Source organism: Dokdonella sp. (assembly GCF_019634815.1).
Taxonomy (GTDB): Bacteria; Pseudomonadota; Gammaproteobacteria; order Xanthomonadales; family Rhodanobacteraceae; genus Dokdonella_A.
In genome coordinates this window covers 1-57,671 of record NZ_JAHCAP010000018.1, presented here as the reverse complement: position 1 = coordinate 57,671, position 57,671 = coordinate 1, and the positions used below count along the sequence as shown (strand labels likewise).

The 57,671-nt window shown below is 66.3% G+C and carries 42 protein-coding genes (1 of these 42 running past the window's edge); 22 read left to right on the top strand and 20 right to left on the bottom strand.

Annotation, left to right across the window (positions count from 1 at the left end; genetic code table 11):
• Positions 1–1,468, bottom strand: the 5' end (the start) of a protein-coding gene (locus KF759_RS10045) for a glycosyltransferase (RefSeq protein ID WP_291225054.1). It extends 2,918 nt beyond the left edge of the window; 1,468 of the gene's 4,386 nt are visible here — the first part of the coding sequence; the start codon lies at positions 1,466–1,468; its stop codon lies beyond the left edge, outside the window.
• A gap of 65 nt (positions 1,469–1,533) precedes the next feature.
• Between KF759_RS10045 and mrcB the strand changes: the two genes are divergently transcribed.
• The 5 genes from mrcB to KF759_RS10020 all read left to right on the top strand — a co-directional run bounded on the left by mrcB (position 1,534) and on the right by KF759_RS10020 (position 11,435).
• Positions 1,534–3,879 carry a penicillin-binding protein 1B gene (gene mrcB / locus KF759_RS10040; protein WP_291225053.1) on the top strand — a complete coding sequence of 782 codons (2,346 nt, stop codon included), beginning with the start codon at positions 1,534–1,536 and terminating at the stop codon, positions 3,877–3,879.
• Positions 3,880–3,933: 54 nt separating this feature from the next.
• Positions 3,934–4,452 carry a tetratricopeptide repeat protein gene (locus tag KF759_RS10035; RefSeq protein ID WP_291225051.1) on the top strand — a complete coding sequence of 173 codons (519 nt, stop codon included), beginning with the start codon at positions 3,934–3,936 and terminating at the stop codon, positions 4,450–4,452.
• Between the two features lie 49 nt (positions 4,453–4,501).
• The gene (locus tag KF759_RS10030) at positions 4,502–6,460 is read left to right on the top strand and encodes an ATP-dependent DNA helicase (protein WP_291225049.1); all 1,959 of its coding nucleotides are present in this window, start codon (positions 4,502–4,504) and stop codon (positions 6,458–6,460) included.
• Between the two features lie 67 nt (positions 6,461–6,527).
• Positions 6,528–8,177, top strand: coding sequence for a tetratricopeptide repeat-containing sulfotransferase family protein (locus tag KF759_RS10025; protein WP_291225047.1), 1,650 nt, complete (start codon positions 6,528–6,530; stop codon positions 8,175–8,177).
• 219 nt (positions 8,178–8,396) lie between these two features.
• On the top strand, positions 8,397–11,435 hold the full coding sequence (locus tag KF759_RS10020; RefSeq protein ID WP_291225045.1) for a S8 family serine peptidase: 3,039 nt from the start codon (positions 8,397–8,399) through the stop codon (positions 11,433–11,435).
• A gap of 198 nt (positions 11,436–11,633) precedes the next feature.
• Here the strand turns inward: KF759_RS10020 and KF759_RS10015 are convergent, their stop codons facing one another.
• Positions 11,634–13,016 (bottom strand): L-serine ammonia-lyase, encoded by a 1,383-nt coding sequence (locus KF759_RS10015; protein ID WP_291225043.1) that lies wholly within the window; start codon positions 13,014–13,016, stop codon positions 11,634–11,636.
• Between the two features lie 62 nt (positions 13,017–13,078).
• On the opposite strand from KF759_RS10015, the gene KF759_RS10010 reads away from it, so the two are divergent.
• Positions 13,079–13,309, top strand: coding sequence for a glutaredoxin family protein (locus KF759_RS10010; protein WP_291225042.1), 231 nt, complete (start codon positions 13,079–13,081; stop codon positions 13,307–13,309).
• An 18-nt stretch (positions 13,310–13,327) separates the two neighbouring features.
• Here the strand turns inward: KF759_RS10010 and KF759_RS10005 are convergent, their stop codons facing one another.
• The 6 genes from KF759_RS10005 to KF759_RS09980 all read right to left on the bottom strand — a co-directional run bounded on the left by KF759_RS10005 (position 13,328) and on the right by KF759_RS09980 (position 20,374).
• Entirely contained in the window at positions 13,328–14,665 is a 1,338-nt protein-coding gene (locus KF759_RS10005) for a hypothetical protein (RefSeq protein WP_291225040.1), read from the bottom strand.
• Positions 14,666–14,732: 67 nt separating this feature from the next.
• Complete coding sequence (locus tag KF759_RS10000; RefSeq protein WP_291225039.1) at positions 14,733–16,037, bottom strand: GTP-binding protein; 1,305 nt, start codon at positions 16,035–16,037, stop codon at positions 14,733–14,735.
• Positions 16,038–16,085: 48 nt separating this feature from the next.
• A complete protein-coding gene (locus KF759_RS09995; RefSeq protein ID WP_291225037.1) occupies positions 16,086–16,628 on the bottom strand; it encodes a YceI family protein in 543 nt (180 codons plus the stop codon).
• Positions 16,625–17,212 (bottom strand): cytochrome b/b6 domain-containing protein, encoded by a 588-nt coding sequence (locus KF759_RS09990; RefSeq protein WP_291225035.1) that lies wholly within the window; start codon positions 17,210–17,212, stop codon positions 16,625–16,627. Before KF759_RS09990 ends, KF759_RS09995 begins: the two co-directional genes overlap by 4 nt.
• Complete coding sequence (locus KF759_RS09985; RefSeq protein ID WP_291225033.1) at positions 17,196–17,831, bottom strand: YceI family protein; 636 nt, start codon at positions 17,829–17,831, stop codon at positions 17,196–17,198. The genes KF759_RS09990 and KF759_RS09985 overlap by 17 nt, the downstream gene beginning before the upstream one ends.
• Before the next feature lie 1,037 nt (positions 17,832–18,868).
• Entirely contained in the window at positions 18,869–20,374 is a 1,506-nt protein-coding gene (locus KF759_RS09980; protein ID WP_291225031.1) for a GTPase, read from the bottom strand.
• Between the two features lie 81 nt (positions 20,375–20,455).
• Between KF759_RS09980 and KF759_RS09975 the strand changes: the two genes are divergently transcribed.
• A complete protein-coding gene (locus KF759_RS09975; protein ID WP_291225029.1) occupies positions 20,456–24,013 on the top strand; it encodes a hybrid sensor histidine kinase/response regulator in 3,558 nt (1,185 codons plus the stop codon).
• 109 nt (positions 24,014–24,122) lie between these two features.
• Here KF759_RS09975 and KF759_RS09970 read toward each other — a convergent pair whose 3' ends face one another.
• The 5 genes from KF759_RS09970 to KF759_RS09950 all read right to left on the bottom strand — a co-directional run bounded on the left by KF759_RS09970 (position 24,123) and on the right by KF759_RS09950 (position 28,074).
• Complete coding sequence (locus KF759_RS09970; RefSeq protein WP_291225028.1) at positions 24,123–24,443, bottom strand: hypothetical protein; 321 nt, start codon at positions 24,441–24,443, stop codon at positions 24,123–24,125.
• 5 nt (positions 24,444–24,448) lie between these two features.
• Positions 24,449–25,846 carry a tail fiber domain-containing protein gene (locus KF759_RS09965; protein WP_291225026.1) on the bottom strand — a complete coding sequence of 466 codons (1,398 nt, stop codon included), beginning with the start codon at positions 25,844–25,846 and terminating at the stop codon, positions 24,449–24,451.
• 198 nt (positions 25,847–26,044) lie between these two features.
• On the bottom strand, positions 26,045–26,614 hold the full coding sequence (locus KF759_RS09960) for an ECF-type sigma factor (RefSeq protein ID WP_291225024.1): 570 nt from the start codon (positions 26,612–26,614) through the stop codon (positions 26,045–26,047).
• Between the two features lie 93 nt (positions 26,615–26,707).
• Positions 26,708–27,760: a uroporphyrinogen decarboxylase gene (gene hemE / locus KF759_RS09955; protein WP_291225021.1), complete on the bottom strand. Its 1,053-nt coding sequence runs from the start codon at positions 27,758–27,760 to the stop codon at positions 26,708–26,710.
• 56 nt (positions 27,761–27,816) lie between these two features.
• Complete coding sequence (locus KF759_RS09950) at positions 27,817–28,074, bottom strand: WGR domain-containing protein (RefSeq protein ID WP_291225019.1); 258 nt, start codon at positions 28,072–28,074, stop codon at positions 27,817–27,819.
• 147 nt (positions 28,075–28,221) lie between these two features.
• On the opposite strand from KF759_RS09950, the gene KF759_RS09945 reads away from it, so the two are divergent.
• Positions 28,222–30,627, top strand: a complete 2,406-nt coding sequence (locus KF759_RS09945) for a TonB-dependent receptor (protein ID WP_291225017.1) — start codon at positions 28,222–28,224, stop codon at positions 30,625–30,627.
• Between the two features lie 76 nt (positions 30,628–30,703).
• Here KF759_RS09945 and aroB read toward each other — a convergent pair whose 3' ends face one another.
• Positions 30,704–31,783, bottom strand: coding sequence for a 3-dehydroquinate synthase (gene aroB, locus KF759_RS09940; RefSeq protein ID WP_291225016.1), 1,080 nt, complete (start codon positions 31,781–31,783; stop codon positions 30,704–30,706).
• A complete protein-coding gene (locus KF759_RS09935) occupies positions 31,780–32,331 on the bottom strand; it encodes a shikimate kinase (protein ID WP_291225014.1) in 552 nt (183 codons plus the stop codon). Before KF759_RS09935 ends, aroB begins: the two co-directional genes overlap by 4 nt.
• Positions 32,332–32,461: 130 nt before the next feature.
• Between KF759_RS09935 and xrtH the strand changes: the two genes are divergently transcribed.
• The 7 genes from xrtH to KF759_RS09900 all read left to right on the top strand — a co-directional run bounded on the left by xrtH (position 32,462) and on the right by KF759_RS09900 (position 38,780).
• On the top strand, positions 32,462–33,046 hold the full coding sequence (xrtH, locus tag KF759_RS09930; RefSeq protein ID WP_291225012.1) for an exosortase H: 585 nt from the start codon (positions 32,462–32,464) through the stop codon (positions 33,044–33,046).
• Between the two features lie 87 nt (positions 33,047–33,133).
• On the top strand, positions 33,134–33,337 hold the full coding sequence (locus tag KF759_RS09925; RefSeq protein WP_291225010.1) for a dodecin family protein: 204 nt from the start codon (positions 33,134–33,136) through the stop codon (positions 33,335–33,337).
• Between the two features lie 31 nt (positions 33,338–33,368).
• On the top strand, positions 33,369–34,067 hold the full coding sequence (locus KF759_RS09920) for a response regulator transcription factor (protein ID WP_291225008.1): 699 nt from the start codon (positions 33,369–33,371) through the stop codon (positions 34,065–34,067).
• A 348-nt stretch (positions 34,068–34,415) separates the two neighbouring features.
• The gene (locus tag KF759_RS09915) at positions 34,416–34,967 is read left to right on the top strand and encodes a hypothetical protein (protein ID WP_291225006.1); all 552 of its coding nucleotides are present in this window, start codon (positions 34,416–34,418) and stop codon (positions 34,965–34,967) included.
• Positions 34,968–34,981: 14 nt separating this feature from the next.
• The gene (locus KF759_RS09910; protein WP_291225004.1) at positions 34,982–36,772 is read left to right on the top strand and encodes a hypothetical protein; all 1,791 of its coding nucleotides are present in this window, start codon (positions 34,982–34,984) and stop codon (positions 36,770–36,772) included.
• The gene (locus tag KF759_RS09905; RefSeq protein ID WP_291225002.1) at positions 36,769–37,269 is read left to right on the top strand and encodes a Rab family GTPase; all 501 of its coding nucleotides are present in this window, start codon (positions 36,769–36,771) and stop codon (positions 37,267–37,269) included. The genes KF759_RS09910 and KF759_RS09905 overlap by 4 nt, the downstream gene beginning before the upstream one ends.
• Positions 37,266–38,780 (top strand): ATP-binding protein, encoded by a 1,515-nt coding sequence (locus tag KF759_RS09900; protein ID WP_291225001.1) that lies wholly within the window; start codon positions 37,266–37,268, stop codon positions 38,778–38,780. The genes KF759_RS09905 and KF759_RS09900 overlap by 4 nt, the downstream gene beginning before the upstream one ends.
• A gap of 52 nt (positions 38,781–38,832) precedes the next feature.
• Here the strand turns inward: KF759_RS09900 and fusA are convergent, their stop codons facing one another.
• Positions 38,833–40,881, bottom strand: a complete 2,049-nt coding sequence (fusA, locus tag KF759_RS09895) for an elongation factor G (protein ID WP_291225000.1) — start codon at positions 40,879–40,881, stop codon at positions 38,833–38,835.
• 276 nt (positions 40,882–41,157) lie between these two features.
• Between fusA and KF759_RS09890 the strand changes: the two genes are divergently transcribed.
• The 3 genes from KF759_RS09890 to KF759_RS09880 all read left to right on the top strand — a co-directional run bounded on the left by KF759_RS09890 (position 41,158) and on the right by KF759_RS09880 (position 46,313).
• A complete protein-coding gene (locus tag KF759_RS09890) occupies positions 41,158–41,928 on the top strand; it encodes a hypothetical protein (protein WP_291224998.1) in 771 nt (256 codons plus the stop codon).
• A gap of 88 nt (positions 41,929–42,016) precedes the next feature.
• Positions 42,017–43,432, top strand: coding sequence for a UbiA family prenyltransferase (locus KF759_RS09885; RefSeq protein ID WP_291224996.1), 1,416 nt, complete (start codon positions 42,017–42,019; stop codon positions 43,430–43,432).
• A gap of 250 nt (positions 43,433–43,682) precedes the next feature.
• The gene (locus KF759_RS09880; protein WP_291224994.1) at positions 43,683–46,313 is read left to right on the top strand and encodes a proprotein convertase P-domain-containing protein; all 2,631 of its coding nucleotides are present in this window, start codon (positions 43,683–43,685) and stop codon (positions 46,311–46,313) included.
• 86 nt (positions 46,314–46,399) lie between these two features.
• Here the strand turns inward: KF759_RS09880 and KF759_RS09875 are convergent, their stop codons facing one another.
• Both KF759_RS09875 and KF759_RS09870 read right to left on the bottom strand, forming a co-directional pair.
• Positions 46,400–48,589 carry a molybdopterin cofactor-binding domain-containing protein gene (locus KF759_RS09875; RefSeq protein WP_291224992.1) on the bottom strand — a complete coding sequence of 730 codons (2,190 nt, stop codon included), beginning with the start codon at positions 48,587–48,589 and terminating at the stop codon, positions 46,400–46,402.
• Entirely contained in the window at positions 48,586–49,128 is a 543-nt protein-coding gene (locus KF759_RS09870; protein ID WP_291224990.1) for a (2Fe-2S)-binding protein, read from the bottom strand. Before KF759_RS09870 ends, KF759_RS09875 begins: the two co-directional genes overlap by 4 nt.
• A 168-nt stretch (positions 49,129–49,296) precedes the next feature.
• Between KF759_RS09870 and KF759_RS09865 the strand changes: the two genes are divergently transcribed.
• Genes KF759_RS09865 through murD form a run of 4 tightly spaced genes read left to right on the top strand, consistent with a single transcriptional unit; the run spans position 49,297 to position 55,135 of the window.
• A complete protein-coding gene (locus tag KF759_RS09865; RefSeq protein ID WP_291224988.1) occupies positions 49,297–51,906 on the top strand; it encodes a bifunctional aspartate kinase/diaminopimelate decarboxylase in 2,610 nt (869 codons plus the stop codon).
• Positions 51,907–51,941: 35 nt separating this feature from the next.
• On the top strand, positions 51,942–52,406 hold the full coding sequence (locus KF759_RS09860; RefSeq protein ID WP_291224986.1) for a hypothetical protein: 465 nt from the start codon (positions 51,942–51,944) through the stop codon (positions 52,404–52,406).
• 1 nt (position 52,407) lies between these two features.
• Positions 52,408–53,751 carry a UDP-N-acetyl-alpha-D-muramoyl-L-alanyl-L-glutamate epimerase gene (gene murL, locus KF759_RS09855; RefSeq protein ID WP_291224984.1) on the top strand — a complete coding sequence of 448 codons (1,344 nt, stop codon included), beginning with the start codon at positions 52,408–52,410 and terminating at the stop codon, positions 53,749–53,751.
• On the top strand, positions 53,738–55,135 hold the full coding sequence (gene murD / locus KF759_RS09850; protein WP_291224981.1) for a UDP-N-acetylmuramoyl-L-alanine--D-glutamate ligase: 1,398 nt from the start codon (positions 53,738–53,740) through the stop codon (positions 55,133–55,135). Before murL ends, murD begins: the two co-directional genes overlap by 14 nt.
• Before the next feature lie 46 nt (positions 55,136–55,181).
• On the opposite strand, the gene KF759_RS09845 is transcribed toward murD, so the two are convergent.
• Both KF759_RS09845 and KF759_RS09840 read right to left on the bottom strand, forming a co-directional pair.
• Complete coding sequence (locus tag KF759_RS09845; protein ID WP_291224980.1) at positions 55,182–55,622, bottom strand: GFA family protein; 441 nt, start codon at positions 55,620–55,622, stop codon at positions 55,182–55,184.
• A gap of 22 nt (positions 55,623–55,644) precedes the next feature.
• Positions 55,645–57,441, bottom strand: coding sequence for a DUF262 domain-containing protein (locus tag KF759_RS09840; protein WP_291224978.1), 1,797 nt, complete (start codon positions 57,439–57,441; stop codon positions 55,645–55,647).
• Positions 57,442–57,671 lie beyond the last annotated feature (230 nt).

Below are 57,671 nucleotides of genomic sequence, written 5' to 3'. Positions count from 1 at the left end.
CGCGGCCGATCATCACCAGGCGCAGCTTGCCTCGTTTCGGTGGCGCGGGCAGTGCTTGCGTGCCCGCGGGCCACGGCGCGATGCCGTGACCGATCACCTGCGATGGCAGGGAGGCCAGTTCCGGCGCGAGGCGCAATTGGTTGGCGAGCGCCGAGCGGCTGGGTGCGAGCAGGCTTGCGCGGGCCGCGCGCAGGTCGGCGACGAAAGTGTCGCGCAAGGCCTGCCAATGGGCGGGATCGCGATTGGCGAACATCGCTTCGTCGTCGGGTCCGCGCAGTTCGCGCGCGCGTTGCGCGGAGTCGAAAGCGAGTGCGGGATCGCCGAAATCATGATGCAGCCGTGGCCACAGGGGATAGTGATCGTGAACCACGCACAGCGTCGTCAGTCCGCTGCGCAGCGCGTCGAGGCTGTGGCCGATCAGCGAGGAGACGATGATCGCATCGACGCCATGATCCGCGATCACCTCGCGCAACAACATGCGATAGCAGGCGTCACCGACCGCGCTGTCGGCAATCGGACGCGGCAAGGGCCAACGCCGCAGCGGTGGCATATCCAGACGCGCATCGCGCAGTTCCAGCCATTCGCCATGCGTGCGCCGCGCCGCGCTGCCGCGCGCAATCAGCACCAGATGATGGGCGCTGTGGTCGGCATGGGCGTAGTCGCTGACCCAGCGCTGCGCGCCACCGCCCCAGCCATGCAGGATGTGCAGCAGTACCGGCCGGTGGTCGAGGGCGGCCAAGGGGGGCGTGCCGGCGGCCGCGAGGGCCCGGGCCAACGGCGCGTGCAGCGCTGCCAGTGGTGACGGCGGCAGCGGATCGCGCGGATCGCTCGCGCTGGTGTTTCTCGTTGCCTCGGTGCCGGCGTCGATGTAGAGGTGATCGAGCACGACGACACGCAGGCCCGCCGCGTCGAGCATGTCGCGTTGGCGCAGGGCCGCTGCGCCCAATGCCTGCAGGCGCGGGCCATGCCAGGCCGACAGGGCAGGCAGGTCGGCGGGATAGCTGCGGTCATCGAATGCCGCTCGGCGCGACCACGCAAAGCATGTCGCATCGATGCGCAGCGCATCGGCACCTGCGGCACAGGATGGCAGCGGATTGCGCAAGGGCGTGCGATCGAGCGGAAAGGCACCCAGTACCTGCGGCAGATCGAGCACCTTGAGCAGGCGTTCGATCGCCCACTCCGGCAGCAGCAGATCGGCATGCAGCAGCACCAGGTCCTCGCCCGGGAAACGCGACGCGGCGGCTGCGAGCAGCGCCAGTGGATCGGTATCGGCGGCGAGGGCGAGGTGCTGCGCATCGGGCCAGTCGCCGACGCGATCGCCGACCACCACGACCCGCGCGGCCGCGGGCAGGCGCGCACGCAGATGTTCGCGCTGCTGCGGTGTCAGCGCCGCGCCATGCAGGCATACGCGCAGCGGGCGGCGCGGAATGCCTTGGGTGGTGCGGCTTGGGTCTGAAGCGGCAGGCATGCGCGGCGGGTGGCGGGTCGGGGCAAAGCGCGATTATCACCGATCGCCGCGCCCGGGCGGCGCGCATGCGCCCACACGTTACACTGCGCCGCGTCCTTGTCTGGCAAGTGGATACCGGTTTGGCATTTTTCTCGCGCATCTGGGGCTGGATTTGCGTCGCGTGGCGCCTGTTGCGCATTCCATTCTGGCTGGCACTGGGTGCTGCGATCGGCTTTCTCGTGCCCTATGTGTGGCTGCTCGACGCTGCGGTGCGCAGTCGCTTCGACGACCTGTCGTGGCAATTTCCCAGTCGCGTCTACGCGCGGCCGCTGGAGCTCGCGCGCGGTCAGCCACTGAATGCGAATGCGCTGCTGAGCGAGCTGGCGGCGGCGCGCTACGACGAGGACGCTGCTGCACGTACGCCGGGCACCTGGCACCGCGAGGGTGATCGATTCACGATCTCGCGGCGTGAGTTCATCTATCTCGACGGCCGCGAGCGTGCACGACGCATCTCGGTAAGCTTGGACAAGGGGCGTGTGGCGGCGCTGACCGATGCCGACAGCGCTGCGCCGCTGGAGCGGGTGCGCATCGATCCGGCGCGCATCGCCACGTTGTATGGGCAGTCGCAGGAAGATCGCCGGGTGGTTGCGCTCGGCGAAGTCCCGCCGCTGCTGGTGGCCGGTTTGCAAGCGGTCGAGGACCGCGAGTTCAAGCACCATCATGGCGTCAATGTCGCAGCGATAGCGCGCGCGGCGTGGATCAACTTGGTCGCCGGACGCGTGGTGCAGGGCGGTTCGACCCTGACCCAGCAGCTGGTCAAGAACCTGTTCCTCGACAATGGTCAGCGCTATACGCGCAAGGCCAACGAGGCCCTGATTGCCCTCATCATCGAGGCGCGCTACGACAAGCGCCGCATTCTCGAGGCCTATGTCAACGAAGTGTTCCTCGGGCAGCAAGGCGCGCAGGCCGTGCATGGTTTTGCCGCCGCGAGCGAGTTCTACTTCGGCCGCGAGCTGCGCACCCTGGGTGCTGCCGACATTGCCTTGCTCGTCGGTCTCGTGCAGGGACCGAGCCTGTACGACCCGCGGCGCAATCCGCAGGGCGCGCTGGCACGGCGCAATCTCGTGCTCGGTGTGTTTCGTGACACCGGTTTGATCGACGCCGCAAGTTTCGCCAGCGCCAGCAAGCAGCCACTGGGTACGGCGGCGCATGCGGCCTTGCCGCGTGATCGCTATCCTGCCTTTCTCGAGCTCGTGCGCCGCCAGCTCACCCAGGATTACGCCGCCGACGCGCTCAATGGCGCTGGCCTCGCCATTCACACCACCTTGGCACCTTCGGTGCAGGCCTTCGGTGAGGCTGCGATCGACAGCGCGCTGGCCGGGCTGGGCAAGCGCGCCGAGGATATCGAATCCGCCCTGGTGGTCACCGGCGCGCACGATGGCGAAGTGCGCGCAATGATCGGCAGTCGGGATGTCGACGCGCCGGGCTTCAACCGCGCGCTCGATGCCTTGCGCCCGATCGGATCGCTGGTCAAGCCATTCGTGAGCCTGGTCGCGCTGGCGCAGCCGCAGCGCTATTCGCTGGCAACCCTGCTTGATGACAATCCGATCGACCTGCCCCAGCCCGGCGGTGGTCGCTGGCGGCCGCAGAATGATGATCGTCAGTCGCATGGCCAGGTGCTGCTCGCCGACGCCCTGATCCACAGCTGGAACCTCGCCACGATCAATCTCGGCCAGCGCATCGGCGTCGAGCGGGTGCGCGGTTTCCTCGAATCCTTTGGCCTCAAGCGCGCGATCAATCCCAATCCGTCGATGTTGCTTGGCGCGATTGACCTCAGTCCTTTCGATGTCGCGCGGCTCTACCAGTATCTGGCCGCTGACGGCCATGCCCTGCCGCTGCGCGCGCTGCGCGGCGTGCTCGATGCGCAAGGCCGACCGCTCACGCGCTACGCCAGCAAGACCGGCGCCGGCGACTACACCACGGCGGCACGCCTCGTGACCTGGGCAATGCAGCAGGTCGCGGTCGCGGGTACGGCGCATGCGGTCAATGATGCGGGTCTGGGTTGGCTGCATGCAGCCGGCAAGACCGGTACCAGCGATACCCAGCGCGATTCCTGGTTTGCCGGCTTTACCGGCGACACCCTCGCGGTGGCCTGGCTCGGCCGCGATGACAACAAGCCGACCGCGCTGTTCGGCTCGACTGGCGCATTGCGCGTGTGGATCGAATTGATGAGGCGTCTGCCGACCACACCCTTGGTGGTGCCGCAGGATGGCCTCGAAGAAGTCGACATCGATGCCGCATCAGGCAAGCGCACCGATGCCGCCTGCAAGGGCGCCCGCGTGTTGCCGTTTGCCGCCGGCTATGCGCCGACCGAGGAAGTGCATTGCCCGCTGGATCAGTTGCGCGAATTCTTCGGTGGTGACGACCGGTGAGGCGGGCATGCGACAATGCGCGTTCGCTGTCGCTCTCTTGATCGGATCGTCGCCGTGAAGCTCGCACGTCTACTCGTTGCCTTCGGACTCACCGCCTTGTTGTCTGCCTGCGCGCATACCGGCGCGCCGCCGCCGGAGCAGGCGCCGACGCTCGATCGCACGGCCGCGCTGCGTGCGATCCGCGATGCCGGCCGCGACATGGACTCGGCCGTGCAAGTACAGCCACTGCGCGATGCGGCGATCGATGGCTATGCGCAGCAGTCGCGTGAGGCCGAAGCACGCAACGACTACGCGGGCGCGGCGCTGCTGCTCGAGAAGGCGCTCAAGCTCGCACCCGATGCGCCCGACCTGCTGCAGTCGCGTGCCGAAATCGACATTGCCCTTGGCGATTTCGTCGCGGCAGAGAAGAATGCGCTGCAAAGCTTCAAGCTCGGCCCGCGCGTGGGCAGCCTGTGCGCGCGCAATTGGCAGACCGTGGCGCAGGCGCGCACCGGCATGGGCGATGCCGCCACCGCGCAGCAGGCCGGCCTGCGGCTCAAGGAATGCCGCGTGGCCGCGCCGGTGCGCATGTAGCCTCGATGCGCTGCGGCGTACAGGATCTCCCGTGCAGCAGGATGATGCGATGTTGAGCGCGGCCGAATTGCTCGGTGCCGACGGGCCGTTTTCGCGCGAGGTGCCCGGCTTCGCGCCACGCGCCGCGCAACAGGCGATGGCGGCAGCGGTCGAAAAGGCGATTGCCGAGCGCCAGATGCTGGTCGCCGAGGCCGGCACGGGGACCGGCAAGACCTTCGCCTATCTGGTGCCGGCGCTGATGTCGGGCAAACGCGTGATCGTTTCCACCGGCACCAAGACCCTGCAAGATCAATTGTTTCACCGTGACCTGCCGCGCGTGCGCAGCGTGCTGGGCGCTCGGCTGTCGGCGGCCCTGCTCAAGGGGCGTGCCAATTACCTGTGCCTGCACCGCCTCGAACAGGCGCACAAGGAAGGCCGCTTCGCCACCCGCGAGGAGGCGGCAAGACTCGCAGCCATCCATGCCTGGTCCAAGCGTACCGCCAGCGGCGATCGTGCCGAACTGGCCGAAGTCGCCGAAGACTCGCCGTTGTGGCCGCGCGTGACCTCGACCGCGGAAAACTGCCTCGGCGCGGAATGCCCGCTGTACAACGACTGCTTCGTGGTCAAAGCGCGCCGTGCGGCGCAGGAAGCGGACCTGGTCATCGTCAATCACCATCTGCTGTTTGCCGATCTGGCGATCAAGCAGGAAGGCTTCGGCGAAATCCTGCCCGGCGCGCATGCCTTCATCCTCGATGAGGCACACCAGATTCCCGAGCTCGCGGGGCAGTTCTTCTCGGTGAGCCTGTCGGCGCGTCAGCTGGGCGAGTTGGCCAGCGATGCTCGCGGCGAGTGCGCCGGCGTGAGCGGCGCGCTGGCGATGTTGCGCGACGTGCTCGATGCGCTCGAAGCCACGCTCAAGCGGCTGCGCCTCGCGCTCGACCGCTTTCCGCCCCGGGGCGCGTTCACGCAGATCGAGCGGGATGCCGAGGTCGAGCGCGAGTTGCATGAACTGGTCAAGTCGCTGGCCGATCTCGCCGAAGCGCTCGACAAGCAGGCCGCGCGCAGCCGCGGGCTCGACAGCGTGCGCGAGCGCGTGCTCGAACAGGCGGCGCGTCTCAACCACCTCACCGACAGCGCCGCGCGCGATGCGGTGCATTGGTACGAGCTCACGCCACATGGCTTTGCCTTGCATGCCACCCCGCTCGACATCGCCCAGCCGCTGCGCGAATTGCGCGCGCAGAGTCAGGCCGCGTGGATTTTCACCTCGGCAACGCTGGCGATCGCGGGACGCTTCGATCATTTCAATCGCCAGGTCGGCCTGTTCGATCCGGTCGAGCTGTGCGTGCAAAGTCCGTTCGACTATGCACGGCAGGCGCTGCTCTACCTGCCGCCGGAGCTGCCCGATCCCTCGGCGCCCACCGCCGTCGAGTGCCTGCTCGATGCAGTCGTGCCGGTGCTCGAAGCCTCGCAGGGCCGCGCCTTCCTGCTGTTCACCTCGCATCGCGCGCTGCGTCGCGCGGCCGAATTGCTGTCGTCGCGGGTGGCGTTTCCGTTGTTCGTGCAGGGCAGTGCGCCGCGCAATCTGCTGCTCGATGGATTTCGCGCCTCGGGCAATGGCGTGTTGCTTGGTGCGGCCAGTTTCTGGGAAGGCGTCGACGTCGCCGGCGATGCGCTCAGCGTCGTCGTGATCGACAAGCTGCCGTTTGCCGCGCCCGATGATCCGGTGCTGGTTGCGCGCCTGGATGCCCTGCGCGAGGCGGGTGCCAACCCGTTCAACGACTGGCAGGTGCCCAATGCGGTGATCGCCTTGCGCCAGGGCGCTGGCCGCTTGATCCGCGATGTGCATGACCGCGGCGTGCTGGTGGTGTGCGATCCGAGGCTGAGCACGCGCGGCTATGGGCGCATCTTCCTCGCCAGCCTGCCGGCAATGTCGCGCACGCGGGAATTGGCTGCCGTCGAAGCTTTCCTTGCCGCGCCACCCCCGGTTGAACCGCAAGACCGGTCTGCCGAAATGTCTCCGGCGCGATGACCAATGCGCCGTTCGATCAACATGGCATTACCCTCGCGGATCGCGTTCCGCAATTGACGCCAGGCCCATGAGTCTCTCGCAGCGCCCCCTGCAGCCCGATCGTCTTGATGGCCTCTCGGCCGCGGACATCGCCTGCGCGCGCGCGGCGATCGCGGAACTTGGGCATGGCGCGGGGGCTGCGGCGCTCGCCGCGCTGGCGCGGGGATCTGCACCTGCGGCCACGCATCCGGAACTGTTGCGCCTGCGTGGCTTGGCGCTGCTGAGCCAGGGGCAGGGGGCCGATGCCCTGGCGAGCTTGCGCGCGGCCGCTGCCAGCTGGCCCGAGGATGCGCTGATCACCTGCCAGCTCGGTGCGGCGCTTGCGCAAAGCGGCGACCTGCCCGCAGCCCGTGCGATGTTCGCGCGCGCGGTCCTGCTCGATCCTTTGCTCGTCGACGGCTGGTACAACCTCGGCCACGCCTGCGATGCGCTCGAAGACACCGCCGGGGCCTGTGCGGCCTTCGCGCGCGTGCTGGCCCTGCAGCCCGGACATGCGGCGGCGCGCGTGCAGCATGCCGAAGCGCTCAAGATGCTCGGCAGGCTCGACGAGGCCGAGCGGGAATTGCGCTTCGTGCTCGAGCACGATCCCGAATCCGTGTCGGCCTGGGTCGGCCTGTCCAATCTCAAGACCTTCCGCCCAAGTGCCGATGAGCTCGAGGCCTTGCTTGCCTTGCAGACCTCGGGCCATGTGCCAGAGGCGAGACAAGCCGATTTTCAGTTCGCGCTCGCCAGCTTTCTCGAGAGCGCAGGTCGCTACGCGCAGGCATACCGGCTGTTCGTGGCCGCCAATACCGCCAAGCGACGCAGCCTGCGCTGGGATGCTCCTGCGGTCAGCGCGCTGATCGACCGCATCCTCGACGCATTCGGGCGCCTGCCTGCAGTCGATGAATCGGTCTCGCGCGGCAAGGGCGTGATCTTCTTCGTGGGCATGCCGCGTTCGGGTTCGACCCTGGCCGAACAGATCGTGTCCTGCCATCCATCCGTGCAGGGCGGCGGCGAACGCAACGAGGTGGTGCAGGTGCTGCATGCGGAGTCGCAGCGGCGCGGCAAGCCATTCCCGGCCTGGGTGGATGATGCGAGCGCGGCAGACTGGGCGCGATTGGGCGAGGATTTCCTCGCACGCTGCGCAAGCTGGCGCGATCAGCGCCCCGGTTTCACCAACAAGACCCTGACCAACTGGCAATGCGTGGGCGCGATCCGACGCATGCTGCCGGCGGCAACGATCGTGCATTGCCGGCGCGATCCGCTGGAAATGCTGTGGAGCTGTTACAAGCACAATTTCGGGCAGGCGCAGTTCTTCAGTTTCGATTTCGACGAGTTGCTGGCGTTCTGGCGCGATTGCGAGCGCGCCATGTCGGCATGGACGCGGCAATGGCCTGCGAAGATTCTTCGGTTCGACCACGAGGCCTTGCTGGCCGATCCCGAGCTGCGCATTCGCGACCTGCTTGCGGCCTGCGGTCTGGGCTTCGACCCGGCGTGCCTGGCCTTCCACGACAATGCGCGCGCGGTGCGCACCTCGAGCGCCAGTCAGGTTCGCCAGCCCCTGCGCCGCGATCTCGCGGTCGCCCATCGCTATGGCGATCTGCTCGAAACGCTGCACCGCAACATCCAAAGCTTTGCAAATACCCAGGCCGCTGATGCGGCTGAAGATCGTTCCGTTCGCCGGCGAACGGATTGAATGACTTGGAAGGCCGTGGTATCAAGGTCGGCGTCGTACCGCACACGGACCGTGATGCATGCTGGCGCCCTTGGGGCTCAGCCAGTTCACCCGCGCACAGGGGCGCACGGGATCGACAGTTCGGCGGTGAGCCCGCCCGGTTGAGACATGGGTCGAGACGTCGACTCATGCAGCCAGCTCTGCGGCTTTGCAGGGCGCTTTCAGTTTCGAGGTACGTTCATGAAGTCGGTTCACATTACGATCCTGGCCTCGGCCATCGGCGTCGCCTTGGCGGGTGCAGGGATGTCGGACATCCATGCTGCAAACAGCGCCTCACTCACGGCCAGCGCGCCGGTGCAGGTGGTGGATGCGGAAAATCCGTCCGGTCGCTATTTCATCACTTTCGTCGAACAGGGCCTTGCCCGTTATGACGGAGGCGTTGCCGGCCTTGCACGTACCGCCGCGCACATCGACGGCGTGTCGGCAAACAGCTCGCGCAAGTTCGAAATCAACTCATCGGCGTCGCGCGCCTACCGCAGCTACCTCGCGCAGCAGCGTGCGCAGCACCTGACCGCGGTCGAGAATGCGATCGGTCGCCCGCTCGACATCCGCTTCACCTTCGACATCACGCGCAACGCGGTATCGGCCGCGCTTTCGCCTGCCGAAGTCGCGCGCATTGCTGCCGTGCCGGGTGTTGCTTCGGTCACGCCCGTGGGCGTGCAGCACGCCGATACCTTCCGTGGTCCCAAGTTCATCGGCGCCGACAAGATCTGGGACGGCTCGGCCGTTCCGACTTATTCCTCGGCCACGCTCGGTCAGGGCGTCAAGGTCGGCATCATCGATACCGGTACCAATTCCGCCCACCCGTCGTTCGCCAATGACCCGGCCTGCGGTTTCAGCGACAGCAATCCCAAGCTGTTCAATCGCGATTGCACGTCCGACACCGATGGCGTCTGCGACGGTCCCGATGGCAATGCCGACACCAGCAGCCACGGTGTGCACACCGGCAGCACCGCCGCGGGCAACACCATCGACAACACCGTGACGCCTGCACCGCTGCTTCCCGATGGCGTGACGATGTCGGGCGTTGCGCCCTGCGCCAAGGTCTATTCCTATCGTGTCGCCGATCACACCGATGGCGCACTCTACGGCGATTACCTCGAAGCCGCGTTTGCCAATTCGATCATCGACCAGGTCGACGTCGTCAACTACTCGATCGGCCCGACCTGCGGCGGCGGCAATCCCTGGAGCAATCTCGCCTTCCTCGACATGGAAGCCAGCGACATCTTCATCGCGGCCTCGGCCGGCAATACGCGCTCGACCTGCACCAACCCGACTGGACTGGTCGCCAACAACGGCCCCTGGCAGCTCACGGTCGCGGCCTCGACCCAGGATCAGCTGATCTCGCCGCAGCTCACGGTCACCGGGCCGACGCCCGTCAATCCGCTGCTGATCGGTATTCCGCTCAATCCGGGCAGCACGACGCTCATGCCGGCTGACACCAGCAACTTCGTCGGCCATCCGATGCGCACCTATGCGGCCAACATCGAAGCCTGCACCTCTTCCGGTGGCATCCCGGCCGGCACCTTTGGCGCCAGCGAAGTCGCGATCGTCCGCCGCGGCAGTTGCAGCTTTACCGAAAAAATCACCAACGCCTACAACGCCGGTGCGCGTTTCGTCGTCGTCGCCAACAACCAGGCCGGCACGATCAACATGGACACCACGGGTTCGCCCGTCGATGCGGCGTCCTTCAGCATCACGCAGGCCATCGGTGATCCCCTGATCGCCCTGGTCAATGCCAACGAGCCGCCGGCGCCCAATGCCGACGTGATCTTTGCCAATGGCTTCGAGTCGGCGAGCTTCGGCACCGCCGACTACCAGCGTGCGGCGATCGGCCCGCAGACTGGCGACGTGCTTGCGGGCTTCAGCTTCCGCGGCCCGACTCAGGCGCCTTACGACAACCTCACCAAGCCCGACATCACCGGCCCCGGCGTCAACATCTTCGCCGCCGAATCGGCCGCCGATGGCAGCTATGGCCTGATGAGCGGTACTTCGATGTCCTCGCCGCATCTTGCCGGCGCCGGCGCGCTGGTGCGTGCCGTGCATCCGTCGTGGTCGCCGATGGAAGTGAAGTCGGCGCTGATGACCACCGCCAAGCTCGATGGTCTGGAGCAGGATGGCGTCACGCCGTGGACGGTCGACGACGTCGGCAACGGTCGCGTCGATCTGACCAAGGCGGCGCTCGCCGGCCTCACGATGGATGAGACGGTGGATCGCTTCGTCGCTGCCAATCCCTCGGGCGGTTCAATCAACCAGAAGCAACTCAACCTGCCGTCGGTGCGCGACAGTGCCTGCGGTTCGAGCTGCACCTGGACGCGTACCTTCAAGAACCGTCTCAATGCCCAAGGCACCTGGACCTTCAGCGCGGTCAATCCGGCGGGTTACACCCTGAGCTTCAGCCCGGCCTCGATCACGGTCAAGCCCGGTTTCAGCGCTTCGGTCACGATCACCGCAACCGCGACCGGCGCACCGACTACGACACACTCCTATGGCCGCATCGACCTCACCGAGAGCTCGGGCCTGTCGCCGGTTCAGCACTTGTCCGCGGCCGTGCGTGGCACAGCGCCACCGCCTCCGGGTACGGTGGTTTGTGCCAGCCACACCTGCACCTTCAAGGTCGACCAGCTGGTGACGAGCTTCGGTGGCTTGGGTTGCGCCGATTGGGCGACTTGCGCCCCGGGTCTGTTCTGGCTCAATCGCTTCACGCCCAATTCGGCCGACTTCCCGATCACGATCACCAAGGTGCAGACGATCTTCGGCGACCCTGCCGGTTGGAATGCTTCCGGCGACAAGATCAGCGTCTTCATCTACGACGACAACGACACCAACCCGATCAATGGCGCGACTGCAGTGGGTACGCCGACGATCTACACGATCGGCACTCCGGCCAATTCCTTCGTCGACATCACGCTGACGACGCCGGTGGTGGTCAACGGTCCGGAAGTGCTGATCGCACTGTCCAATCCGTTCGCGACCAATACCGGTGGCCGTCCGTCGACCTGGGATGCGGGTCCGTTCCAGAACCGTTCGTACATGGGCAATGCCGTCGGCGATGGCTCGACTGCGCCGAGTCTGAGCGACCCCGCGATCGATCTTGATCTCAACACCAACTACAACGCCGCTTGGACCAAGAACTGGCTGATCCGTGCGGTCGGCACGACCGCCAACGGTCGCCCGATCGTGCTGGGCGGCGACACGCTGGGCCCGGTTTCGCAGTAATGCGTGACGGATTCTGAGCTGCGGCGCGCCTTGCACTGCAGCCAATTACCTCGAGGGGCCGGTCGCAAGACCGGCCCCTTTTTTTCATCTTGCGGCTGCCGCGAACGAGCCAACGCGCGATCCGGCGCTGCACGCGTGTGCAAGGCGTCGCATCCCCTTGCGAGCAGGTGCGTCAGAGCATGCTGTTCCTGACGTGCTTCAGCACTCGATGACGTTGACCGCGAGCCCGCCGCGGCTGGTTTCCTTGTACTTGTCCTTCATGTCGCGACCGGTTTCGCGCATGGTCTTGATCACCTTGTCGAGCGAGACGTGGTGCTTGCCATCGCTCTTCATCGCCATGCGCTGCGCGTTGATCGCCTTGATCGAGCCCATCGCGTTGCGCTCGATGCAGGGAATCTGCACGAGGCCGCCGATCGGGTCGCAGGTGAGGCCGAGGTTGTGCTCCATGCCGATCTCGGCAGCCATCTCGACCTGCAGCACGCTGCCGCCGAGCGCGGCGACGAGTCCGCCCGCGGCCATCGAGCAGGCCACGCCGACTTCACCCTGACAGCCGACTTCGGCGCCCGAGATCGAGGCGTTTTCCTTGTACAAGATGCCGATTGCGCCGGCGGTGAGCAGGAACTCGATGATGCCGTCTTCGCTCGCGCCAGGGCAGAAGCGTTCGTAATAGTGCAGCACGGCCGGGATGATGCCGGCCGCGCCATTGGTCGGCGCGGTGACCACGCGGCCGCCGGCGGCGTTCTCCTCGTTGATCGCCAGCGCGTAGAGGTTGACCCAGTCGAGGATCGTGAGCGGGTCGCGCAGCGCCGCCTCGGGGCGGTCGCGCAGATCGGCGTAGAGCTCGGGCGCACGCCGACGCACATGCAGGCCGCCGGGCAGGGTGCCGCGCTCGCGAATCCCGCGCGCGACGCCCGAAGCCATCGCTTGCCAGATGCGCAGCAGACCCGTGCGTATTTCATCGCGGCTGCGCCAGGCGGTCTCGTTGTCCAACATGACCTGGGCGATGGTCTTGCCACTGGCCGCGCAAATCGCCAGCAGTTCATCGCCGCTGTGGAACGGATGGGTAAGCTCGGTGGTGTCGGCGACGATGCGATCGCCCGCAGCCTCGTCGTGATTGACGACGAAACCGCCGCCGACCGAGTAGTAATCGCGGCTGGCTAGCTCGTTGTCTTGCGCATCGTAGGCGGAAAAGCGCATGCCGTTGGAGTGATAGGGCAGCTTCTGGCGCTTGTTGAACACCAGATCGGTTTTCTCGTCGAAGGCGATCTCGTGGCGGCCGAGCAGGCGGATGCGGCCGCTGCCGCGGATGCGCTCGAGTTGGGCGGGGATCGCGTCCGGATCGATCTGGTCGGGCCATTCGCCTTCGAGACCGCACAGCACTGCCTTGTCGGTGCCGTGGCCGCGGCCGGTGAGCGCGAGCGAGCCGAACAGTTCGCAGCGCACACGCACCACCCGATCGAGCAGGCCGCCTTCATCGAGCCAGCGCTGACAGAATCGCGCCGCGGCACGCATCGGCCCGACCGTATGCGAGGACGACGGCCCGATGCCGATCTTGAAGATGTCGAAGACGCTGACGGCCATGCCCGGCGGACCCGTGGTGGAGGAGCGGCTATTCTACGCACCCGTGACCGCAAACCGCAGCGATGAGACTGATCCTGTTCCAGCGTGACGATTGTCCGTTGTGCGACCAATCACTGGCGGTGCTCGCGGCGGCGCGTGCACCCGAATTCGAGACGGTCTGGATCGATGAGGACGGTGTGCTCGAAGAGCGCTACGGCACCCGCGTGCCGGTCTTGCGTGACGATGACGGCGGCCGCGAGCTCGACTGGCCGTTCGATGCGGTGGAAGTGATCGCCTTCCTCGCTCGCGCGTGAGCGCAGGCAGCGCGCCGTTCAGTCCAGCGTGTCGCTGAAGATCAGATCGGCTTGCAGGCGCGTCGCAAAGAAGGCGTTGACGGAGGGCACGCCGTCGGTCGTGCCGAGCAAGATCGGACGGCCGCTCTGCAATGCCAGCGCGCGCGCGATGATGTGACTGCCGTCGCGTTCGGTCGGCACTTCGATGTGCGCTTGCCCGGAAACGCCGAAGGCGGGATCTGGCAATCCGCTGGCGGTGAAGCGCGTGACTACGAATTGCCGGTACGGACCCGCGTCGGGGCGCGCCGTGGTGAGCAACATGCACTTGCTATCGGATTGGCAGGCCAGCGAATTGAGAGGCAGCACGCTGCCGGCCAGGGCGATCGAGCTCCAGCCCTGATTGCCAAAGCCATTGTCCGGCACACCGTGTTCATCGAGCGCGAGCACACAGGCCGCGACCATGGGCGATTGCGAGTTGCACACGCCGCCGAGCATCCAGCGGCCGTTGGCCAGCAGTGCGCCCGAGCCACGCATGTCGACCGTTGCCGTGTTTGCGACAAACGTGATGCCGCCAATGCCGAAGCCCGCGTCAAGCGAACCGGTCGCATCGATGCGCGCGGCAAGCAGACCCTGCACGCCGTCGAGATCGCCGCGGCCGGCGACATACACGCGATCTGCCGCATCGATGGCCACACTGCGCAGACCTGCCGTCGCCGTCGCGTTGGTGTCTGCCGGGCTCACGGTGACGCAGCCACCCACGCCGAACTCCGCATCGACTGCGCCATCGGGCAACAGGCGAACGACGATTCCGACGCTGCGCATGGCGGGGCCGGGATCGACATCTCCGCTGCCGGCGAGCAACAGACGACCCTGCGCGTCGATCGCAATCGCCGCGGCGAGTCCTTGTCCAGGATCGGCGTTGGCACAATCGACATGGACGACGCCGTTGTTGCCGAAATCCGTGTCGAGACTGCCATCGGCATGCAGGCGTACCGCGCCGAAACCGCCGAGATTTCCGGCAATGACGATGCGCCCATCAGCTTGCGCGATGATCGTCGTGGGTGTCGGCATCACGCCAGCACCCATCGATACCAAGGACAAACCGCCAATGCCGAAGCTGAGGTCGGGGGTGCCATCGGCCAGAAAGCGCCAGACTGCAGCCTGATCTTGCCAACCCTCCGGATCGTTCCACGCCCAGCGCGTGCCGGTTGCGAGAACCTTGCCGTCTTCCTGGATCGTCACGCCGTAGGGGGCGAGGCTGGCGTCGGCCGGTGCCTGCACGATGTAGCCGGCGGTGCCGAAGCTCGGGTCGATGTCGCCATCCATCGCCTGCGCCGCCGTGGCGCACAGCGCCAGCATGAACACGAGCGTACGCATCATCGCATCCTCGATCAGGCGTCGTGCCCACGCTACGCCGCGCCGACATGGCGCGCAAGCGGGCTCGTCACGAAACGCTGCGCAGCCGCGCGAGGATCTCGCTGCGCGCTTCGCGCAGGATCGAGTCGCGGTCGAGGCTGGCGACAATCTCGGCGACCACGCGTTTGGGCCCGAGCTCGCCCCAGGACTTGCCGGCGACGAGGTATTTCTCCGCTGCGCGGCCGACCAGTTCGGTCGCATACCAGGCCAATGCGCCCTGCGCGCCCGCAGTCACCAGGGTGGACAGGCCCGCGCTCATGCCCTTGAGCGCCGAAGCGACCAGATGCACGCCCCAAATTGCGCTCATCAAGGCGACCAACTGCGCCGAGATCACCGCGATCAAGCTGCCCGCCTCGGATTTGCTCAAGGGCAGGCCATAGACGCGGCCCAGATGCATCACCAGCGCGGCATCGAGCGCGCCCGCCGCGAGCAGGTCGGCGACCGGGATCGGATTGAGCGCGACCGCGACCGCCTTGGCGATGCAGTATTGGCGGATCACCTTGCCGGCCAGTTCCTGCCGCGCCTGCGCGATGCGCGTGCCGACCTGATCGGAGACGCGCCCGGCGAACAGGCTCGCATTGAGCGCGGCCAGCGTGCGGCCTTCGCGTTCGAGTATCGCGGTCAGGCGCGCGCGCAGGGTTTCGATGTCGGGCTTGCGCTCGACCCTCTCGCTGCGTTCGCCGCCGCTGGTATCCACATGCACGCGCTTGAGCGGCGTCGGCTGCGCGGCGATCGCAACCACGTCCTCCTCGTGCACCATGCCGCGCGCATGTTCGCGCAGACGCGCGAGCAAGGCGGCGCATTCGTCCTCGCCGTAGCGATCGGCCTTGTTGAGTGCGAGCAGCAGCGGCCGATGGGTGCGCGCCAGTGTCGAGAGCGCATCACGCTCGCGCTGGGTCATGTCGCCATCGACGACGAACACCACCAGATCGGCCACGCCGGCGACGTCGAAGGCGAGTTGCTCACGCGCCTGTCCATCGAGTTCGTCGATGCCCGGCGTGTCGATCAGATGCACGCCATTGCCGGCGACCTCGCGCCAACTGCGCTGGCCTGCCTCGCGCGTGGTGCCGTGCAGGACGCCGACGGAAAACGCATCGCTGCCCAGCAGCGCGTTGGCCAGCGCCGACTTGCCCACGCTGACGCGACCGAACACCGCAATGTGTACCTCGCCGCGCTCGAGCTTGGCGAGCATGGCTTCGAGTCGCGCGAACTCACTGCTGAGGCCGCTGCGGATCGCCGCAGGTATCGAGCCATCTTCGAGCAGTGCACGCAGGCTGGCCGTCGCATGATCCTGATGCGCGTCTGCAATGGCCACAGGTGCGGGCGCGCGCATGCCTGCGCGTGTACGCAGGCGATGCCACCAGTCACGCAGGCCGGGCACTTATTTTGCGCGCAAGATCAGATGACCGTGTACCGGCACCTCGGCACTGATGTCGACCCAGTCGCTGCCCGCGCCCAGGCCATAGTCGGCGCGCTTGAGCACCGTGTCGACATCGAGCGTGGCGCCACCGCCGCTCTCGACGAACCTGACCTTGAGCGTGACCGGTGCGGTCTTGTCGCGGATCGTGAGCTTGCCGTTCGCGCTGATGCTGCCATCGGCAGCCTTGGCGAACGACTCGGTAGCGAAATGCGCCTGCGGGAACCTGGCCACCGCGAAGAAGTCGCTGCCCTTGAGCGTGTCGTCCCGCTCGCTGCTGCCGGTGTCGGCGCTGGCGAGATCGACCGTGACGTCGAACTTCGCCAAGGCGAGATCGGCGGCATCGAAGGAGATGTTCGCCTCGAAGTGCTTGAAGCTGCCGTTGAAACCATCGCCCTGATAGCTGGCCTTGAAGCCGAGCGTGCTTTGCGCGGCATCGACCTGCCAGTCGCGCGCGAAGGCGAGGGCGGGCAACAACAAGACGCAAGCAAGAAGAATGCGCTTCATGGCGAGGACTCCTGATTCGGGGTGGAAAGACGGCGGCGGCCCGGCAGCATGCGCCGCAGCACATCGTCGCGCTGGAAGAAATGATGCACCAGAGCCACCGCGGCATGGCCAGCAGCGACTGCCGCGAGAGCCAGGAACAGCCACAGGTGCAGGGTTTGGGCGATTGGCTTGAGATCGGCGTTCGCGCCGCCGGTGAGACTCGGCATCTTGATCAGGTCCCACCAGAAAAGCGGGCGCAGGCTGCTGGCCGAATCGAATAGCCAGCCGGTCAGCGGTACGGCGAACAGCAGGCCATAGAGCAGCACATGGCCGGCCTTGGCGCCCAGCGCCTGCCAGCGTGGCATTCCCGGCGGCGGCAGCGGATGGCGATCGAAAGCACGCCAAGCCAGTCGCAGCAGGGCGAGCAGGAGGATCGTCAGGCCGAGCGATTTGTGGAAGCTGAACCACGCAATCACGCTCGGGCGCTTTGGCAACTGCACCATCACCAGCCCGACCGTCGCCTGCACCAGCAGCAGGATCACCACCGACCAGTGGAAGAACTTGGCCGCACTGCCCCAGCGCGCATCGTCACTTTTCAGGTTCATCGTTGCCCTCCCTCGTTCTTGCATCACGCATCTGGATGCCTTCGACCTCGATGCGCAGCTTGATTTGTGCGCCCACCACATCGGCATAGCGGTTCATGCCGAATGCTGCGCGCTCGATGCTGGCAGTGGCTGAAAAACCGATCTTGCGCTTGAACAGATAAGGATCGGTGCCGACATGATTGAGCTTGAAGGCGACATCCAGTGGCTGGCTCACGCCGTGAAAATCGAGCGTGCCGTGGATCACGCCGTTGCTGGCGTCGATGCGCTCGACGCTGCGGCTGCGGTAACGCGCGGTCGGCCATCGCTTGCTGTTGAGCAAGGCGGCCGAACGCGCCGCTTCGTCGAGTTGCGCATTGCCCAGGTCCACGCTCGCCAGATCGATCACGACATCGACCTGGGCCGTGCTCCAGTCGTCCATATCGAAACGGAAGTTGCCGGACTTGATCGGCACGCGCCCGAGTGCGTTCGAGAACTTCTGGTGCATCACGCTGAATGAAATTTGCGAATGCGCTGGATCGAAGCGCCAGATCGCATCCGCGGCGCGCGCCGGTACGGCCACGAGCGCAACCATCGCAAGGGCAAGAGGGCAAATGATCGTGGTGCAGCTACGAACCGTCATGGCCTTGCGGGGTGGTGTCGGCAGGCGTGCCAGCTTGGCAAGAATCGCCGGCGCATGCCAGCGCTTGCGGGTGAACGCTGCGTTTCCGGGGCTTGGCGCGGGTTTTCTGGTTTGTCCATGCGAAAACCGGTTCACGTCCCTATGTGATCGTCCCGCATCCCTGCGGTCCGGTTCCTTTTCTTTGCTTGCCCAAAGAAAAGGAACCAAAAGAAATGGCAGCCCGGCAGCGCCGCCTTGCGCGCTCAATGCGCGCAAGGTGCGCGAGCGGCGTCCGGTTGCGCCGACAGCCCATCCCTGTGCTGACGGCGCAATGAGCGCGATCCATCGCGCTCCCCCTGCGGGCCGCTTCGGCCGCCGCCCGCCACCGCTGATGGGCACCCAAGGCCAAGGCGGCGCGCTCCTGCGCGCAGAAGCAAGTGCACAAGCAAGAGCAAGAGCAATGGCAGGAGCAGCTGCGGTTCTCGCGCTGTTGGCTCCTTCCCCCTTTTGGCCCCGGCGCTCGCGCGAAGATCAGGCCCGGAGGGGCGGCGCGAGGGAGCGCGCCGAGTTTGCCGTCAGACCAGGGATGGGCTGTCGGCAAACCCCGCAGCGCGAGTGCGCTGTCACGCGCGCACGATGCGCGCGTGACCGGGGCCGCGAGGGTGCCCTTCTCTTTGGTGTCTTTCTCTTGGGCAAGCAAGAGAAAGACACCGGACCGCAAGGATGCGGGACGAACAGGCATGGACGCCAGTCGGTTCTCGCGCAAGCGAACACGATCAGGACAACGCAATCTTTCGGCGCCAGCCGAAATTCCCAACCGCAGGGATGCGGGACGAACACACACGGACGTGGGTGGGTTGTCGCATGACCGCCCGGTCGGCGAAAACCTGATCGCGAATCAGGGCACGGTGCGCAGCCAACGTAGCCGCAGGGATGCGGGACGAACCCATACCTGCGTGTTCGGTGCCCGCGCTGGCGTTGCGGACAAGAACGAATGCCGCTCGGCGCGGACCGCAAAGCTCGGCAAACAAGCAGCCGGCGAACATGTAAAACGAAGATCAATCAGCCGAATCCTCGCGGGCGAGTGCGCCGCGCGCGCCATCCACCGCGATGCGGGCGATGCGCTCGATGCGTTCGCGCGGGGGCGTGCTCAGGAGGGCGCGCAGGCGGGTTTCGATGTCATCCGGGTCGAGCGTTGCGCGTTCAGCCAGAGTCGCGGCGAGCGCGTGGCCGAGGCTGTCGAAGACCAGGCCGTAGGCGATGGCGTGCAGCATGCCGCCGCCGAGCGTGCCCAGGCCCGGAAACGCCTTGAGTGCATTGCCCGTGATCGCCAACACCAGCGCGCTGGTGCTGCGAATCGTGAGACCGATGCGGGCGAGCAGCGCGTCGATGTCGATCTCGCGCACGGCGATGCCGTGGATTCGGGCAAGCTCGCGCACGAGGCCAGTGGCGAGCGCGCCCTGAATGAGGAGGTCGGTACCCGGAGCGACCGCAGCAAGTGCGCCGACCACCGCGCGGCGGGTGTATTTGGCAATGCTCGCATCGGCTTCACGGGCAGCGGTCTGGCGTGCGACGAGGTCGCTGCGGCGACTTACTTCGGTCAGTACCGCGGCTTCGCGTGCGGGTTCGAGCGCGGATGCGCCGCGCGCGGCGATGCGTTCGAGCGCGTCGCACAAGGGTTCGATCTCGGCCGGGCGTTCGCGTTCGACGCGTTCACGGCGGCCGTCGGGCAGCAGGCGTTCGAGGCGCTCGCTGCCGCCCGCGCTCACCGCGACGATCGCCTCGACCCGCTGCGCCCAGCGTGTGGCGAAGCGTTTCAGCAAGGCGTCGCGTTGCGCATCGTCATACCAATCGGTTTTGTTGAGCACGAGCAAGACGGGTTTTCCGAATGCACCGAGCCATTCGAGTTCACTGGCCTGGCTGTGACTGAGATCGCTGTCGCACAGATACAGTACGGCGTGTGCGCGCAGCGCTTCGTCGCGCGCAATCTGTTCCCGCGAGTGACCATTGACTTCGCCGCTGCCGGGCACATCGGCGAGCACGAGACTGCGGCCGCTGCGCAGGCTGCCGCGATGATGGGAAACCAGCCGGGTGGTGCCGCCACGCACGTCGACGTCGACTTCGGCTTGCGGCGCGAGCGCGCGGATCAGGCTCGACTTGCCACTGGAAATCTCGCCGAACAGGGCAATGTAGAGGTCGCCGACGGCACGACGGCGGTCAAGTTCGCCCAGTTCGGCTTCGAGCGCGCCGACGTCGGCTTGACGCTCGCGCAGGGCAAGTAGGCGCGCGTCGACCTCGCTGCGCGATTCCGGCGCCAGCGCGTGCGATCGCGCGGGCGTGCGCGCGGGTCGGGCCAGACGCCAAAGGGCCCAGCCGAATGCGCCGATCAGCAGGGCGCCCAAGGCGATCAGTGGCAGACGCAGCCACGGCGACAGCGCGCGCACGCGCTCGATCAATTCGAGCAGGCTGTTGAGCGTGCCGATCACGAGACCGAGGGCGAGTACCGCGGCGATCGCGAGGATGGCGAGCAGGATCAGGCGCAGCGGCAGGCGGGCATGGCTCATGCGCGGATTGTAGGCTGCCGCAGCGTCCGCGGTTTCGTCGCGGCGCGCGCGCTGTCACACTGCGCGGCGGGAGGGATGCCGATGCGCAAGGCGATCTGGTTGCTGTCGATCTTGAGTGCCGCGGCCGCTGCCGCGCTGCCGCCGGCGCCGCCGCAGTTCGTGTCGATGCGGGTGAATGACGGCCTGCCTTCCAGCGTCGTCTACAAGGCCGTGCAGGATCACGACGGTTTCATCTGGATCGGCACCCAGGACGGCCTCGCCCGTTACGACGGCGTCGGTTTTCGCATCTATCGCCATGATCCGGCCGATCCGGCTTCGATTGCATCCAACGATGTTTCGGCCTTGCTGATCGATCGGGATGGCCGCTTGTGGTGTGGTGGCGAAGCCTCGGGACTGAACCGGCTCGAAGCCGACGGCCAGCGTTTCACGCATTGGCGTCATCAGGCCGGTGATCTGTCCTCGCTGGCAAGCGACGACCTCAGCTCGATCGTGCAGGACAGCAGTGGTGCGATCTGGGTTGGAACCTACGACGGCGGCGTCAATCGCCTGTTGCAGGCCGGGGGTGGTTTCGCCCATGTGGACCACGATGAGGAGGATCCGGCCACTCTGCGCTCGAGCAGTGTCTACACCTTGCTGGCCCAGCCCGATGGGCGCCTGTGGATCGGTACCGACAGCGGCCTCGACGTGCGCGAGCCGGATGGGCGCATCGTGCATGTCGAGATTGCGCCGATGCAAGGCCGCCCCGGGCCGCCGATCGTGCTAGGCCTGATCGGCGATGGCGACGGTGTGCTGGCGGGTACGCGCAAGGGCGTGTTCCGCATCGGCGCGGATCTGCATCTGGATCGGGAAATCGCCGCGACCACGCCGCCGCTTGCGGTGACTTCGTTCGCGCGCGGCGGCGATGGCGACTTGTGGCTGGGTCTGCTCACCGGTGTTGCACGCATCGATGCCGCGGGCCGGCTCGATCGCTACGGCACGCGCGAAGGGGTCGCCGGCGCCTATCCGGGCACCAATACGCTCGACGTGATGAGCGATCGGGAAGGCGGCATCTGGTTCTCGCTGTTCGATGCGGGCCTGGCGCGGCTGCCGCCGCACTGGCGCAATTTCTCCGTGTTCCGGCATGTCCCCGGCGACGTCGCGAGTCTGCGCCATTCGCGCGCCCGCGCGATCGCGGTGGATGGTGATCGCGCGGTGTGGGTGGGAACCGGCAACGACGGCATCGATCGAATCGATCGCGCCAGCGGGGTGATCGAGCGATACGGCGAGCGTCTGCGCATCGGCAACCAGCGCATGACGGCCTTGCTCGCAGTCGATGCCGATACGCTTTGGGTGGGTTTTCAGCGCGGCCTGCGGCGCTATTCGATCAACAACGCGACCAGCGTGGAGATTCCGGTCGACCTCAAGCGCGAGGATGCGCTGCCGCCGGGTTTCGTCGATCGCCTCCTGCTCGATGCGCAAGGCCGGCTGTGGGCAAACGCGCATGGTGGCGGCATCGTCCGCATCGAAGGCGAGCCGCCGCGGGTGACGCGTCGCTTCCTTCCGGCGACGCAAACACTGGGCAACGCCGACGTCCGTGCGATCGCGTTCGACGCCAAGGGCACGCCGTGGCTGGCGACACAGGCGGGCCTCGAGCGCCATGACGCGGCGCGCGACGCTTTCTACCCTGTGGCCGGCGGGCCGGCGCAGGCGCTCGATGCGCTCGCCTTTGCCGGCGACGGAACGCTGTGGGTGCACCACTGGCTCGGGGCACTCGAATCCTGGCATGTCGAGGGCACGAACATTGTGCGCGGGCAGGTGATCGACGCGTCGGCCGGCTGGCCCGCGCTCAAGGCGTCCGCGCTTGCAGTCGCCGATGACGGGGCATTGTGGGTCACCTCCCTGCGTGGGCTGTGGCGAGTCGAACCGAAGTCTGGTGCGATCCGCAAGTACGACACCCACGAAGGCCTGCCCAGCCAGGAGTTCCTGAGCGGCGCCTTGAGCCGGGCCAGCGATGGCAGCCTGTTTGCAGGCACGCTTGGTGGCGCACTCGCGTTCGATCCGCTGCAGATGCGCAGCGATGTGCCGCCGCCGTTGTTGCGGCTCACCGCGCTAGAACTGCAGCGCGGCGGCGAGGTGATCGCGCTCGATCCGGCCCAGCCGCTGCGTCTGCGCCACGACGATGCCAACCTGCGCATCCAGGTGCGTGCGCTGGGCTATGTCGATCCATTGTCGACGCGCTATGCATTTCGCCTCGCCGGGCTCGAGCGCGAGGCAATTCAGTCCGACAACGGCGAACGCATCTGGTCGAGTCTGCCGCCGGGAAACTACACGCTCGAGGTGAGTGCGCGCAGCGGCAATGGCGCGCAAGTCATGCTGACCCCGGCGCTTGCGCTCAGCGTTGCACGGGCGCCGTGGGACACGCCGCTTGCCTATGTCGTCTACGCGGTTGGCGCGCTGCTGCTCATGTTGCTGGGCTGGCGTGCCACGCGTGAACGTGTGCGCCGTCAGCATGCCTATGCGCTGGCAGAGGAACGGCGGCGATCCAGCGAGCAGATCAGCGCGGCGAAGTCGGCCTTCCTCGCCAACATGGGCCATGAAATCCGCACGCCGATGACGGGCGTGCTGGGCATGAGCGAACTGCTGCTGACCACGCCGCTCGACGCCCGTCAGCACGGGTATGCGCAGGCGATTCGGCAGTCGGGCGAGTTGATCCTGCGCCTGATCAACGACAGTCTCGATCTCGCGCGCATCGAAGCCGGCAAGCTCACGCTCGAGGAAGGTGCCTTCGATCCTGCCCTGCTGCTGCGCGAGGTCGCGGCGCTCGAACAACCGCTTGCGCAACGCAAGGGGCTGGCGCTGAACCTGCGGCTTGCGGCCGATCTGCCGGCAACGGTCGGAGGTGACGCCATGCGCGTCAAGCAGGTGCTGCTCAACCTCGTCAACAATGCGATCAAGTTCACCGAGCACGGCGAGGTGACGCTCGAACTGCTGCGCGTGGGCGCGGATACCTTGCGCTACGGCGTGATCGACAGCGGGTCGGGCATGAGCGCGCAGGTCTGTGCGCGGCTGTTCAAGCGCTTCGAGCAGGCGGCGGGCGTGGGTCTGCGTCATGGTGGCAGCGGTTTGGGCCTGGCGATCAGCCACGATCTCGCGGTCCTGATGGGGGGCAGTCTGCGCGTGTCGAGCACGCCGCAGGTCGGCAGCCATTTCGAATTCGAGCTGCCGATCCGCCGGGCGCCGGCTGCCGAACCGGTTACACCGCTGCCGGGGCCTGCCGCAAAGGGGCTGTCGATCCTCTTGATCGAAGACGATGCGACCGTGGCGCAGGTGATGGCCGGCCTGCTCGATGCGCTTGGACATCGTCTGCGTCATGTCGCTCATGCACTGGCGGCGCTTGCCGAGCTCGAAGTCGCGCCAGTCGATCTGGTTCTGCTGGATATCGATCTGCCCGGGATCGACGGCCTGCAGCTGGCGCGAATGATTCGCTCGGGTGCGCACGCGCACTTGCCGCTGCTCGCGGTGACCGCGCGTTCGGTCGGCGACGAGGAAGTTCTGGTATCGGCCGCGGGGATCGATGGCTTGCTGCGCAAGCCGGTGACCGCGCAAGCGTTGGCGCAGGCGATCGAGGCGGCGCTCGCGGGTGGCAGAGGGGCAGCCTAGCGCAGGTCGGCGCAACAACTCCGGCCGGGCGGCAGCCGTCAAGGCGCGGATTGACAGGGCTGGCAACAGCGAGTCCGGCCTTGCGCCGGACTCGCTCGTCGCATGTTGCTCAGGTTTGGAAGCCGTCGCGGAAGATCGTGTCGCCGTAACAGACCATCGGCGAGACCACGAGCTTCGCAGTCAGCGCATGCTGGCTGCCCAGTTGCACCATTGGTGCCTGCGTGGGCGTCGACAGACGTGCATGCAGTTCATGCGCGATGCCGCGTGACATGTCCTTGGCGGCACCGGGCGCTGATGCCGGCGTCAGGCTGGCCTGCAGCTGGTAATGACCGGCTGCCTCGGCCGTGGACATTGCCGCGGTGGCGAGCACCAGCGTCAGACCGCAGAGCACTCCGCGCGGCCAGCGGTGGGAACGGATGGGGCCGGACATGGCGCTCATTCCGCCTTGTTGCTCAGATGCTCGACCGCAACGGCGAGTTTCTCGATGCGTTCACGCAGTGCGTCATTCTCGGCTTGCACCTGATCGAGTCGGCCGCGCAGTTCGGCATTGTCGCCCTCGAGCTTGCTGTTGAGACCCTGGATCGCCACCAGCGCGACGCCGTTGGCATCGACCGTGGAGATGTGCTGGCTGTCCTGGCCCAAGCCAAAGGCGGTGGCGAAGTCTTCGGCGACTGGTCCGAGGTGACGCCCGTCAGTGGCTCCGCCATCGAGGTAGGTCCAGGTCTGGATTGGCATCTTGACCAGTTTGGCCAACACGGCGGCCGAATCGACATCGGCAAAGCCCTGCTTGAAGAAGCGGCTCGAGGCATTGGTCCACACACCGCCACCCGAAAGGTAGGCGCCGTTGCCGGTGTTGGCGTCGTGACCCACTTTGAGCGGCTGCGCAGCCGTGCCGATCGCGCCGTTCAGGCCGATCGTCTGGTTGGTGCCGAATACTGCGGAAAGAGTTAGGCTCCCGCTGTTGGAGAAGCCGTAGGTCATGGCACTGAACAGGTTGGCGAATTGCCAGCTCTGGTTGGTGCCAACCCGCATCGCAAACGATACCGCGCTACTGCCTTCCACCGGTGCCAGGGTCAGGGTCTTGTTGAGCGGCGCCGTGCCATCGTCGGCCGTCGAGGTGTTGATGCCCACGCCACCCTTGGCGCCGATGATGAACTGGTTGGCTCCGGTATCCTGGTAAATTGCGGTCGAATCGCGGTCGCCCCAGACGAAGCTGCCGGTATTGTTGGTCTTGCTGTTCCAGCCCGCTGCAAAGGAGTAGGCACCCGCTGCGCCGTTGGAAAAATTGCTGGAGAATGCACCTTGTCCGATGGGCGCCGCGCTGGACCACGGATACAGCTCGGTGCCGCCATTGGTGCGAATGATGGCGCGGGTGCTTCCGTTTGTTTTGAACACGAGATCCTGCAAATCGGCCGTGCCCACATAGCTACCAGCGGGATTGGCCGCGTTGCCGTCCAGCGTCCAGCTACCGGGGCAGGCGCTGCCGGTGGGCGCAACCGTGCTGCGACCATCGAGGCTTTCCCAGGCGCCGCCGACGCTGCGCACGTCCACGCCGAGCCAGCCGCCCATGCTGGTCGCGGCCGGGCCAAAGTCCACCGCGGTGCTGAAATTGCCATCGCGCACATCGACGCCGTGCAGGTCGATCGGACCGGCCAGCACGCGGCCACCTGTTTCGGCCGAATACAGCGTCAGGCGCAGGTCATAGCTGCCGTCGGCCGGCTTGCCGGCGCTGCTGAGCGAACCGTGGTAGTTGAAGCTCTCGGCCTGCGCGGTCGGTGCGGCGGCGCCAAACAGGACCATCGAGAAAAGCAGCGGGATCAAATTCTTCTTCATTTCCTTCAGCTCCGGTTGGATGCGGCGATGGGGCCGCAAGAAGGAAAACGGAAAACAGGGGCGCTTGAAGACATGGATCGGGATCTTGAGTGCTCCGAAACCGGTTTGGATGTCGCTTGGCCGCGTTGCGCGCACGAATGATTCCCATGCCGCCCTGCGACCATCGGCAGGCAAGGACGTGCCACTGGTCCGTCCAAATCAGGCAGGCAGGCCCTGCGGCAAATTGGTGCGCAGCAAGGCACAGGCCTGATGCCAGTCGCGGGCAACCGTGCGCGGACAGACCTCGAGGCGCAGGCCGATCTCGGCGAATCCGAATCCGTCGAGATAATGCAACTCGAACACGCGTGCGCAGCGCGGCTGGCACAACGCCAGATGTTCGAGGGCATGCAGCACCTCGACGGTCTGGGTGGGTGAGGCCTGACAGGCCATGCGCTCGTCGCTCAGCGTGACCATGGTGCAGTCACCGCCGCGCTTGAGTGCGTGGTCTTCACGCACATGGTCACCAACGATCTGGCGCATGGTGCGTGCGGCGAGAGCCAGAAAATGCTGCTGGTCGTGAATGACAGGATGCGCAGCGGCGAGTTTGAGGTAGGTCTCGTTCACCAGGGCGTCGGGCGGCAATGGCACGTCATCGCGGCGGATCAGGCGGCGCGCATGGTGATGCAGCTCCTGGTGCAGCAGAGCAAACAAGGCGCGTGGGTCCAACTGTGCGACGGCGGGCGCTTGCGCCAGCGCGAAATCGCCACCCAGCAAATCGTCGATGGTCATGTCCCGTCCCTGTCCGGTTCACGCATGCCAGTCGTCATTACCGACGCTGCCAGTATGCGCGGATCGGGCAAGGCTCTCAATCGACCGCCCGCTTCAGATCCGGCGGCTGAGATCGTGCACCGCCTCGACCAGGGCGGCGACGTGCTCGGGCGGGATGTCGGGCGTGATGCCGTGGCCGAGGTTGAAGATGTGGCCTGGATGCGGGCCGTACGCGTCGAGCACCGCACGTGCCTGGGTGCGGATGGTTTCCGGCGAGGCCGCAAGGACCGCGGGATCGAGATTGCCCTGCAGCGCGACGCGATCACCGACACGCGCGCGCGCCGCGCCGATGTCGATCGTCCAGTCCACGCCGAGCGCGTCGCAGCCGGTATCGGCGAGCGCCTCCAGATGTGCATTGGCGCCCTTGGAAAACAGGATGACGGGAATGCCGGGCGCCTGCGCCTGCACCTGCTCGACGACCTTGCCGAGCCAGCGCAAGGAAAACTCGCGGAACATCATCGGCGTCAGCAAGCCGCCCCAGGTGTCGAACACCATCAGCGCCTGCGCGCCGGCCGCGGCTTGTGCGGCGAGATAGGCAGCGACGCTGCGCGCGAGCGTGTCGAGCAGATGTTGCATCGCACTCGGATCTTCGAGTGCCAGCGCCTTGGCGCGGGCAAAGCTCGCCGAACCCTCGCCTTCGATCATGTAGCAGGCCAGGGTCCACGGACTGCCGGCAAAGCCGATCAGCGGAGCGCGATCGTGCAGCTCGTGGCGAATCAACCTCACCGCGTCGGTGACATAGCGCAGGCTCGATTCCGGATCGGGCACACCGAGCCGCTCGATGTCGGCGCGACTGCGCAGCGGACGGGCGAATTTCGGGCCCTCGCCATCGACGAAGTGCAGGCCAAGGCCCATCGCGTCGGGCACGGTGAGGATGTCGGAAAACAGGATCGCGGCATCGAGGGCAAAGCGCTGCAGCGGCTGCAAGGTGACTTCGCAGGCCAGTTCGGGCGTCTGCGCAAGGGCGAGGAAGCTGCCGGCGCGCGCACGCGTGGCGCGGTATTCGGGCAGGTAGCGGCCAGCCTGGCGCATGATCCAGATTGGCGTCATGTCCACGCTTTCACGGCGCAGGGCACGCAGGAATCGGTGATCGGCGGTGATGGTCATTGCTGCTGCGTCTCCCTGCGCCGCAGCGCATGCTTGCTTGAGTCGGTGTGACGGCTTCAGCGCGGGCCTTCGAAGCCCTGGCTGAACATGATGCGAAAGCCGCGACCGATCTGCGCATCGCGGGCGCGTTCGAACGCGAGCAGCGCCGCGTCGCGTTCGAGGAACACCTCGCTCTTGCTGCTGGCGCGGTGCCTGCCCTGCTGGCCCCATTCACGAAACAGCGTCCAGCCGCCGAGCAAATCCTGCTGCAGCACGATCTGGTAATAGCGTGGCGCATCGGCGCCGACGGCCTGGGTTTGCATGAATACGCGCATGGTGTCGCGCAATTGTAGCGGGCCGTCGGGGTGCGCGGCAGCCGTCCTGGCCCGTGTCGCAGCGAAGGATGACCTGCGTCAACACCGGAAGCGGCGCAGCTCGGCTAGGATGTGCGCCCTCAGGGGTCATCGGGGAAGGGGTTTTTCATGGGTATCAAGCATACGCAACTGTCGTTGGCGATTGCGGCACTGGGACTTGCGGGCTCTTTTTGGTCGGGTTTCCTGTGGGCGCAGGACACGGTGCCGACGGCCGATCGCAGCGACGACAAGGTCACCCGGCTCGAAGGCGTGATCGTGGTGGGTTCGCGCCGCTATGACCGGGGTTCGGACACCGACACGGCGGTGCCGGTGGACATCGTGCCGATGACCAAGGCGGCCGATCAGGGCGCTTCGTTCGACCTCGCGCAAACGCTCGAGTACACCACGCCTTCATTCACGTCAGTGCGCCAAACCGGCGCCGACAACGCCGACTCGGTCGATTCGGCGGCCTTGCGGGGACTGGGTTCGGACCAGACCCTCGTGCTGGTCAACGGCAAGCGCCTGCATTCGACCTCGCTGGTCAACCTGTTCGGCGCGCGCAACCGCGGCATGACCGGAACCGATCTCAACACCATCCCGATGCTGGCAATCGGCCACGTCGAAGTTTTGCGTGATGGCGCCGCGGCGCAGTACGGCTCCGACGCGATCGCCGGCGTGCTCAATATTTCGCTCAAGCGCAGCCAGGGCTGCGAGGCGGTCGCCGGCTATGGCCAGTATTCGCGCGGCGACGGCAAGAACTACATCGCTTCCGGCTATTGCGGATTCGGCGTCGGCGATGACGGCATCGTTGCGCTGACTGCCGAATACCTCGACCGCGGACGCTCCAACCGCACCACCGAACGCGATCCGCTGCGGATCATCGGTGACACCGCGGTCAAGAACGGCACCTTCTACATGAACGGTGACATCCCGTTCGGTGACACCGCGCATTTCTATTTCAACGGTGGCATCCAGAACCGCGATGCCTCGTCGGCCGCGTTCGCGCGGGGTGGCCTCGGCTCCGACGACATCCCCTCGCGCAATTCGGCGGCCATGTATCCGGATGGCTTTGTGCCGTTCATCGACCCCTATGTGCAGGACCGCCATGTCACCGGTGGCATCTGGTGGCGTTGGAACGACTGGCGCATCGATGCCTCGCAGACCTTCGGCTACAACAAGCTGATCGACACGATTCGCCACACGCTCAATGCCTCGATTGCCAATTACGACCTCATGCATGGTGGCCAGGGCATCAGTCCGGATCATTTCAATGCCGGCGGCTTCTCCTTCGGGCAAGCCACCACCAACCTCGATTTCTCGCGCTATTTCGATGACTGGTTTGCCGGTACCAACGTGGCCTTTGGCAGCGAGTTTCGTCACGAGAACTATCAGATTCATGCGGGCGAGTCCGGCTCCTGGATCGACGCCGACGGTCCTGGCGGCGGCAATGCCGGCAGTCAGGGTTTCCCCGGCTTCCAGCCGGTCGATGCCACCGACAAGAACCGCAACAGCTGGGCGCTGTATGGCGACTTCGAGGTCAACTGGACCGATCGCTTCATGACCGACCAGGCGCTGCGCTACGAGAACTACAGCGACTTTGGTTCGACCCTGATCGGCAAGCTCGCCGGTGCGTTCCGCGTCACCGATACCTTCCTGCTGCGTGGGTCGCTGAGCACGGGCTTCCGCGCGCCGTCGCTGCAGCAGCGTTATTTCTCCTCGACCTTCACCGACTTCATCAGCGGCGAGCCGATCGATGTGGTGCTTGCGCCCAATGGCGGGACGGTCGCCAATGCCGCGGGCATTCCCAAGCTCACGGAGGAAAAATCACGCAGCGGCACGCTTGGCTTCACCTGGAAGCCGAATGACGCGATTTCGGTCACGCTCGATGGCTACCGCATCGACATCGACGATCGCATCGTGCTCAGCGGCTACTTCGGCACCGACGATCCGAACATCGGCGCGATCCTCGAAGGTCTGGGCGTGGGCTCGGCGCAGTTCTTCGTCAATTCGGTCGACACGCGTACCCAGGGCCTGGACCTCACCGTCAATCATTCGATGGATCTGGGCGCCGGACACCTCGACAGCTTCCTCGCCTTCAACCACACCACCACCGAGGTCAAGCGTGTGCATACGCCGCCTTCGCTGGTCGGTCGTGAGGACTCCTTGCTCGGCGAGCGTGATCGCCTGTTCATCGAGGGCGGCGCACCACGCTCGAAGGCGATCCTCGGCTTCGACTACACGCTTGGCGCCTGGGAAGCAGATCTCAAGATCATCTACTTCGGACCGATGACGCTGGGCACCTTCTCCGGACCGCCGGTACCCAATCAGCACTATGCTGACAAGACCTCGGCCGACCTCAGCATCACCTACAACTTCAACGACAACATGAAGCTGACGGTGGGCGGCCAGAACATCCTCGACAAGTTCCCGACCCGCCAGAATCCCGACGAAACCGACAATGGCTTCATGTACGAATCGGTGCAGTTCGGACTCAATGGCGCGGCCTGGTTCGCGCGCTTCGCGTACAAGTTCTGAGCGGGCAATCGAAAGCTCGTGACTGGAATTCGGGCCCGCGCAAGCGGGCCCGATGCGTTCGGGCGGCGAATTGCGCTCAGTACGCGCCAAGTACGCTGCGGATCGCGCTTTCCTCGACATCGGGGACGATGTCCGCCTGCCCGATGCCGCGCCACAGAATCAGGCGCAGGCGGCCGCCGATGTTTTTCTTGTCCAGCCGCATCGCCGCGAGCAGACGTTCGGAATCGAGCGGTGGCGGCGCAACCGGCAGGCCGAGTTCGCGCAACAGCGATTCGAGCCGCTGCGCATCTTCGGCGGGTGCGCGTCCGATCAGGCTCGACAGGCGCGCGGCCTGCAACATGCCGATCGCGACTGCCTCGCCATGCAGCAAAGTGCCGTAGCCGGCGACGGTTTCAAGCGCATGGCCGAAGGTATGGCCGAAGTTGAGCAGGGCGCGCTCGCCGAGTTCGTGTTCGTCGCGAGCGACGATCGCGGCCTTGCTCGCGCAACTGCGTTCGATTGCTTCGCCCAGCACTTGCGCGTCGCGGGCGTTCAAGGCGTCGGCGTGGGCTTGCAGCCAGTCAAGGAAGGCCGCGTCGGCGATGGCGCCGTACTTCACCACCTCGGCCAGGCCCGCGCGGTATTCGCGCGCAGGCAGCGTGGCCAGCGTCGTGGTGTCGGCGATCACGGCACGTGGCTGGTGAAACGCGCCGACGAGGTTCTTGCCCGCTGGCAGGTTGACGCCGGTCTTGCCGCCGACCGATGAATCGACCATCGCCAGCAGGGTGGTCGGCATCTGCACGAAAGCGATGCCGCGCATCCAGCAGGCCGCGGCAAAGCCAGCCAGATCGCCAATCACGCCGCCGCCGAGCGCGAGGATGGTGGCGTCGCGGCTGGCGCCGAGGCGGGCCAGCGAGGCGAAGATTTCGCCAGCACTGTCCAGCGTCTTGTGAGCTTCCCCGTCGGGCAGCAGCAGACTCGCATGGCGCAATCCGTTCAAGGCGGACTCGACGCGTGTCAGATAGAGCGGGGCAACCGTGGCATTGCTGACCACCAGCGCATGGGTGCCACCGATCACGCCACGCCAGCGGGCACCATCGGCAAGCAGGCCCTCGCCGATCCAGATCGGGTAGCTGCGTTCACCGAGGTCGACCTCGAGCGTGCGCGGCGCGCTCATGGCGCGGCCCCGATGACCAGCCCGGACCAGCTCGCGGGCAGACGCGTGAGCAGTTCGTGGGCGGCCTGGGTGCAGTTGCGTTGCGCAATCGAGCGCAAGCGCAGGTCGGCCACTTCGGCGTACAGCGGGTTGCGTTCGCGGGCAAGGGTTTCGAGCCGTTCGCGGCGGTCGGGCGTACGCAGCAAGGGCCGCTGGCGGTCACGCGCGAGACGCTCGATCTGAACCTCGACATCGCTGTCGAGCCAGACCACGAAGCCGCGTTCGCGCAGGATATGGCGATTGCGCATATCGAGGATCGCGCCTCCGCCGGTGGCCAGCACGATGCCATCGCGCTGCGCCAGTTCGGCCAGCGCGGCGTGCTCGCGCTCACGAAAGCCCGCCTCGCCTTCGAGCTCGAAGATCAGGGCTATCGAGGCACCCGTGCGGTGCTCGACTTCATGGTCGAGATCGACGAACGACAGGCCAAGCCGCTCGGCCACGTGGCGGCCGACGGTACTCTTGCCGGCGCCCATCGGGCCCACCAGGAACAGGTTTGATGCGGGAATCATCCGGCAATGCTAGGGCAATGCAGATCAAGTTGCACAACCGTCATGGCCACCGCAAAGTGCATCAATCATTGCGCGTGGCGAAGGCAAGGCGCGCTTGTCGCGGTGAGCGCGGGACTGGATCAGTGATGCCTTGAGCGCGCTGGTCGCTCGTGTGGCGGCGACGTATGCTTGGCGCTTGTCCCTGGGCGGTGTGGTCATGGCGCGTTTCGTGTTGTTGTTCATGTTGATTCTGTGCGCACTGTTCGTGGCCGAGTTGTTGCCGCCGGTCGAGCGGCATGTCATCGAGCCCTTCACCAGCGGCATCGCGCAGGTGTGCGTGTGGCTGGTCGGCCTGTTCGACGCGCATGCCTTTTCGATCGGCAAGGAATTGCACAGTTCGGCCAACGGCTTTGCGATTTCGATCGAGCGCGGCTGCAATGGCGTCGAGGCGGTGATCATCCTGATTGCGGCGATGCTGGCCTATCCTGCGCCGTGGCGTTACAAGCTGATCGGCATCGGGCTGGGTTTTCTCGCGATCCAGGCGCTCAACCTGGTGCGCATCATCAGCCTGTTCTACATCGGGCAATGGAACCGCATCTGGTTCGACTGGTTCCACCTCTACCTGTGGCAGGCTTTGATCGTGCTTGATGCGCTGGTGGCGTTCCTGATCTGGCTGCGTTGGCTGCCGCGCGGCACACGGTCGGTGCCCGCCGACGCGGGGGCGGTCAAGGGCTGAGCGACGCGTTGCGGGTCGCAGAGTCGATACGGCTTGGTATAGTGCAGGGACAGCGGCGCCACCGCGCCGTGCAGAGGAGGGTTCATCATGTCGGTTGCCAAGGTCATCGAGCTGAGCAGTTCCTCCAGCAAGGGCATCGAAGATGCCGTGCAGTCTGGCTTGCGCAAGGTTTCGCAGACGGTCAACAACATCAAGGGCGCATGGGTCAACGACATCAAGGTCGCGACCAATGCCGATGGCACCATCACCGAATGGCGCGTCAACATGCGCATCAATTTCATCGTCGAGTGATGAAGGCCCGGTCCGGAAGGGGTCTGCCGGAATGAGTTCGTCGTCCCTGGTGGTCGGAATCGTCGAAGACGATCCCGACCTCGCCGACATCGTCATGGCCTGGCTCGAAGGCGCCGGCTACTCGGTGCGTGTGTATCGCAATGCCACCGAGTATCGGCGGCGCCAGGGCGAAGAGGCAGTCGACTTGCTGTTGCTCGACTGGAATCTGCCTGATGGCACCGGCATCGAGATCGTTGAATCGGTGCGCGCCTCGCGCAATGCGCGCCTGCCGGTGATCTTCCTTACCGCCCGTGATGGCGAGGACGATATCGTGCAGGCGCTGGGTTGCGGTGGTGACGATTACCTCGTCAAACCGCCCAAGCAGCGCGAGTTGCTGGCGCGGGTTGGAGCAGTGCTGCGCCGCCATGGCATCGAGCGTGATGGCGAGGCGACGCTCGAACTGGGGCCGTATCGCATCGACATGTCGCGTCGGCGCATCAGCATCAACGGCGGGGAAATCGAGCTGACCCAGCGCGAATTCGATCTGGCCAATTACCTGTTCCGCCGTCAGGGCCGCATCGTCAGCCGCGACGCCTTGCTCAAGAACGTCTGGAACCTGCACGCCGATGTCTCCACGCGCACGGTCGACACCCATGTCAGCCGCCTGCGCAAGAAGCTCGAGCTCGGCGGCGAAAACGGTTGGCGGCTGGCGGCGATATACCAGCACGGCTATCGCCTCGAACAGGCCTAGCGCAGCGCTGGACAAGTAGCGCAAGCGTCACGCCCCCTGCCTGCGCGCAGGGCATTCGTGCGCTGCCACGACTGGCAGCCGGTGAAGGCTGCGCGGCGCGCTGCGATCCGCGCACACACACGGCCGGTCACCATGGCGCCATTCGATCAGGATGGCCCCAAGGCTCGACAAGCGCGTGCGCGCGCGGCCTAATGTCGCCTCGGAATGCGCGCCACTGCAGGCGCCCAGCGAGGATCAGCGATGGCCGGCGCAAACAATCCCAAGGGCCGTGCCAAGGCAGCCGCCGGAAAATCCAAGGCGGCTGCACGCGTTGTCCGCGCACCGAACGTGCCCAAGAGGAAACCCGTCATGGCAGAGCCGAAGAAACCCGCCGCCGATGGCGCCGCCGAGCGCAACGTCGACCAGATCCGCGACATCTTGTTCGGCGGCCAGATGCGCGATTACGAGCGTCGCTTCCACGAGCTTCACCAGAAGCTCGAAGCCGACCTGGCGCGCATGCGTGAGGCGCAGGACAAGCGCTTGATGCAGATCGAAAAGCGCGTCGACGACCAGTTTGAAAAGCTCAACAAGCTCATGCGCCAGGAAATCGATGATCGCAATGGCGCCGTGGCTGATCTCGAATCACGCGTGCAGCAAGCAGCGCGGACCGCGCGTGCGGAGATCAACAAGGCAGTCGACGGCGTCAGCGGCGAGGTGGCGCAGAGCGATGATCGTCTGCGCGCTGCGCTCGCTGACCTGCAGCAGACCTTTTCCGCACGCGCCGGCGAGACTGAGGCGGCGCTGTCGCGCAGCAACAGCCAGTTGCGCGCTGAGAAAGTCGGACGCGAGGATCTGGCCGCGCTGCTGGCTGAATTCTCCCTGCGCCTGCAGGGTGACTTCGAATTGCCCAAGCCCAAGTAGGTTGCGCGTTGCATATGGCCACGCTCCCCGCCGGGGACGACCACGCCAATCCGCCCCGCGCTGTGCCGCAGGCGCAAGCGCCGGGCGATGACTTCGAACGCCTGCGGGAGCTGCTGGTCGGTGATGAACGTCGCGAGCTGGCCGCCGCGCGTGCACGCATCGTCGAACTCGAACGCATGCAGGGCAATCTGCCGCAGCGTCTGCCCGAAGCGGCCATTGCCGCGTTGCGCGAACAGGGCGATCATCCCAGGGTGAGCGCCGCGCTGGCTGCGCCGGTGGCGCAGGCGCTGGGCACGGCGGTGCACAACAATCGGCAGGGCATCATCGACGCCCTGTTTCCGGTGATCGGACCGATGATCCGCCGCGCGGTGTCCGAAGCGCTGCGTGGCCTGGTCGACAACCTCAATGGCGCAATCGAGAGCAGCCTCACCCTGCGCGGCCTGAAATGGCGGCTCGAAGCCTGGCGCGGAGGCGTGCCCTATGCCCAGGTGGTGTTGCGCCATCGACTGACGTACGGCATCGACCATGTGTTCCTGATCGAACGTGCCAGTGGTTTGCTGCTGCACCATGCCGCAGCCGCCGGCTTGCCGCCGCTCGATGCCGACGCGATCGCGGGGATGCTGACCGCGCTGGGCGACTTCGTCGGTGACTCGGTCGGCAGTGATGGTGGCGCGCTCGATGCCGCCCAGGTCGGCGAATCGCTGGTGTGGGTCGAGCATGGTCCCCTGCTCAATCTGGCGTGCTTCATGCGCGGCGTGCCGCCCGCGGGCCTGCGCAGCTTGCTCGAGCAGCGTCTCGAAGACATTCATGCGCGTCTTGCCGCCTTGCCCGAGGGCGCGCCGCTGCAGGATCTGACGCGCGACACCGAGGTACGCGAACGCATCGATCCGACCTCGGTGCTGCGCGAAGCGCAACTCGCACTGTCCGCCGATCCTGCCGCTGCGCCCAAGCGCAGCCCGCGTTGGCCCTTGTTGCTTGTCGTTCTGCTCGTGTTTGGTGCGCTGGGTTGGCAAGCGTTGCGGCAATGGCGCTGGAACCAGCGTGTCGACGCCTTGCGCGCGGAGCTTGCCGCCCAGCCGGGTTTCGTGCCCGGCGCAATCGAATCGCGGCCGTGGCGATCGCTGGTGGTGCATGGTCTGCTCGATCCCGATGCGCCCTCGCTCGCGCCCGTGCTTGGGCGCGCCGATCTCGGGCCAGCCACCGTGAAGCTCGCCGTCACGGGCTTTGTCTCGGCCGATGACCGCGTCGTCGAGCTGCGTGCGCGGCGCGTGCTGCAGCCGCCGCCCGGCGTGACGCTCGCGGTGCAAGAGGGCGTATTGCGGCTGGCCGGTGATGCGCCGGCGCAGTGGAGCGCCGCGGCACTGGCCAGGGCGCCGCTGATTGCCGGTGTGCGTCGGGTGGAATCGACACTCGGCAATGCGCTCGATCCGCGACGGGTCGCGCGCGCGGCCTTGAGCAAGGCGATTGCCGAAGCATCCGCGCTCACGGTCGAGTTCGTGCGCGAAGACGAGCCCGAGGCCGGCAGCGCCGCCGTGGTGGATGACCTGGCCGCCAAGCTGCGCAGCGCGCAGGCGATGGCCCAAGATGCCAGCTTGTCGCTGGCCTTGCGCAGCGTCGGCAGTTCCGACGAATCCGGCGCGGATGCCACCAACGAGCGGGTACGCGCCTTGCGTGCCCGCTGGCTGGCGCTTGCGCTCGCGGCACGCGGCATCGCCGGAATCAGCGAAGCCGATGCCACGCTCAATCCCGATCCGACGCGGCGCAGCGCGCGCGTGCAGGTCGTGGCGAGCGACCTGCCACAATGAGCGCGGCCGCCTTCAAAGTCTGCATGCTCGGCGACTTCGGCGTCGGCAAGACCAGTCTGGTGGCGCGCTACGTGCGCAGCACGTTTTCCGAAAAGTACCTGACCACGATCGGCGTCAAGGTCGACAGCAAGGAAGTCTTGCGAGCGGGTCGTGAGCCGGTCAAGCTGGTGCTGTGGGACATCGCCGGACGCAATGCGCTCGATACGGTCGCCGCAAACTATCTGCGCGGTGCGCATGCGCTGCTGCTGGTGGCCGATGGCACGCGCGAATCGAGTCTGGCTTCGGTACTCGATCTCCTGATGCAGTCGCGCAGTGTGTTGCCGCACGCGCATGCGGTGCTTGCGCTCAACAAGCAGGATCTGGTTGGTCAATGGGAAGTAGGGCCAGCCACGGTGAGGCAATTGCGCGAGGTGTTGCCGGTGCTGGAAACGAGCGCGGCAAGTGGCGCGGGCGTCGAAGATGCCTTCGCGGCGATCGTTGCGGGGCTGGTGCCATGATCGATTTCGATGCCTTGCCCGCACGCGTGCGCGAGTTCCTGCGTCAGCTCCTGCTTGAGCGTGCGCACGTGCTGGTGCTGCGTTTGGGCAACGACTGGAGCTTGCGCGAAGTCCTGGGGGATGCCGCCTGGCATGAGCTCGACATCGCCGCATCGGGCGCCACGCTCGCGGGCCTGCATGATCTGTTCGTGGGCATCGAGCCGGGCAGCGACGAGGAATTGCCGTTCATCGAGTTGGCCAACGGGCGCAGCGTGCACGTGCACCGCCTCGTCGCCGACGATGGCTTCTTTCTGATCCTGCTCGATGCGCAGGCGGCGCGCGAGGCGCAGCGCAATCCGCAGCAATTGGCCAATGAAGCGGCGCTGGCCGGGCACGAGAAATCCAAGGCGATCCAGTCGCTCAAGCAGATTCGCAGCGAACTCGAACATCAGCAGGCGCGACTCGAGGAAGCCAACAATCTCAAGAACGCGCTGATTGCGACGATGAGCCATGAATTTCGCACGCCGCTGGCCTCGGCGTTCGGCCAGTTGCGCGAGATCGAAGCGCGCATGCTCGCCAGCGACGGCGAGGTCCGTGCGCTGCGGCGCAGCCTCAGCCACTTGTTCGTGCTGGCCGAGAACCTGCTCGAATACGGGCGCGGCGAGTCGGGAGGCGGGCTGCTGCATCCGGTGCCGATCGACCTGCGGGCCTTGCTCGATGACTGCAGCTCGATGTTTCGTCCGCTGGCCGAGGCCAAGGGCCTTGTGTTTCATGCGAGTCTCGACGCCGCTTCGCCGGCGGCCGCGTTGTTCGATGAGGTCAAGCTGCGCCAGATCCTCATCAATCTGCTCGCCAATGCAGTGCGCTACACGCAGCGCGGCGAGATCGTGCTGGCGCTGCGCTGGGACGGCGACCGCCTGCACATCCAGGTGCGCGATACCGGCATCGGCATCGCACCGGAGTTCCGTGCCAGCGTGTTCCGGCCGTTCAATCGCGGCGCGCAGACCGGCAGCCGCGGCGCCGGGCTGGGCCTGAGCATCGTGCAGCGCCTGATCGAGCAGATGCATGGCCGGATCGAACTCGATTCCGAAGTCGGTCACGGCAGCTGCTTTCGCCTCGACTTGCCGGGCGCAACCGTCGCGGCAACGCCGGTCCCGCGAGGTCGAATGCAGGGCCGCGTGTTCGTCGTCGATGACGATTCCGATATCACGCAGCTGCTCGAGCATGCGCTGGGCGGTCTGGGTCTGGAGGTGGAGACTTTTGCCGAAGCCTCCAGCGCGCTCGACGCGGCGCTGGCGCAGCCACCGGCGCTGCTGGTGGTCGACATGCAGATGCCCGGACTCTCGGGCGGCGAGATGGTGTTTGCGCTGCGTGCGAGCGGCCATCGCGGCGCAATCCTCGTGCTTTCGGCCAATGCCACGATCGAAGCGCGTGACGCCGCGCTGCGCGTCGGTGCCGATCGCTATCTCACCAAGCCGATCGACTTCGCCCATCTCGAGGCGAGCGTGCGCGAACTGCTCGCGCGCGGCTGAAGTGCGCGGCCGGAACGCCTCTACGGCGCCCCGGCTGCGTTTTTCATCGGCGTCAGTCTTCCTCGATGCGCGGCTTCCAGGAATCGACCAATTGCTTCTGGATCTGCACCGGCACCGGTTCGTAGTGGCTGAACTCGATCGTGTAGCGACCTTCGCCGCCGGTCATCGCCTTGAGCTCGGTCTGGTAGTCGACGATCTCGGCCAGCGGTACCTGCGCCTTGACCACGATCTCGCCGCCGCGCAGTGAATCGGTGCCACTGATGCGCGCGCGCTTGCTGGCGAGGCCGCCGGTGACATCGCCCATGTGCGCGTTGGAGACCGTCACGTCGAGGTTGACGATCGGCTCGAGTACTTGCGGCTTGGCATTGGCGATCGCTTCGAGGAAGGCCTTCTTGCCGGCCGAGACGAAAGCGACTTCCTTGGAGTCGACCGGGTGGTACTTGCCGTCATAGACGATCACCTTGACATCCTGCAGCGGATGGCCGGCGATCGCGCCGTGTTCGAGTACCTGACGCACGCCTTTCTCGACCGCGGGCAGGTATTGGCCGGGAATCGTGCCGCCCTTGACCTCGTCGACGAACTCGAAGCCGCCACCGCGTGGCAGCGGTTCGATGCGCAGGAACACCTCGCCGAACTGGCCCGCGCCGCCGGTCTGCTTCTTGTGGCGGTAATGGCCCTCGGCCTTGAGCGCGATCGTCTCGCGGTAGGCGATGCGCGGCGGGCGCGTGGTGACCTCGACGCCGTAGCGCTCCTTCATGCGCTCGAGCATGAGCTTGAGGTGCAAGTCGGACAGGCCGCGGATGATCGTCTCGTTGAGTTCCATGTTGTGTTCGACGCGAAAACACGGGTCTTCCTCGCCCAGGCGCGCGAGCGCATTGGCGAGCTTCTGCTCCTGGCCCTTGTGCGCGGGCTGCACCGCGAGACCGAACATCGGCAGCGGAAAGTCGATCGGCGCGAGGTGGATCTGATCCTCGTCGTGCGAGTCGTGCAGGATCGCGTCGAAATGGATTTCCTCGACCTTGGCGACGGCGGCGATGTCGCCGGGAATCGCCTGCTCGATCTCGAGGTGATCCTTGCCCTTGAGCCGAAACAGGTGGCCGACCTTGAACGGCTTCTTGCCGTCGTCGATGAACAACTGGGTGTCCTTGCGCAGCGTGCCTTGATAGACGCGGAAGATGCTGAGCTTGCCGACGAAGGGATCATTGACGATCTTGAACACGTCGGCGATCACGTGGTGGGCGGGATCAGCCTGCGCACGGATCGGCTGCGCGGCGGCGCCCGATCCTTTCACGAACGGCGGCGGATTGCCTTCGAGCGGATTGGGCAAGAGGCGCGCGGCGATGTCGAGCAATTCCTTCACGCCCGTGCCGTTGCGCGCCGAGGTGAAGCAGATCGGCACCAGATGGCCTTCGCGCAGGCATTGTTCGAAGGCATCGTGCAGTTCCTGCCCCGACAGGCCCGCCTCGCCGTCTTCGAGGTAATGGCCCATGACCGTCTCGTTGATTTCCACCACCTGATCGATGATCTGCTGGTGGGCATGGGCGACCGTGGAGAAATCGGCTTCGCCCTGCGGCTGGAAGAAGCAATCGACCACGCCGGCGGCCTTGTTCGCGGGCAGGTTGATCGGCAGGCACTGGCTGCCGAACTCATCGCGCAGCGCTTCGACCAGGCCTTCCAGGTCGGCGCCTTCGTGGTCGATCTTGTTGATGACGAGGATGCGGCACAGGCCGCGCTTTTGGGCGCGTTCCATCAGGCGGCGCGTGTTGTGGACGATGCCGACCACGGCATCGACGACGATCGCGCAGGTTTCCACCGCGCCGAGCGCCGACAGCGTCTGGCCGCGGAACTCGTGGAAGCCGGGTGTGTCGATGAGGTTGATGTGGGTGCCGGCATGTTCGATCGAGGCGATCGCGCTGTTGATCGAATGCTTGCGCTCGCGTTCCATCGCATCGTGATCGGAGACGCTGGTTCCCTTGTCCACCGAGCCTGCCGTCTGGATTGCGCCGCCGGCATGCAGCAGGGCTTCGAACAGCGTGGTTTTGCCGGCGCCCGCTTGGCCTGCGAGGGCGATGTTGCGGATGTCTTGGGTACTGTAGGACATGGTCGACCTCCCGATTGCATGGGTGGGACCGTCACGGCGACCGGCTCGCTGCGCCCGCGGGCCTGCGAGGCTGGGGGTCATGGCGGAGAATCGCCGCACCGTCGCGGCGGCGACGGCATAGCCTTGTCCGATCGGTGACGGTGGTCAAGCGGCAGTGCGTGAAGCCGCCAGCGCACGGTTGGGACAGGGTGCACGGCGTGGCCGCTTTCGCGACGGTTTAACCTTGCTTTAGCGTGCGATCGGTATTCTGCGGCGCTTTGCAGCGATGGCACTGCCTTGGCCGACACCGCCCGCCCCGCGTCCGCGATGCCCGTCGGCGAGCCCGAGCTGTTGTTGCATGCGCCCGGTTCCCTGCAACTGGCCAGCGATGCGCTGCCCTGGCAGCGCAGCCTGCGCTGGCAGGATGCGGAGCGCGACCGGCGCATCTTCTGGCTTGGCGGGCTGCTCGCCTTCGCGATTACCGTCCTCGAGCTCGGCGGCTTCGCGCTGGGCATGCATTCCTATCGCAGCGCGCACTGGAAGCGGGTGACCGCGCCACAGGTCATCACCGTCAATCTGATCGAGCCGATCAGTCAATTGCCACCGCCGCCGCCCGAGCCGGAACCACCGATCGTGGTGCGCGCCAGTCGAGTCGCGATTGCGCCGCCCGAGGTCAAGACGACACCGCCGCCGCCGCGGCCCGAGGAAGCCAGCGACGCAATGCGGGCGCGTCTGGGGCAGGGTGGGGTGGCGCCACCGGTCAAGTTGTTCAATGCCGACGGCAGCGTGCGCATCGGCAATGGCGATGCACCGATCCGCGCTCCGACGTTGCCCGCACCGAAAACCGAACGCGAGGCCGCGCAACGGCGCTGGACGCAAATCGAGGAGCGCGGCAATCCGCTGGATTGCAAGAAGACCCGCTTCGCGGACGCCTTCAGTCCCGATGAAAGCCTTGGCGACAAGGTCAGCCGCAAGTACCTCAAATGGGTTGGCCTCGCCGATCCGCAGGCAATTGCCCATCGTGGGCGCAAGCGCGCGGAATCGGGCGGCTGCGAACCCGCGTCCTGAGGCGAAGGCGTACGGTCGCGCCGCCTCTGGGGCATACTCACGCCCATTCAGAAGGCGCGTCGCGTCGCGCCCTTGCCACGGGCTGATGATGAGCGACGACAACGTGCCTTTGTGCGTGGACATGGACGGCACTCTGGTTCGTTCCGACCTTTCCATCGAATCTGCGCTCGCCCTGGTGCGACGCAATCCGTTGTATCTGTTCGCGCTGCCGTGGTGGCTCTTGCGCGGGCTGGCGTACTGCAAGCGCGAAATCGCGCGCCGCATCGTGCCCGAGGTGGCGCAGCTGCCGTTCGATCCACGCATGCTCGGATGGCTGCGCGAGCAGTTCACGCGTACACGCGTGCTGTGTACCGCCTCCGATCGGCGCGTGGCCGAGGCCGTGGCTGCGCGGGTGGGCCTGTTCGATGCAGTGCTGGCCAGTGATGGCAAGGTCAATCTGTCGGGGCGGCGCAAGGCGGCGGCGTTGGTGGCGCGGTTTGGCGAGCGCGGATTCGATTACGCCGGCAATTCGCGCGCAGACCTTGCGGTGTGGGCGAAGGCGCGGCGCGCGATCGTCGTCAATGCCCGGCCCGACGTGCTGCGCTCGGCGCGCAAGCGGACCAAGATCGATCGCGTGTTCGCGCCGGCCACGGGCGTCTGGGGCGAATTGCTGCGCGCGCTGCGTCCGCACCAGTGGACCAAGAACCTGCTGGTTTTCGTGGCGCCGCTGGCTGCCCATCGGATCGATGCGGATCTGGCGCGCCACGCCCTGATCGCCTTCGTCGCGTTCTGCTTGTGCGCCTCGGCGGCCTATCTGCTCAACGACCTGCTTGATCTCGACGCCGATCGCGCCCATCCACGCAAGCATCTGCGACCGTTTGCCGATGGCCGCTTGTCCTTGCTGTCCGGATTGTTCGGCGTGCCCGTGCTGCTGCTGGCCGCATTCGCCTGCGCGATGCTGCTGCCGATGCCCTTCACCTGGGCCCTGCTCGCCTATGCGGTGACCACGCTGGTCTATTCACTCTGGCTCAAGCGCCTGCCGGTCATCGACGTGTTGGTGCTTGCGGGCCTGTACACGCTGCGCATCGTTGCCGGCGGCGCCGCGGTCGCGGTCGAGATCTCGATCTGGCTGGTGGCCTTCGCGATGAGCCTGTTCCTTGGCCTCGCCCTGCTCAAGCGCGAGATTGAATTCAGCCGCCTCGCCAGCGGTCCACTCGACCGTCTGCGCGGTCGCGGCTACCGTTTGCGCGACCGCAGCGTGGTGCGCGCGGCGGGCATCGTCGCTGGTGCCGCCGCCGTGGCCGTGCTCGCGCTCTACATCGACAGCACCAAGAGTGCCGAGTTGTATGCCCAGCCGCAGCGCTTGTGGTGGTTGGTGCCGCTGCTCGCGGCCTGGCTTGTGCGCTTGTGGATGCTCGCCGGGCGTGGCCGCATGCATGACGACCCGCTGGTGTTCGCGCTGACCGATTGGCTGAGTCTGCTTGCGCTGGCCACCGGCGCCGGCTTGGTACTGCTCGCACTTTGACCCAAGGCTGAGCCGGTGGCGCAATCGCCTCACCTTGTGGCTGCGTGCGGATCCCGGTGTGCTGCCGCGTCCACGCGCTGGGCGCAGTCTTGCGATGGGTGGACCGGCTGCCGCGTTCGGCGCCGTGTACCCACATGATGTTGCGTGACAGCAAGCCCCGCACAGCGCGCCGGACCGTCTGCACAACACGCCCGCTCCAAGCAGTGATACGCTTCCCGGACAGGGGCAACAACATGGGCTGGGGTCTTCGATGTCTCACAAACGCACAACACGGGTTGCGGCGCTGCTGATTGCCGCTTCGACCACGGGGCTGGCTGTCGCGGCCGGTGTCTCACCGGCAAGTTTTTCCACGCAAGTGCAATCGGTCGATCAAGTCGTGACCGTGCGTTACGGCGCGCTGGATCTGCAGACCATCGCCGAGGAAGACGCCTTGCGCGAAGCCAGCGGGCAGCCGATGCGCTTTGCGATTGCGCATGACAGCGCAGTGGATGCACGCAGCGGCGGCAGTTGGGAAACCAAGGGCGGCCAGAGCATTTGGCGCTACCGCGTGCAGGCCGCCGACGCCGCTTCGCTCAATTTCGGTTTCACGCAGTTCCGCCTGCCGCCCAGCGCGCAGGTTTTCATCTACGCGAGCAAGGATCACAGCCAGCTCGCCGGCCCGTATTCAGCCGCCACGCACAATGCGCTCGGCCAGTTGTGGACGCCGATCATCGCCGCCAGCGATGTCGTCATCGAACTCGATGTCGCCAGTGGCGAACGCGACCAGGTCGAACTCGTGCTCGGCAAGATCAACCAGGGCTATCGCGGCTTCGGCACGATGAGCAAGGGGTACGCACAGCCCAAGCTGAATCTCACCGGTGAAGGCAAGTCGGCCTGCTCGCCCGACGCAATCCGTTCCGGCTCGTGCAACATGGATGTCGCCTGTCTGGATCCATCCGACCCGTGGAACAACCCGCGGCGTTCGGTCGGCGCCTACACGATCTCGGGCACCGACACCTGCACCGGCTCGCTGGTCAACAACACCGCCAACGACCGCAGCATGCTGTTCATGACGGCCAGCCATTGCAACGTGGTCGCCAATCCCGCGGGCATCGTCGTCTACTGGAACTATGAATCGCCGACCTGCCGCCTGCCCGGCAGTGGCGCCAGCGGCACGCCGGTGGCGCGGCCCACCACGACCAGCAGCGGTTCGACCTTCCTTGGCCGCACGCGCAATCCTTTCAACGGTAGCGATTGCACCAATGGCGCGGTCTGCTCTGACAACACCGTGGTGCGCCTCAACGGTACGCCCGATCCGGCCTGGAACCTGTACTGGGCCGGCTGGGATCGTGGCACCGCCGCCGCGGTCTGCACGCCGGGCCCCAATCCCAATTCCGACGTCGGTGAGTGCGCCGCGATCCATCATCCGGGTGTTGACGAGAAGCGCATCACCTTCGTCGAGCAGAACTTCGAGGTCGGTGGCATCTCGGGTGGCACCAACACCCACTGGCACGCCTACTGGGATCCGACCCCGCCGATCCTGCCCGGCATTCCCGCGCCGCAGCCTTCATCGCTGCCGCCGGGCGTAACCGAACCGGGTTCGTCGGGTTCGCCGCTGTACAACGCCAGCCAGCATTTTGTCGGCGTGCTCAGTGGCGGTCCGTCCTCATGCGGTGCGACGGGAGCCAATCTTTCGGATTACTACGGTCAGCTCGCGGTGGCCTGGGAAGGCGAGGGTACGCCGGCGACGCGCATGAAGGATTGGCTTGATCCGCTCAACACCGGCGCGACCGCAATCGACGGCATCGGCATGTCGCCGTTCACGTTCACGCTCGATCCGACATCGCTGTCGGTGTGCAACACCACCAACAGCGCGACGATCAATCTCGCTGCGACCTATGACCAGGGCTTCAGCGGCACGGTTGCGTTGACTGCGAGCGGCAATCCCGCACCCAGCGCGCTGCTGTTCGTACCCGCTGCGCTGACGCCCCCGACATCGGCGTCGGTCCTGACATTGAGCAACCTGTCCGGCGTCACCCCGGGCAGCTACCCGATCACCGTGACCGGCACCAGTGGCGCCGACGTGGTGAACAAGACCTTGCCGCTCACGGTCGCGGCGGCCTTGTCGGGCAGCATGAACCTGCTGACGCCCGCCAACGGGGCAACCAGTGTCGGCACCAGCCCGACCCTGAGCTGGGCTGCACTTGCCGGCGCCGCTTCGTATACGGTCGAAGTCGCCACCGATGTCGCCTTCAGCAACATCGTGGTGAGCCAGTCCGGCATCACCGGCACCAGTCATGTCGCCACCGGGCTCAACCCGACCACGACCTACTACTGGCGCGTGAAGCCGACCAATGGCTGTGGCGATGGAACGACTTCGGCGGTCTTCAGCTTCACCACCGCGAACATCATCTGCCACGCGCCGTCGCCGGCCCTGGCGATTCCCGACAACACTCCGGCTGGCGTCAACGACACCATCACCCTCAGCGATGCTTCGGTGCTCACGGGTCTCACCGTGTCGATCAAGGCTACGCACACCTGGGTGGGTGATCTCAAGTTCACGCTGTCGAAGGACTCGGCAAGTTCCGCGCTGATCGATCGTCCGGGCGTTCCGGCGAGCACGTTTGGTTGCAGCGGCAACGACTACGACGTGATCCTCGACGACGCGGCCGGCAATCCGGTCGAAACCGCGTGTGGCTCGACCGTTCCCGCCATCACCGGCACGCTCTCGCCCAATGCACCGGGCCTGGCGCCGTTCGTTGGTCTGTCGCTCGCAGGCACCTGGACATTGAACGTGTCCGACAATGCCGGCGGCGATACCGGCAGTTTCACCGAGTGGTGCCTGATTCCGCAGGTCGCGGTCAGTGATGTGATCTTCGAGGATGGTTTCGAGATCCCGTAAGCGGGATGAGTGAACCAGCGTTCAAAGGGGCCGCATCGCGGCCCCTTTTTTTTCACTTGCGTTGTCGTGAAGCAAGCATCGATCGTTCAGAGCAGGCGCATCAGCTCGGGCAGCAGGGGCAGTTTGCGCACCCGTACCGTGGTCGCGGCATACACCGCGTTGGCGAGCGCGGGTCCGGCGCTGGCGCTGGCGAATGCGGGGTCGACCGCGTCGTCCGTGGAGTCGATGATCTCGATCTCGGTGCTGCGCGGAGACAAGCCCAGCCGCAGCAGCGGATAGTCCTGCAAGCCGCGTTGCTGGATGCGGCCATCCTTGAGCGTGATCGCCTGCTGCAGGGTTGCGGCGAGGCCGTCGAGTGTGGCCCCGGCAATCTGCTCCTGCGCATTGCGCGGATTGATCACGGTGCCGATGTCGGCAACGCAGACTGCACGATGGATGCGCAACTGGCCGCCTTCGACCGCGACCTCGAAGGCATGCGCGAAACTGCCACCACCGCCCGCGTGGCAGGCAATGCCCAGGCCGCGACCATCGGTGCGCGGCGTGCGCCAGTCGATGCGCGCGGCGCAGCGACGCAGCACGTGCGCAAGGCGCGTGCACTCGACGCCATTGACGGTCGCGGGCGCCTTGGCATCTTCAAGCATCGTCAGCCGCAGCTTGACTGCGTCCTGGCGTGAAACCACCGCAAGCTCGTCGATGAAACTCTCGATCGCAAACGTGCGGAATGCATCAAGCCAGGCACCCGCGGCAAGCGGCAGATGGGTGCTGAGCGGATGGAAGCTCTGCTGCAGATGCGCAACGAAACCTGCCGGGAAAGCCGTGGCTTCGAGCAGACCCGCGTTGGGCGTGCGCGCATCGACCGGCGTGGCCGCACAGCGGTGCGACCAAGCCGATATCCGGTTGTGCCGATCCAGCGAGGCGGCCAGTGCGTGCACGCCCAGCGGACGATAGCGGTCGTGCTGCAGGTCGTCGCTGCGCGTCCACATCAGTTTGACCGGCTTGCCGGCTGCCTTGGCGACCACCACGGCCTCGGCGACATAGTCATTGTCGAGGCGGCGACCGAAGCTGCCGCCGCCTCGCGGCAATTCGATGCGGATGTTCTGGCGGCGCAGCCCGGTCAGTCTGGCAATCCATTGCGAAGCGCCATCAGGATCCTGCACGGCAGCGACCAGTCGCGCACCATCCTGATTGATTTCGATCAGCGCATTGGGCGGCTCCATCACCGCGTGGGCGAGGAAAGGCAGTTCGTAGCGCGACTCGATGCGATGGCGCGCCGGTTGCTTGCGGATGCGCAGCGGTTCGCCATCGCTGCGCACGGGAATGCCGCCGTCCTTGCCGTCGAGCGCGGCATGCGCGGCGGCGATCAGGGCCGAACTCGACTCGCTGGTGTCGGCGGCGGGCTGCCATTGGATTTCGAGCAGGGCGCGGCCCTGCAAGGCCGCCCAGCTGTGACGGGCAAGCACGGCGATGCCGGCGACCGCTGGTGCGTCAGTGCTGTGTGGCAGCTCGATCACGTCGACCACGCCGGAAACCTTGCGCGCCTTGCTGTCGTCCATTCGCAGCAATGAACCGCCGGGCAGGGGGCAGCGGGCAATCACCGCGAGCAGGGCGCCGGCACCGTAGTGATCGATGCCGTAACGGCAAGCGCCAGTGACGATTTCGCGCGCGTCTGCCGTAGCGATCGGCTTGCCAATGATCGTGTACGCGGCTGTGGATTTGAGCGCGGGTGGCGCAGCAGGCAGCGTGATCGACGCGGCACTGCGCGCGAGCGCGCCATAGCTGAGCTTGCGACCATCACTGGCGATGACTTCGCCGGCTTGCGTGCGCAGGGACTCGGCGGGCAGGTTCCATTCACGTGCCGCTGCCTGCAGCAGCAGCCAACGCGCATTCGCGCCAGCGTGACGCAGGAAGGTCCGTGCTGCCGCATCGGCGGCATCGGCACCCTGGCGGCCGTAGGGGTTGGCGCCATCACCGCCGCCGTAAGGCAGTTGCAGCACGCGCACCTGCGACCAGTCGAGGTCGAGTTCTTCGGCGATGATCATCGGCAGATCGGTGAACACGCCCTGGCCGACTTCGCAGGCCGGCGCGCCGATGACGATGCGGTTGTCACGTTCGATGCGCAGGAACGGGCCGAGCCCGGTGAAATCCTCGCCGAGGAGTTCCGCAGGAACATTGGGCAGGGGCGCAGCCCGCAGGACTGGTGCAAGCAGCAAGGCGCCCGTGCCCGTCAGGCTGACGGCAAGAAAATGGCGCCTTCCGGCGTCGAAAGATGCAGTCACTTCTTGCCACCCTGGAGCAGTTCGGCGGCACGGGCGATCGCGCGACGGATCTGCGGCTGACTGCCGCAGCGGCAGACATTGCCAATTGCGGCGATGTCGTCCTCTGCGGGCCGCGGCTTGCGTTTGAGCAGGTCGATCGCGGCGATGATCTGACCGCTCTGGCAATAGCCGCACTGGATCGCGTCGGCCTCGATCCAGGCCTGCTGCACCGGATGCAAGTTCGTGGCGCCGATGCCTTCGATCGTCGTCACTGCATGGTTTGCTGCGGCGCTCATCGGCAGTGAGCAGGCGCGCACCGCCTTGCCATCCAGCAGGACGTTGCAGGCGCCGCACTGGCCGTTGTCGCAGCCATACTTGCTGCCGGTCAGGCGCAGGCTGTCGCGCAGAAACCATAGCAGCGGCATCGCCGGATCGCCTTCGTGAAAGTAAGGCTTGCCGTTCACGCTGATCGGCAGGGCGGCAGGCAGATGGGGCGCTGGCGCCGCGCCTGAGCCGCCTGCAGGGGGCGCAGCGGCGGGATTGCGGGTGTCTTTTGGCATTCGCGCATTGTGGCATTGGCGGGCGCATGCCGGCGAGATGGCGGGCGAGCTTGCATGCGGGTCGATATCCCATCACGAGATGGCATATCGGCATGGCATGGCCAACCGCTTGCGTTATGCTGCGACGCACGATCCTGCGATCGTGACTGGATCCCGGTACACACGGCAATGAATGTGAGCAATCGGACAGGCGCCGAGCCGGCGCCGTGGGTGGTCATCAAGTTCGGCGGCACCAGTGTCTCCACGCGGCCGCGTTGGGAGAACATCGCGCGCATCGCCGCTGCACATCGCGTCCAGGGACGCAAGGTGCTGATCGTCGTCTCGGCCTTGTCGGGCGTCACCGACCTGCTCAAACGCATTGCCGAAAGCGGCAGCGACGAGCTTGCCGCGCGCGGCGCGCAGGCCGAAATCCTGCGCCGTCACGAAGCAATGCTCGGCGAGCTGCAGGCGACTTCGCGCGAGACGATCGACGCACTGTTTGCCCAACTTGACCGGCTGGTCGCCGATCCCGGGCGAGTGAGCGGCGCGCTTGAATGGCAGGCGCAGGTGTTCGCGCTGGGCGAACTGATGTCGAGCACGCTGGGCGCGGCATTCCTTGGCGCGCAGGGCCTGCCCACGCAGTGGCTCGACGCACGCGAACATCTGGTCGCGCAACCGCTCGCCAACCAGAGCGCCTGGAGCCGCATGCTGTCGGCCACCGTGCCGGCGGCGCCCGATGCAGGCTTCGAACGTGCGCTCGCGGCACGCGGCGAGGCGTTCATCACCCAGGGCTTCATCGCGCGCGATCCCGAAGGCAGGACGGTGCTGCTCGGGCGCGGTGGATCGGATACCTCGGCCGGCTGTTTCGGCGCGATGCTGCGCGCGCAGTGCGTGGAAATATGGACCGACGTGCCGGGCATGTTCAGCGCCAATCCGCGGCTCGTGCCGGGCGCTCGCCTGCTCGCCCAGCTCGACTATCAGGAGGCGCAGGAAATCGCCACCACCGGCGCCAAGGTGCTGCATCCGCGCTCGCTGGGTCCGCTGCGTCGGGCCGGCGTGCCCCTGGTGATCAAGGACACCAACCGACCGCAACTGGCCGGCACCCTGATCCGCGCGGTCGCCAGCGACGCCGCGCCTTGCGTGAAGGCGATCAGCGCGCGCAAGGGCGTCACCTTGATCTCGATGGAAACGGTGGGCATGTGGCAACAGGTCGGCTTCCTTGCCGATGTGTTCGCCGCGTTCAAGCATCATGGCCTGTCGGTTGATCTCATCGGTTCGGCCGAGACCAACGTCACCGTCTCGCTCGATCCCAGCGAAAACCTCGTCAATTCCGACGTGCTCTCGGCGCTCGCCGCGGATCTGGCCAAGGTGTGCCGGGTCAAGGTGATCGCGCCGTGTGCGGCAATCACCCTGGTCGGTCGGGGCATGCGCTCGCTGTTGCATCGGCTCTCGGGCGTGCTTGCCGAATTCGGCGCGCTCGATGTGCATCTGATCAGCCAGTCGTCGAACAACCTCAACCTCACCTTCGTGGTCGATGAGTCGCTTGCCGACGATCTGATCCCGCGCCTGCATGCGCTGTTGATCCGCGCCGACGCCTTGCGTGCCGAGGACGGGGCGATCTTCGGGCCGAGCTGGCGCGAGCTGGAAGCCGCCGGCGCGCCGCCGCCACCTGCGGCGTGGTGGCGCGAACAGCGTGCTGCGCTGCTCGATCTGGCCGCGCAGCAGTCCCCGCGCTACGTCTATGACCTTGCCACCGTGCGTGAGAAGGCGCGCGCACTGCGCGCGCTGGGCTGCGTCGATCGCTGGCATTACGCGCTCAAGGCCAATGCACACCCGGCGATCCTGCGCGCGCTGCACGAGGAAGGCTTCGCCTTCGAATGCGTGTCGCTCGCCGAGGTCGAGGCATTGCGCGCGATCCTGCCCACGCTCGCACCCGAGCGGATCCTGTTCACGCCCAATTTCGCGCCACGCGGCGAGTATGTCGCCGCGCTCGAAGCCGGCGTGCGTGTCACCTTCGATGCCCTGCATCCACTGCGGCACTGGGGCGAGCTGCTGCGCGACCGCGAGATCCACCTGCGCGTGGATCTGGGCGTGGGGCGCGGCCACCACGACAAGGTCAAGACCGGCGGTGCGACTTCCAAGTTCGGTGTCTCGCTCGACGAGGTCGAGGAGTTCCGCGCGCTCGCGCGTCATGCGGGCGCGCGCATCGTCGGCCTGCATGCGCATCTGGGCTCGGGCATCCTCGATGCCGACCACTGGCGCTCGGTGTATGCGCAACTGGCGAGCCTGGCCGAGAGCTTCACGCACATCGAGTCGATCGACGTCGGTGGCGGCCTCGGCGTGCCGGCGCGGCCCGACGAGCAGCCTCTCAATCTGGCCGCGCTCGGGCGCGTGCTCGACGAGGTCAAGCAGGCTTATCCGCAGTTCGCGCTGTGGATGGAGCCGGGGCGCTTCCTCGTTGCCGAGGCCGGCGTGCTGCTCGCGCGCGTCACCCAGACCAAGCGCAAGGGCCATGTCCACTATGTCGGCATCGATGCCGGCATGAACTCGCTGCTGCGCCCGGCGCTGTATGACGCCTGGCACGAGATCGTCAACCTCGACCGCCTCGACGAGGCGCCGGCGCAGATGGTGCAGGTGGTCGGGCCGATCTGCGAATCGGGTGACGTGCTCGGCAGCAATCGGCGCCTGCCCGAATGCCGCGAGGGCGACGTGATCCTGATTGCGCAGGCCGGCGCCTACGGCGCGGCGATGGCGTCCCGCTACAATCTGCGCGAACCGGCTTCCGAGATCGTGTTGTGATGACTGGGCGAGGGTACGCCATTGCCGGCAGCATGATGTCCGCTGTGGTGGCCGCAGCTCTCACTGCCTTGCTGTATGGCGGATTGCTGGATCATGTCCAATGCTCTCGATGTCTTGGTTCGACGATTTGGCTGTGGTTCGGTGCAATGTGGGCGTTGGCTGCGGGAATCACGATGGCCTGGCTGACGAAGGGGGACTGCTGGTGGTTGCCGACGGCGCCGAAGATCGAAGTCGTGGTCTTGTTTGTGTACGGTTTCATCGGCTGTGTGCTGATCGTCGGTTCCCTTTTCTTGCTTGGGGAGTTCCTGCTTGCGTTCGCACTTGCCGGAGTGCCACTGCATGGCTCCGGTCGTGGCGTGCCCGCCGATTTGGGCGGCTGGATGCTGGTGTTCTTCATGGCGGCTTATCTGGGGATGCAATTTCTGGCCATTCGGTGGGCGCGCTCCATTGCAGCCGCTGCCGCGCAAGGCCGGAACACGTGTTCACGAGAGGCGCCATAGCATGAGCGGCATACGTCCGGTTGATGCCAAGGCATTTCGATTCCTGCGCCGTGAATTTGCCGATGGCGTGGCCACCCTGGTCTACGCCTTCGACGATGGCCCTGAGCTGGTCGAACGCATCGTGTTTCCGCACGCGCCGCTGCCCGCGCCCGAGCGTGCGAGCGCGTTCGAGGCCGCGCTCGACCTGCTGCACCTCGTCGCCGGCATCAGCTACTACAAGGCTGGCGTGCCCACTGAAATTCGTGTCGAATCGACGCCGCTCGATGCGTCGACCGCGGCCTTTCTCGATGCGCTCTACCTGCACGGGCTGGGCGAATTCGCGTACCACAACCGGCTCGACCTGCGCGGACGCATCCGCTTTCCATTTGCCGAAGCGACGAAAGCACCGGCACAGGCGCTCGGCCTGCCGCAACGCACGCTGGTGCCCATCGGCGGCGGCAAGGATTCGCTGGTGAGCGTGGAAATCCTCAAGGCATCCGGCGCGGACGCGACCGCGGTCTGGGTCGGCCACTCACCGCTGATCGAGGCCTGCGCTGCGCGTACCGGCTTGCCGATGCTCAACATCGGCCGCGAGCTGTCGCCGATCCTGTTCGAGTACAACAAGGCCGGTGCGTACAACGGCCACATCCCGGTGACCGCGATCAATTCGGCGATCCTCGTCGTCGCGGCGATCCTCCATGGCCACGGTGCGATTGCATTCTCCAATGAACGTTCGGCCTCCAGCGCGACGCTGGAATATGACGGCCAGCAGATCAATCACCAGTGGAGCAAGGGCTGGGCGTTCGAGCGTGCACTGGGTGAACTGCTTGCCTCGCACGTGGCCACCGATCTGCACTACTACTCGCTGCTGCGCCCGCTTTCGGAACTGGCCGTGGCGCAGCGCTTTGCGCGCGCGCCACGCTACGACGACGTGTTCTCCAGCTGCAACCGCAACTTCCGCATCCTCGGACCCAAGCCCGCCGATCGCTGGTGCGGGCAGTGTCCCAAGTGTCATTTCGTGTTCCTTGCGCTTGCGCCGTTCATGCCCAAGCCGCGCCTGCTGTCGATCTTCGGTCGCAACCTGCTCGACGACGAAAGCCTGGCGGCCGGTTTCGACGCATTGCTGGAATACCGCGACCACAAGCCGTTCGAATGCGTGGGCGAGGGCGTGGAATCGCGCGCCGCCTTCGCTGCGCTCGCCGCGCGCGCGGAGTGGCGTGAAGATGCCCTGGTCGCGCGCTTCCGCGATGAGATCGCGCCGCAGCTCGATGCCACTGCGCTCGCGCTCGAACTCCAGCTCGTCCCCGCGGGCGACCACCGCATCCCGGCGCCGCTCGTGCCCTTCGTCATCGATGCGCATCGCTGATCTGGCCGATCGCCGCGTTGCGGTCTGGGGCTATGGCCGCGAAGGCCGCGCCGCGCTCGCGGCGCTGCACGTGCAGCTGCCGGCGCTGCGGCCGACCTTGTTCTGCAGCCCCGGTGAAGCGCGCATCGCGCGCCACGTCGAGGACGTGTGGGGTGCCAGCACGCACCAGCCGACCAGCGCGCTCGACATCGTCACCACGCCGCCCGATGCAGCGATGCTGGCGGCCTTCGAGGTGGTGATCAAGTCACCCGGAATCAGCGCCTACAAGCCCGAGCTGACCGCGGCGCAGGAACATGGCACGCAGTTTGTTTCGGGTACGACGCTGTGGTTTGCCGAGCATCCAAGTGCGCGCGTGATTGCGGTCACCGGCACCAAGGGCAAGAGCACGGTGAGTGCGCTCATCGCGCACTTGCTGCGCGGTCTGGGCAAGCGCGTGGCGCTGGCCGGCAACATCGGCCTGCCTTTGCTCGAATTGCTCGATCCGCCGCAGCAGCCCGACTGGTGGGTGGTGGAGCTGTCGAGCTTCCAGACGCGCGAAGCGGTCGGCGTGGAAGTCGCGGTGATCAACAACGTGTACGAAGAACACCTCGACTGGCATGGCACGCGCGCGCGCTATGTCGAGGACAAGCTCGCGCTCGCGGCGGTCGCGCGCACGCTGGTGGTCAATGGCGCGCAACCTGCGCTGCTCGAGCTCGTGCATGCGCATCCGCGGCAACTGGCTTTTGCGCAGTCCGCGGGCTGGCATGTCACGGACGGGAAGATCCTGCGCGGCGCAGAAGTCGTGTTCGATCTGTCCGCATCACCCTTGCCCGGCGCGCACAACGCGAACAACCTCTGCGCCGCGCTCGCTGCGCTCGAAGCCGCAGGCGAGGATGCGCGCACGGCTGCGCGCACGATTGCGCATTTCCATCCGTTGCCGCACCGCCTGCAGATGCTGGGTGAGCGCGAAGGCCTGTACTGGATCGACGACAGCATCGCCACCACGCCGCAGGCGACGCTCGAAGCACTGGCCAGCCTCGCCGGTCGCGCCGTGAGTGTGCTGCTCGGCGGTTTCGATCGTGGCCTGGACTGGCAGCCGTTCGCCAGCCAGGTGTGCGCACAGCCGCCGCACGCGATCATCACCATGGGCGCGAGCGGCCCGCGCATCGCCGCGCAGTTGCGCGCCGCCGGCGGTGCCTATCGACTCGAAGAAACCACCGGCGTCGACGCGGCAGTCGCCTGTGCGCGCACGCTGACGCCGGCCGGCGGGGTGGTGCTGCTCTCACCCGGCGCGCCGAGCTTTGATCAGTTCAAGGACTACACCCAGCGCGGGCGCCACTTCGCCGAACTCGCGGGCTTCGACCCGGAAGCCATCGGCGTGATCGAAGGTCTGGGCATCGCTTGAAGCGCCGCAGCAAGGCGATGCTTGCGTGGGGATGGCAGCCGATGATCTAGGCTGGAAACGAGTCGAACTGCGGCAGCCCGACCAGCTCGTGATCCCATGACGCGCGGCTGGCGATGAACAGATGCGCATCGGGTCGCCTCGCCAACGGGCTGTCGAGGCTGCCGGCCGGCACCACCAGCATGCCGTTGCCGGCGCAGGGCAAGGCCGAGCCGCAGCGCGCGCAGAAGCATCGCTGGTGCCGCGTGCCTTCCAGCCTGTATCGACGTACATGGTCCTCGCCGGCGATCCATTGCAGCCGCGCCGTGGAGGAAAACAGGTTCGCCGCATGGGCGGATCCGCTGTCCTTGCGGCAATGCGAGCAATGGCACAGGTAGAAGCGTTCGAACGTGCCGGTGACCGTGAAACGCACGGCACCGCACAGGCAGGAACCATGGTGCTGGTCGGGCGGGGCGGTGCCGCGTGCCGGTGCGCTCTGCTGCGTGTTCATCGTTGATCGCGCCTCGATCGGGTCACAGCGCATGGAACCATGTCTTGATCTTGAGCGCCATCAAGGCCCGACGCTGTTCGAGGAAGCTGTCGTAGTCGGGGATCGCGCCGTCGAGCAGCGAATCGGGCACGCAGTTGGCGCGCAGGTTGGCGCGCAGTTCGTCGGCGCCGGCGATGCCGCCATACAGCTTCTTGCCGCCAGTCACTTGTTCGGCCAGTTCCGCAAAATATCTCTCAGGCGGCTTGCTGCCGATGGCGATGTTGATCTCGCTCTGGGTGAGGACGAAATTGGCGATCTGGTTGTAGCGACCGCGTGCCAGACCCTGCGCCTTCAAGACCTGCTTGGGATAGACATGGTGCACGTCGCTGCGATTCATCAGCAAGTCCAGCACGCTGATGTCGCGCGAGAGGAAGCCCTTGTCGCCCAGTTTCACCTGCGCCGCCTGATAGGCGAGGAAATAGGGACTGTTCGACGAGGAGGTGTCCATGAGCTGGGGCAGCATTCCGGTCCAGAAACTGTCGGGCAACTCGTTGTCGATGACCGCATCGACGTAGCGTGCCAGCCCGCGTGCCTCGATCTGGCGGATATCGAAATCGAACGCCGTCTCCGGGCTGCCGGTGTAGCGGCCGCGCAGGACTGACATCGCATACCAGCGTCTCGCGCATCGCTCGAGATCGGCGGCGGGCATGCCTTCGGCGCGCCCGCGCAGATACAGCACATAGGCGAAGTTGACCGCATTGCGCCCACCGATGAGATCGCTGGTGACAAAGCCGGCGGAGCGCAGGATCATCGTCATGCGCTGGAAGTGGGTCTCGTTGACGAAGGCGAGCACGCCCTTCTTGAGCTTGCCGAACGACTCTTCGGCGATGGCTTCCTCGAACTGCTTGGTCTCGAAATTGCGGCCCGACAGCAGCGCCACCAGGTCCTGCAGCTTGCCGCGCCCGAACTCCGAGGTGAAGGCCACGCGCAGCATGTCGGTGTAGGTCGGGTCATAGATGTCGTCGTTGACATCCTTGAGCCAGCGCATCTGCGGCAGGAACTCCGACGTCGCGAACGCGGTGTCGGCCTTTTCGATGCGGGCGAGAAATTCCGGCGCGACCGCGAGGTGGCAGAAATAGTCGATCGCCTTGCGCAGCAGGTTGCCGCCGTGGGTTTCGTTGACGGCGATCTTGGACATGGCGAAGTCGGCCTGCGACAGCTCGGTACCCGCCGAATTGACGCGGATGAAGATCTCGGTGACGGTCTCGATATCGAGGTCGTCGGCCAGCTCGATCACGCCGACGTGGTTGTTGATGATCTTGCGCAGCCGCTCCAGCACCCGCGAGACCATTCTGCGATCCGCAGCTGGATTGGCGTGCGTGTAGGCGTCGGTGAGTTCGGTGAGGCTGGCATCGGGCGAGAAGACCTCGGCGACATCATTGATCCATGCAGCATCCTTGCGGATGGCCGGATTGGCCACTTCGAACCGCTCTTCCTGCGGATGGAAGGCGATGCGGATGCGGACCGTCTCGTAATCCCTGGTGAGGACTTCGCGCCCGAGCAAGGCCGCCATGAGCGCGGTGACGCGTTGCTGGCCGTCGATGAGGATGCGCTTGCCGGCGGACGAGGTGCCGTCCTTGAGCCTGATCGTCGGATTGCGCCAGGCAATCAGGTAGCCCACCGGATAACCCTGGTAGAGCGAATCGAGCAGATTGCGCACCTTGGTGGCTTCCCAGACGAAGGGGCGCTGAATTTCCGGAATTGCGATCTCGCCGGATTTGACCCACGTGAGCAAGGTTTCGATCGGATGCGGAGTGACGTAATAGCGTTGGGTGGACATGCAAGGCTCTCGGTCACGGCGACGCCAGGCGGCGGCTGGCAAGGCCGATCATGCAGCGTGGCTGCGGCGGCTCGCAAACCCGCCCAGGTTCATGGCCTGGTTCTTCCGGGCATTCCGTGGAATCACAGCGTGGCAGGGGCGCTCGAGGCATCCGGCCAGCGGCTCGGTCTGCCGCTCGGACCAAGGCGGCGATGCGATAGTGGCTCCGTCAGCCGCTCAGGATCGCGCGT

Bases quoted from the DNA above. Each gene is read 5' to 3' on its own strand.
- KF759_RS10000 (WP_291225039.1), bottom strand. From the start codon at position 16,037: ATGCGCGCGCCCGCACCTGTGGCCATTGCAGACGCGCATCAGGATCAT.
- KF759_RS09975 (WP_291225029.1), top strand. From the start codon at position 20,456: ATGCGCAAGGCGATCTGGTTGCTGTCGATCTTGAGTGCCGCGGCCGCT.
- KF759_RS10005 (WP_291225040.1), bottom strand. From the start codon at position 14,665: ATGCGTACGCTCGTGTTCATGCTGGCGCTGTGCGCCACGGCGGCGCAG.
- KF759_RS09985 (WP_291225033.1), bottom strand. From the start codon at position 17,831: ATGACGGTTCGTAGCTGCACCACGATCATTTGCCCTCTTGCCCTTGCG.
- KF759_RS09860 (WP_291224986.1), top strand. From the start codon at position 51,942: ATGTCCGCTGTGGTGGCCGCAGCTCTCACTGCCTTGCTGTATGGCGGA.
- KF759_RS09840 (WP_291224978.1), bottom strand. From the start codon at position 57,441: ATGTCCACCCAACGCTATTACGTCACTCCGCATCCGATCGAAACCTTG.
- KF759_RS09900 (WP_291225001.1), top strand. From the start codon at position 37,266: ATGATCGATTTCGATGCCTTGCCCGCACGCGTGCGCGAGTTCCTGCGT.
- hemE (WP_291225021.1), bottom strand. From the start codon at position 27,760: ATGACCATCACCGCCGATCACCGATTCCTGCGTGCCCTGCGCCGTGAA.
- KF759_RS09885 (WP_291224996.1), top strand. From the start codon at position 42,017: ATGAGCGACGACAACGTGCCTTTGTGCGTGGACATGGACGGCACTCTG.
- KF759_RS10015 (WP_291225043.1), bottom strand. From the start codon at position 13,016: ATGGCCGTCAGCGTCTTCGACATCTTCAAGATCGGCATCGGGCCGTCG.
- KF759_RS09865 (WP_291224988.1), top strand. From the start codon at position 49,297: ATGAATGTGAGCAATCGGACAGGCGCCGAGCCGGCGCCGTGGGTGGTC.
- murL (WP_291224984.1), top strand. From the start codon at position 52,408: ATGAGCGGCATACGTCCGGTTGATGCCAAGGCATTTCGATTCCTGCGC.
- KF759_RS09905 (WP_291225002.1), top strand. From the start codon at position 36,769: ATGAGCGCGGCCGCCTTCAAAGTCTGCATGCTCGGCGACTTCGGCGTC.
- KF759_RS09960 (WP_291225024.1), bottom strand. From the start codon at position 26,614: ATGACCATCGACGATTTGCTGGGTGGCGATTTCGCGCTGGCGCAAGCG.
- KF759_RS09915 (WP_291225006.1), top strand. From the start codon at position 34,416: ATGGCAGAGCCGAAGAAACCCGCCGCCGATGGCGCCGCCGAGCGCAAC.
- KF759_RS09980 (WP_291225031.1), bottom strand. From the start codon at position 20,374: ATGAGCCATGCCCGCCTGCCGCTGCGCCTGATCCTGCTCGCCATCCTC.
- KF759_RS09945 (WP_291225017.1), top strand. From the start codon at position 28,222: ATGGGTATCAAGCATACGCAACTGTCGTTGGCGATTGCGGCACTGGGA.
- KF759_RS09910 (WP_291225004.1), top strand. From the start codon at position 34,982: ATGGCCACGCTCCCCGCCGGGGACGACCACGCCAATCCGCCCCGCGCT.
- aroB (WP_291225016.1), bottom strand. From the start codon at position 31,783: ATGAGCGCGCCGCGCACGCTCGAGGTCGACCTCGGTGAACGCAGCTAC.
- KF759_RS09920 (WP_291225008.1), top strand. From the start codon at position 33,369: ATGAGTTCGTCGTCCCTGGTGGTCGGAATCGTCGAAGACGATCCCGAC.
- KF759_RS09880 (WP_291224994.1), top strand. From the start codon at position 43,683: ATGTCTCACAAACGCACAACACGGGTTGCGGCGCTGCTGATTGCCGCT.
- fusA (WP_291225000.1), bottom strand. From the start codon at position 40,881: ATGTCCTACAGTACCCAAGACATCCGCAACATCGCCCTCGCAGGCCAA.
- KF759_RS10025 (WP_291225047.1), top strand. From the start codon at position 6,528: ATGAGTCTCTCGCAGCGCCCCCTGCAGCCCGATCGTCTTGATGGCCTC.
- KF759_RS09995 (WP_291225037.1), bottom strand. From the start codon at position 16,628: ATGAAGCGCATTCTTCTTGCTTGCGTCTTGTTGTTGCCCGCCCTCGCC.
- KF759_RS10030 (WP_291225049.1), top strand. From the start codon at position 4,502: ATGTTGAGCGCGGCCGAATTGCTCGGTGCCGACGGGCCGTTTTCGCGC.
- mrcB (WP_291225053.1), top strand. From the start codon at position 1,534: ATGCGCCCACACGTTACACTGCGCCGCGTCCTTGTCTGGCAAGTGGAT.
- KF759_RS10020 (WP_291225045.1), top strand. From the start codon at position 8,397: ATGAAGTCGGTTCACATTACGATCCTGGCCTCGGCCATCGGCGTCGCC.
- KF759_RS09935 (WP_291225014.1), bottom strand. From the start codon at position 32,331: ATGATTCCCGCATCAAACCTGTTCCTGGTGGGCCCGATGGGCGCCGGC.
- KF759_RS09990 (WP_291225035.1), bottom strand. From the start codon at position 17,212: ATGAACCTGAAAAGTGACGATGCGCGCTGGGGCAGTGCGGCCAAGTTC.
- murD (WP_291224981.1), top strand. From the start codon at position 53,738: ATGCGCATCGCTGATCTGGCCGATCGCCGCGTTGCGGTCTGGGGCTAT.
- KF759_RS10010 (WP_291225042.1), top strand. From the start codon at position 13,079: ATGAGACTGATCCTGTTCCAGCGTGACGATTGTCCGTTGTGCGACCAA.
- KF759_RS09950 (WP_291225019.1), bottom strand. From the start codon at position 28,074: ATGCGCGTATTCATGCAAACCCAGGCCGTCGGCGCCGATGCGCCACGC.
- KF759_RS09925 (WP_291225010.1), top strand. From the start codon at position 33,134: ATGTCGGTTGCCAAGGTCATCGAGCTGAGCAGTTCCTCCAGCAAGGGC.
- KF759_RS09970 (WP_291225028.1), bottom strand. From the start codon at position 24,443: ATGTCCGGCCCCATCCGTTCCCACCGCTGGCCGCGCGGAGTGCTCTGC.
- KF759_RS09845 (WP_291224980.1), bottom strand. From the start codon at position 55,622: ATGAACACGCAGCAGAGCGCACCGGCACGCGGCACCGCCCCGCCCGAC.
- KF759_RS09965 (WP_291225026.1), bottom strand. From the start codon at position 25,846: ATGAAGAAGAATTTGATCCCGCTGCTTTTCTCGATGGTCCTGTTTGGC.
- KF759_RS09870 (WP_291224990.1), bottom strand. From the start codon at position 49,128: ATGCCAAAAGACACCCGCAATCCCGCCGCTGCGCCCCCTGCAGGCGGC.